53 protein-coding genes and 1 riboswitch (1 of these 54 only partly in view) are annotated in these 55,815 nt (G+C 71.3%); of the genes, 20 read left to right on the top strand and 33 right to left on the bottom strand.

Features of this window, described 5'->3' with window-relative positions; genetic code table 11:
• The 5 genes from nirB to AB0M54_RS37985 all read right to left on the bottom strand — a co-directional run.
• Window positions 1-861, bottom strand: partial view of a nitrite reductase large subunit NirB gene (gene nirB, locus AB0M54_RS38005; RefSeq protein WP_364476775.1) — the start only. 1,581 nt of this gene lie to the left of the window's left edge; only the first 861 of its 2,442 coding nucleotides appear in the window; the start codon lies at window positions 859-861; its stop codon lies off the left edge, out of view.
• Window positions 861-1,208, bottom strand: a complete 348-nt coding sequence (locus AB0M54_RS38000; protein ID WP_364476774.1) for a molybdopterin oxidoreductase — start codon at window positions 1,206-1,208, stop codon at window positions 861-863. The genes nirB and AB0M54_RS38000 overlap by 1 nt, the downstream gene beginning before the upstream one ends.
• Window positions 1,208-3,283 (bottom strand): molybdopterin oxidoreductase family protein, encoded by a 2,076-nt coding sequence (locus AB0M54_RS37995; RefSeq protein WP_364476773.1) that lies wholly within the window; start codon window positions 3,281-3,283, stop codon window positions 1,208-1,210. The genes AB0M54_RS38000 and AB0M54_RS37995 overlap by 1 nt, the downstream gene beginning before the upstream one ends.
• A 68-nt stretch (window positions 3,284-3,351) precedes the next feature.
• Window positions 3,352-4,119 (bottom strand): sirohydrochlorin chelatase, encoded by a 768-nt coding sequence (locus AB0M54_RS37990; protein ID WP_364476772.1) that lies wholly within the window; start codon window positions 4,117-4,119, stop codon window positions 3,352-3,354.
• The gene (locus tag AB0M54_RS37985; protein ID WP_364329607.1) at window positions 4,116-5,234 is read right to left on the bottom strand and encodes a uroporphyrinogen-III synthase; all 1,119 of its coding nucleotides are present in this window, start codon (window positions 5,232-5,234) and stop codon (window positions 4,116-4,118) included. Before AB0M54_RS37985 ends, AB0M54_RS37990 begins: the two co-directional genes overlap by 4 nt.
• Window positions 5,235-5,398: 164 nt before the next feature.
• On the opposite strand from AB0M54_RS37985, the gene AB0M54_RS37980 reads away from it, so the two are divergent.
• Window positions 5,399-7,243 (top strand): ABC transporter ATP-binding protein, encoded by a 1,845-nt coding sequence (locus tag AB0M54_RS37980; RefSeq protein WP_364476828.1) that lies wholly within the window; start codon window positions 5,399-5,401, stop codon window positions 7,241-7,243.
• Between the two features lie 14 nt (window positions 7,244-7,257).
• Here the strand turns inward: AB0M54_RS37980 and AB0M54_RS37975 are convergent, their stop codons facing one another.
• The 6 genes from AB0M54_RS37975 to AB0M54_RS37950 all read right to left on the bottom strand — a co-directional run bounded on the left by AB0M54_RS37975 (window position 7,258) and on the right by AB0M54_RS37950 (window position 14,947).
• Entirely contained in the window at window positions 7,258-8,424 is a 1,167-nt protein-coding gene (locus AB0M54_RS37975) for a hypothetical protein (protein ID WP_364476771.1), read from the bottom strand.
• A complete protein-coding gene (locus AB0M54_RS37970; protein ID WP_364329612.1) occupies window positions 8,408-8,911 on the bottom strand; it encodes a sigma-70 family RNA polymerase sigma factor in 504 nt (167 codons plus the stop codon). Before AB0M54_RS37970 ends, AB0M54_RS37975 begins: the two co-directional genes overlap by 17 nt.
• Window positions 8,912-8,996: 85 nt before the next feature.
• Window positions 8,997-10,928 carry a hypothetical protein gene (locus tag AB0M54_RS37965; RefSeq protein ID WP_364476770.1) on the bottom strand — a complete coding sequence of 644 codons (1,932 nt, stop codon included), beginning with the start codon at window positions 10,926-10,928 and terminating at the stop codon, window positions 8,997-8,999.
• A gap of 12 nt (window positions 10,929-10,940) precedes the next feature.
• A complete protein-coding gene (locus AB0M54_RS37960) occupies window positions 10,941-12,101 on the bottom strand; it encodes a Gfo/Idh/MocA family oxidoreductase (protein ID WP_364476769.1) in 1,161 nt (386 codons plus the stop codon).
• A gap of 48 nt (window positions 12,102-12,149) precedes the next feature.
• Entirely contained in the window at window positions 12,150-14,102 is a 1,953-nt protein-coding gene (locus AB0M54_RS37955) for a glycosyl hydrolase family 28-related protein (protein ID WP_364476768.1), read from the bottom strand.
• A gap of 77 nt (window positions 14,103-14,179) precedes the next feature.
• On the bottom strand, window positions 14,180-14,947 hold the full coding sequence (locus AB0M54_RS37950) for a SigB/SigF/SigG family RNA polymerase sigma factor (protein ID WP_364476767.1): 768 nt from the start codon (window positions 14,945-14,947) through the stop codon (window positions 14,180-14,182).
• Between the two features lie 81 nt (window positions 14,948-15,028).
• Between AB0M54_RS37950 and AB0M54_RS37945 the strand changes: the two genes are divergently transcribed.
• The 3 genes from AB0M54_RS37945 to AB0M54_RS37935 all read left to right on the top strand — a co-directional run bounded on the left by AB0M54_RS37945 (window position 15,029) and on the right by AB0M54_RS37935 (window position 17,727).
• A complete protein-coding gene (locus tag AB0M54_RS37945) occupies window positions 15,029-16,213 on the top strand; it encodes an HDOD domain-containing protein (RefSeq protein ID WP_364476766.1) in 1,185 nt (394 codons plus the stop codon).
• Window positions 16,214-16,277: 64 nt separating this feature from the next.
• Complete coding sequence (locus AB0M54_RS37940) at window positions 16,278-17,429, top strand: MFS transporter (RefSeq protein ID WP_364476765.1); 1,152 nt, start codon at window positions 16,278-16,280, stop codon at window positions 17,427-17,429.
• A 22-nt stretch (window positions 17,430-17,451) separates the two neighbouring features.
• Complete coding sequence (locus AB0M54_RS37935) at window positions 17,452-17,727, top strand: TM2 domain-containing protein (protein WP_364476763.1); 276 nt, start codon at window positions 17,452-17,454, stop codon at window positions 17,725-17,727.
• A gap of 40 nt (window positions 17,728-17,767) precedes the next feature.
• Here the strand turns inward: AB0M54_RS37935 and AB0M54_RS37930 are convergent, their stop codons facing one another.
• Complete coding sequence (locus AB0M54_RS37930) at window positions 17,768-19,315, bottom strand: serine/threonine-protein kinase (protein ID WP_364476761.1); 1,548 nt, start codon at window positions 19,313-19,315, stop codon at window positions 17,768-17,770.
• A gap of 139 nt (window positions 19,316-19,454) precedes the next feature.
• On the opposite strand from AB0M54_RS37930, the gene AB0M54_RS37925 reads away from it, so the two are divergent.
• The gene (locus AB0M54_RS37925; RefSeq protein WP_364476759.1) at window positions 19,455-20,444 is read left to right on the top strand and encodes a Gfo/Idh/MocA family oxidoreductase; all 990 of its coding nucleotides are present in this window, start codon (window positions 19,455-19,457) and stop codon (window positions 20,442-20,444) included.
• Window positions 20,445-20,460: 16 nt separating this feature from the next.
• Window positions 20,461-21,279, top strand: coding sequence for a TIM barrel protein (locus AB0M54_RS37920; protein WP_364476758.1), 819 nt, complete (start codon window positions 20,461-20,463; stop codon window positions 21,277-21,279).
• Here AB0M54_RS37920 and AB0M54_RS37915 read toward each other — a convergent pair.
• From AB0M54_RS37915 to AB0M54_RS37900, 4 genes are all read right to left on the bottom strand, one after another.
• Window positions 21,267-21,761 (bottom strand): pyridoxamine 5'-phosphate oxidase family protein, encoded by a 495-nt coding sequence (locus AB0M54_RS37915; protein ID WP_364476756.1) that lies wholly within the window; start codon window positions 21,759-21,761, stop codon window positions 21,267-21,269. The two genes, AB0M54_RS37920 and AB0M54_RS37915, sit on opposite strands and share 13 nt — an antisense overlap.
• Window positions 21,758-22,936, bottom strand: a complete 1,179-nt coding sequence (locus AB0M54_RS37910) for a sigma-70 family RNA polymerase sigma factor (protein WP_364476754.1) — start codon at window positions 22,934-22,936, stop codon at window positions 21,758-21,760. The genes AB0M54_RS37915 and AB0M54_RS37910 overlap by 4 nt, the downstream gene beginning before the upstream one ends.
• Entirely contained in the window at window positions 22,933-23,259 is a 327-nt protein-coding gene (locus AB0M54_RS37905; protein ID WP_364329774.1) for a YciI family protein, read from the bottom strand. Before AB0M54_RS37905 ends, AB0M54_RS37910 begins: the two co-directional genes overlap by 4 nt.
• Before the next feature lie 77 nt (window positions 23,260-23,336).
• Window positions 23,337-24,389, bottom strand: a complete 1,053-nt coding sequence (locus tag AB0M54_RS37900; protein WP_364476752.1) for a LacI family DNA-binding transcriptional regulator — start codon at window positions 24,387-24,389, stop codon at window positions 23,337-23,339.
• Window positions 24,390-24,486: 97 nt separating this feature from the next.
• Here AB0M54_RS37900 and AB0M54_RS37895 point away from each other — a divergent pair, with 97 nt between their 5' ends.
• From AB0M54_RS37895 to ahcY, 7 genes are all read left to right on the top strand, one after another.
• Window positions 24,487-24,747 (top strand): hypothetical protein, encoded by a 261-nt coding sequence (locus AB0M54_RS37895; RefSeq protein WP_364476750.1) that lies wholly within the window; start codon window positions 24,487-24,489, stop codon window positions 24,745-24,747.
• Entirely contained in the window at window positions 24,681-25,601 is a 921-nt protein-coding gene (locus AB0M54_RS37890; protein ID WP_364476748.1) for a phytanoyl-CoA dioxygenase family protein, read from the top strand. The genes AB0M54_RS37895 and AB0M54_RS37890 overlap by 67 nt, the downstream gene beginning before the upstream one ends.
• A 69-nt stretch (window positions 25,602-25,670) precedes the next feature.
• Window positions 25,671-26,048, top strand: a complete 378-nt coding sequence (locus AB0M54_RS37885) for a hypothetical protein (protein WP_364329646.1) — start codon at window positions 25,671-25,673, stop codon at window positions 26,046-26,048.
• Window positions 26,045-26,986, top strand: a complete 942-nt coding sequence (locus AB0M54_RS37880) for a hypothetical protein (protein ID WP_364476746.1) — start codon at window positions 26,045-26,047, stop codon at window positions 26,984-26,986. The genes AB0M54_RS37885 and AB0M54_RS37880 overlap by 4 nt, the downstream gene beginning before the upstream one ends.
• Window positions 26,987-26,992: 6 nt before the next feature.
• Complete coding sequence (locus tag AB0M54_RS37875; RefSeq protein WP_364476744.1) at window positions 26,993-27,508, top strand: hypothetical protein; 516 nt, start codon at window positions 26,993-26,995, stop codon at window positions 27,506-27,508.
• 12 nt (window positions 27,509-27,520) lie between these two features.
• On the top strand, window positions 27,521-28,357 hold the full coding sequence (locus AB0M54_RS37870) for a hypothetical protein (protein ID WP_364476742.1): 837 nt from the start codon (window positions 27,521-27,523) through the stop codon (window positions 28,355-28,357).
• Between the two features lie 181 nt (window positions 28,358-28,538).
• A riboswitch (S-adenosyl-L-homocysteine riboswitch) is annotated at window positions 28,539-28,618 on the top strand.
• Between the two features lie 18 nt (window positions 28,619-28,636).
• Complete coding sequence (gene ahcY, locus AB0M54_RS37865; RefSeq protein WP_364329656.1) at window positions 28,637-30,106, top strand: adenosylhomocysteinase; 1,470 nt, start codon at window positions 28,637-28,639, stop codon at window positions 30,104-30,106.
• Here the strand turns inward: ahcY and AB0M54_RS37860 are convergent.
• Together AB0M54_RS37860 and AB0M54_RS37855 are read right to left on the bottom strand one after the other, a co-directional pair.
• The gene (locus tag AB0M54_RS37860) at window positions 30,094-30,849 is read right to left on the bottom strand and encodes an alpha/beta hydrolase (protein WP_364476740.1); all 756 of its coding nucleotides are present in this window, start codon (window positions 30,847-30,849) and stop codon (window positions 30,094-30,096) included. The genes ahcY and AB0M54_RS37860 overlap by 13 nt on opposite strands.
• Window positions 30,846-31,346, bottom strand: coding sequence for a MarR family winged helix-turn-helix transcriptional regulator (locus AB0M54_RS37855; RefSeq protein ID WP_364476738.1), 501 nt, complete (start codon window positions 31,344-31,346; stop codon window positions 30,846-30,848). Before AB0M54_RS37855 ends, AB0M54_RS37860 begins: the two co-directional genes overlap by 4 nt.
• A gap of 54 nt (window positions 31,347-31,400) precedes the next feature.
• On the opposite strand from AB0M54_RS37855, the gene AB0M54_RS37850 reads away from it, so the two are divergent.
• From AB0M54_RS37850 to AB0M54_RS37840, 3 genes are all read left to right on the top strand, one after another.
• A complete protein-coding gene (locus AB0M54_RS37850) occupies window positions 31,401-33,080 on the top strand; it encodes a Na+/H+ antiporter (protein WP_364329665.1) in 1,680 nt (559 codons plus the stop codon).
• Window positions 33,081-33,172: 92 nt separating this feature from the next.
• Window positions 33,173-33,598 carry a YciI family protein gene (locus tag AB0M54_RS37845; protein ID WP_364476736.1) on the top strand — a complete coding sequence of 142 codons (426 nt, stop codon included), beginning with the start codon at window positions 33,173-33,175 and terminating at the stop codon, window positions 33,596-33,598.
• Window positions 33,598-34,833 (top strand): DUF6596 domain-containing protein, encoded by a 1,236-nt coding sequence (locus AB0M54_RS37840; RefSeq protein WP_364329671.1) that lies wholly within the window; start codon window positions 33,598-33,600, stop codon window positions 34,831-34,833. Before AB0M54_RS37845 ends, AB0M54_RS37840 begins: the two co-directional genes overlap by 1 nt.
• A gap of 42 nt (window positions 34,834-34,875) precedes the next feature.
• On the opposite strand, the gene AB0M54_RS37835 is transcribed toward AB0M54_RS37840, so the two are convergent.
• The 8 genes from AB0M54_RS37835 to AB0M54_RS37800 all read right to left on the bottom strand — a co-directional run bounded on the left by AB0M54_RS37835 (window position 34,876) and on the right by AB0M54_RS37800 (window position 41,678).
• Complete coding sequence (locus AB0M54_RS37835) at window positions 34,876-36,153, bottom strand: ATP-binding protein (protein ID WP_364329674.1); 1,278 nt, start codon at window positions 36,151-36,153, stop codon at window positions 34,876-34,878.
• Between the two features lie 114 nt (window positions 36,154-36,267).
• On the bottom strand, window positions 36,268-37,026 hold the full coding sequence (locus AB0M54_RS37830; RefSeq protein ID WP_364329677.1) for an ABC transporter permease: 759 nt from the start codon (window positions 37,024-37,026) through the stop codon (window positions 36,268-36,270).
• Entirely contained in the window at window positions 37,023-37,832 is an 810-nt protein-coding gene (locus AB0M54_RS37825; RefSeq protein ID WP_364329777.1) for an ABC transporter ATP-binding protein, read from the bottom strand. The genes AB0M54_RS37830 and AB0M54_RS37825 overlap by 4 nt, the downstream gene beginning before the upstream one ends.
• Window positions 37,833-37,858: 26 nt before the next feature.
• A complete protein-coding gene (locus AB0M54_RS37820; RefSeq protein WP_364476734.1) occupies window positions 37,859-38,302 on the bottom strand; it encodes a Clp protease N-terminal domain-containing protein in 444 nt (147 codons plus the stop codon).
• Window positions 38,303-38,304: 2 nt separating this feature from the next.
• Window positions 38,305-38,511 (bottom strand): hypothetical protein, encoded by a 207-nt coding sequence (locus tag AB0M54_RS37815; protein WP_364329682.1) that lies wholly within the window; start codon window positions 38,509-38,511, stop codon window positions 38,305-38,307.
• 61 nt (window positions 38,512-38,572) lie between these two features.
• Window positions 38,573-40,159, bottom strand: a complete 1,587-nt coding sequence (locus AB0M54_RS37810; protein ID WP_364476732.1) for an ABC transporter permease — start codon at window positions 40,157-40,159, stop codon at window positions 38,573-38,575.
• A gap of 2 nt (window positions 40,160-40,161) precedes the next feature.
• Window positions 40,162-41,055, bottom strand: coding sequence for an ABC transporter ATP-binding protein (locus AB0M54_RS37805; protein WP_364329688.1), 894 nt, complete (start codon window positions 41,053-41,055; stop codon window positions 40,162-40,164).
• Entirely contained in the window at window positions 41,052-41,678 is a 627-nt protein-coding gene (locus tag AB0M54_RS37800) for a helix-turn-helix domain-containing protein (protein WP_364476730.1), read from the bottom strand. Before AB0M54_RS37800 ends, AB0M54_RS37805 begins: the two co-directional genes overlap by 4 nt.
• A gap of 183 nt (window positions 41,679-41,861) precedes the next feature.
• On the opposite strand from AB0M54_RS37800, the gene fxsT (AB0M54_RS37795) reads away from it, so the two are divergent.
• Window positions 41,862-44,735 carry an FxSxx-COOH system tetratricopeptide repeat protein gene (fxsT, locus tag AB0M54_RS37795; protein WP_364476729.1) on the top strand — a complete coding sequence of 958 codons (2,874 nt, stop codon included), beginning with the start codon at window positions 41,862-41,864 and terminating at the stop codon, window positions 44,733-44,735.
• Here the strand turns inward: fxsT (AB0M54_RS37795) and AB0M54_RS37790 are convergent.
• The 7 genes from AB0M54_RS37790 to AB0M54_RS37760 all read right to left on the bottom strand — a co-directional run bounded on the left by AB0M54_RS37790 (window position 44,732) and on the right by AB0M54_RS37760 (window position 53,525).
• Entirely contained in the window at window positions 44,732-46,048 is a 1,317-nt protein-coding gene (locus AB0M54_RS37790) for an HEXXH motif domain-containing protein (protein WP_364476727.1), read from the bottom strand. The two genes, fxsT (AB0M54_RS37795) and AB0M54_RS37790, sit on opposite strands and share 4 nt — an antisense overlap.
• The gene (locus tag AB0M54_RS37785; protein WP_364329700.1) at window positions 46,045-47,301 is read right to left on the bottom strand and encodes an FxsB family cyclophane-forming radical SAM/SPASM peptide maturase; all 1,257 of its coding nucleotides are present in this window, start codon (window positions 47,299-47,301) and stop codon (window positions 46,045-46,047) included. Before AB0M54_RS37785 ends, AB0M54_RS37790 begins: the two co-directional genes overlap by 4 nt.
• Window positions 47,298-47,486, bottom strand: coding sequence for a hypothetical protein (locus tag AB0M54_RS37780; protein ID WP_364329703.1), 189 nt, complete (start codon window positions 47,484-47,486; stop codon window positions 47,298-47,300). Before AB0M54_RS37780 ends, AB0M54_RS37785 begins: the two co-directional genes overlap by 4 nt.
• Window positions 47,487-47,637: 151 nt before the next feature.
• Window positions 47,638-50,556, bottom strand: a complete 2,919-nt coding sequence (gene fxsT, locus AB0M54_RS37775; RefSeq protein WP_364329706.1) for an FxSxx-COOH system tetratricopeptide repeat protein — start codon at window positions 50,554-50,556, stop codon at window positions 47,638-47,640.
• A 169-nt stretch (window positions 50,557-50,725) separates the two neighbouring features.
• The gene (locus AB0M54_RS37770) at window positions 50,726-51,499 is read right to left on the bottom strand and encodes an ATP-binding cassette domain-containing protein (RefSeq protein ID WP_364329709.1); all 774 of its coding nucleotides are present in this window, start codon (window positions 51,497-51,499) and stop codon (window positions 50,726-50,728) included.
• Window positions 51,496-52,515, bottom strand: a complete 1,020-nt coding sequence (locus tag AB0M54_RS37765) for an ABC transporter permease (RefSeq protein WP_364329712.1) — start codon at window positions 52,513-52,515, stop codon at window positions 51,496-51,498. Before AB0M54_RS37765 ends, AB0M54_RS37770 begins: the two co-directional genes overlap by 4 nt.
• A 2-nt stretch (window positions 52,516-52,517) precedes the next feature.
• Window positions 52,518-53,525, bottom strand: a complete 1,008-nt coding sequence (locus AB0M54_RS37760) for a substrate-binding domain-containing protein (RefSeq protein WP_364329715.1) — start codon at window positions 53,523-53,525, stop codon at window positions 52,518-52,520.
• 202 nt (window positions 53,526-53,727) lie between these two features.
• Between AB0M54_RS37760 and AB0M54_RS37755 the strand changes: the two genes are divergently transcribed.
• The 3 genes from AB0M54_RS37755 to AB0M54_RS37745 all read left to right on the top strand — a co-directional run bounded on the left by AB0M54_RS37755 (window position 53,728) and on the right by AB0M54_RS37745 (window position 55,606).
• On the top strand, window positions 53,728-54,633 hold the full coding sequence (locus tag AB0M54_RS37755; RefSeq protein ID WP_364329718.1) for a LacI family DNA-binding transcriptional regulator: 906 nt from the start codon (window positions 53,728-53,730) through the stop codon (window positions 54,631-54,633).
• Window positions 54,634-54,642: 9 nt separating this feature from the next.
• Window positions 54,643-55,137 (top strand): metallophosphoesterase, encoded by a 495-nt coding sequence (locus AB0M54_RS37750; protein WP_364476725.1) that lies wholly within the window; start codon window positions 54,643-54,645, stop codon window positions 55,135-55,137.
• 148 nt (window positions 55,138-55,285) lie between these two features.
• Window positions 55,286-55,606, top strand: a complete 321-nt coding sequence (locus AB0M54_RS37745; RefSeq protein ID WP_364329723.1) for a hypothetical protein — start codon at window positions 55,286-55,288, stop codon at window positions 55,604-55,606.
• Window positions 55,607-55,815: the final 209 nt, after the last annotated feature.

The following is a 55,815-nucleotide window of genomic DNA, read 5'->3' as shown; positions in this document are numbered from 1 at the left end:
GCGGTGTTGCACGCACTCGCCGACGGCGTAGATGTCCGGCTCGTCCTGGGCCCGCATCTGGTCGTCCACCACGATGCCGCGCTCGACCACCAGCCCGCTGGTCTCGGCGACCTCGCTGTTGGCCCGGATGCCGGCCGCGACCACCACCACGTCACAGGGGATGGTCCGCCCGTCGGCCAGCTTCACCCCGGTCACCGCGTTCTTGCCGAGGATCTCGGTGGTGCGGGCGCCGGTCACCACCTCGATGCCCAGCTGCTCGACGCTGGACTGGAGGATCTGGCCGGCCGCGGCGGGCAGCTGCGCGTTCATCAGGTGCCCGGCGGAGTGCACCAACGTGACATGCGAGAGGTGGCTCTGCAGGCCGCGGGCCGCCTCCAGGCCGAGCAGGCCGCCGCCGATCACCACCGCGCGCTCGTGATCGCGGGCGTACCGGATCATGTTGCGGGTGTCGTCGAGCGTGCGGAAGGCGAAGACGCCCTGGTGGTAGCCGCGGCCGGGGCGGTGCAGGCCGGGGATCGGCGGCACGTGGGCCCGGCTGCCGGTAGCGATGATCAGCTTGTCGTACGGGGTGGCCGTGCCGTCCTCGGTGTAGACGTGCCGGGAGAAGCGGTCGACGCGGACGATCCGCTGCCCGGAATGCAGGGTGATGCCGTTGTCCGCGTACCAGCCGAGGTCGTTGAGGAAGATCCCGGCCTCGTCCTCCACCCCGGCCAGCAGGTTGGACAGCATGATCCGGTTGTAGTTGCCGTACGGCTCGTCGCCGAACATGGTGATCGTGAAGTCCCCGCCGCGGGCCAGAATCTCCTCGACCGTCCGGGCGCCGGCCATGCCGTTGCCGACCACCACCAGACGCTGGGGCATCAGACCTCCACCAGCCCCAGGTCGAGGACGACCGTGCCGGACAGCCCGGCCGGCGCGGCCACCCGCAGCTCGACCGCCGACCCGCCGACCAGGTCCTCGACCACCCGCAGCGGCACGTGCACGTCACCCTTGGCGGCGATCGGGAAGTAGCGCATCGGGCGCCCGTCGCGCATCAGCACGACGCAGATCAGCTCGTCCGCCGCGTTGCCGCCGCGGAAGTAGACCGCCTGGGCGACCACCCCGTCCGGCACCACGTAGCCGTGCAGTCCGTCGATCGGGGCCGGCTGGTCGAGGCCCTTGCCCTCGAACCCGAAGATCCCCTGCAGAAATCGTGGGGTGGAGTGCATCAGGTGGTTCCTTCCGGTACGGGCGCGATGGCCACCGCGCAGGCCTTGAACGCCGGCATCCGGGAGTGCGGATCCAGCGTGGGATCGGTCAGCAGGTTGGCGCCCACCCAGTGGAAGGGCGCGAAGATCGTGTCCGGGCGGATGCCCGGGTTGAGCCGGGCCCGGAAGACCGCCCGGCCGCGGCGGCTGCGCAGTTCGACCAGGTCGCTGTCGGCGATGCCGTGCCGGCGGGCCAGGTCCGGGTGCAGTTCGGCGCGCGGCTCGGGCACGGCCATGGTCAGCGCGGGCACCCTCCGGGTCTGGTTGCCGCTCTGGTACTGCTGCATGTTGCGGCCGGTGGTCAGCACGTACGGGTAGTCACGGTCGGGCATCTCGGCCGGGTCGCGGTGCTCGACCCGGATGAAGCTCGCCCGGCCGTCCGGCGTCGGGAAACCGTCGGTGAACAGCCGCGGGGTGCCCGGATGGTCGTCGGCCGGGCACGGCCAGAACACGCCGTCCTCCTGTTCGATGCGCTCATAGCTGATGCCCGCGTAGTCGGCGATGCCGCCGGCCGAGGCCCGTCGCAGCTCGTCGAAGACCGCGCGCGGCTCGTCGCTGAAGAACCGGCCGCGGCCCAGGCGGTCGGCCAGCGCCTTCAACACCTGGAGATCGGTGCGCACCTCAGGCGGCGCCTCGACCGCACGGCGGCGGCGCAGCACGCGACCCTCCAGGTTGGTCATCGTGCCGTCCTCCTCGGCCCATTGCGTCGTGGGCAGCACGACGTCGGCGAGGGCCGCGGTCTCGGAGAGGAAGATGTCCGAGACGACCAGCAGGTCCAGGGCGTTCAGGCGGTTCGTCACGTGGTTGGCGTTCGGCGCCGAGACCACCATGTTCGAGGCCAGCACCAGCAGCACCCGGACACCGCCGTCGGTGCCGAGGCGATCCAGCATCTCGTACGCGGAAAGCCCGGGTTGGGGCAGCTCAGCGGGGTCGATCCCCCACACCGCGGCGACATGGGCCCGGGCCGCGGGGTCGGTGAGTTTGCGGTATCCGGGCAGCTGGTCGGCCTTCTGCCCGTGCTCGCGGCCGCCCTGCCCGTTGCCCTGTCCGGTGATCGTCCCGTAGCCGGACGCGTCCCGGCCGACCAGCCCGAGCGCCAGCGCCAGGTTGAGCCAGGCCTGCGCGGTGTCGGTGCCGTTGCTGTGCTGCTCGGCGCCCCTGGCCGTCAGGATCATCGCCGGCCGCTCGGTCGCCAGCATCCGCACGGTCTCCCGCAGGTCGGCGGCGGACACCCCGGTCATCCGCTCGACCCGGTCCGGCCAGTAGGACGCGGTGGCCGCGCGCACCCCGTCGAACCCGGTGGTCCGCTCGCGGATGAACTCATCGTCGAGCAGACCCTCCCGGACCGCGATGTGCAGCAGACCGTTGGCCAGCGCCAGGTCCGTGCCGGGCAGGGGTTGCAGGTGGCGGTACGAGCCGGCCGCCGTCGCCGTCCGCCGCGGGTCCACCACGATGTGCCGGGCGCCGGTGGCCCGCCCGGCGTCGAGGTACTGCATGGCCGGCGGCATCGCGTCGGCCGGGTTCGCGCCGACCAGCAGCACGGTCCGGGCCCGGGCGATGTCGGCCACCGGGAACGGCAGCCCGCGGTCGACACCCAGCGCCCGGTTGGCCGCGGTGGCCGCCGACGACATGCAGAACCTTCCGTTGTAGTCGATCGCCGACGAGCCCAGCGCCACCCGCACGAACTTGCCGAGCGTGTACGCCTTCTCGTTGGTCAGGCCACCGCCGCCGAAGGCGCCGACGCTGTCCCGTCCGTACCGCTGCTGCGCGGTCTTGATCTGCCCGCTGATCAGGTCGAGCGCCTCGTCCCAGCCGGCCTCCCGCAGCGGGCTGCGCCGGTCCCCCGGCGTCTTGCGCACCAGCGGCGTGAGCAGGCGGTCCGGGTGATCGAGCAGTTCCGCGGCGGTCCAGCCCTTGGCGCAGAGCCCGCCCTGGTTGACCGGGAAGTCGGACGGCTCCAGCCGCAGCCCGCGACGCTCGGGCGTCAGCGTGATGCCGCACTGCAGAGCGCAGTAGGGGCAGTGGGTCGCGGTCATGGGCCGATGCTTCCGGCCGCCCGTTACCTTCTTGGTCGCCCCTTGGTCACGCGGGCGTACAGAAGGTCTTACATCGGGGCGAGCGCGGTTGTGAGGTCGTAGCGTCGCGCGACGAGACCGGCCACCCTCGGGTCGTGGCACAGCGGGGGTGTCACGTGGTCGGCGCCGGCCCGGTGCAGTGAGCGGTAGAAGAGGCCCTCGGCCAGCAGGTAGGCCGCCACGGTGATCCGCTCGGCGCCCTGTTCCCGCAGGCCGGCGACGACGTCCTTGGTCTCGTCCCGGCTCGCGTAGGCGACGTGGGCGTTCAGGTCGGCCGCCACGCCGGCGATCTCGGCCAGCCAGCCCGGGTCGGACGAGCCGGCCGCCGCGAGCACCAGGGCGTCGTGGTCGCGGCCGGCGCTCCCGGCCAGGATCTCGGTCAGCAGCGGATCGGGTCCCAGTGGCGGGGTGACGACACAGTCGCCGGCCGACTCGGCGATGTCCACGCGCACGTGGTGGCCCGTGCTCAACAGCAGCGGCACGATGACCGGCGCCGCCCCTTTGCTCTGAGCGCGTATAGGCAACATGTCACCGCTCTGAGCGCGTATAGGCAACACCCCACCGCTCTGAGCGCGTAAAGGCAACACCCCACCGCTCTGAGCGCGTAAAGGCAACACCCCACCGCTCTGAGCGCGTAAAGGCAACACCTCACCGATCCGGGGGTGCTGGACGTCGACGTAGGCCAGCCGGACATCGAGCTCGGGGCGGCACATCGCGACCGCGTCGACCAGCGCCCGGATCTGGGCCTGCCCGGCCGCCGACCGGGTGCCGTGGGCCACGGCGATCAGCGGGTTCATGCCGCCTCGTCGATCCGGAGCCGGTAGCCGCGTTTGATCACCGTCTCGATGTGCCGGCCCGAGCCCAGCGCGGTGCGGAGCCGGGCCACCGCCACGTCGACCGCGTGGCCGTCGCTGGCCCGGGGCAGCGTCGCCGCCAGCCGGTCCTTGGAGACGACCGCGCCGGGGCGGGCGGCCAGCGCCGACAGGATCGTCATCGAGGCGGGGGCGAGCGCGTGCAATCGGCCGTCGATCAGCACGGCGTGGCCGCGTAGTTCGAGGTCGGACCCGGCGACCCGGAGGGTCAGGGCTCGTCGCGGCAACTCGTCGGTGATCGTCTTGATCAGGGCGCCGAGGCGGAACCGCTGCGGCGACACCACCGGCACGTCCCGCTCGATCAGCGGCGCCGCGGTCACCGGCCCCACGCAGGCGGCCATCACGTCGGTGCGCAGCCGCTCGAGCAGCCGCTCCTCGGACGGCCCGGCGATGGAGAGGAACGCCCGCACCGCCGGAGCGCTGGTGAACGTGACCGCGTCGACCTGGCCCTGGAGCACCTGGTCGACCAGCCGGCGGACCGGGGTGAGGTCGGGCGGCAGCGTCCAGCGGTAGACCGGCACCTCGACCACGGCCGCGCCGGCCGCACGCAGCGCCCCGATGAACGCGGCCTGCGGCTCGCCGTGCTGCTGCACCGCGATGCGCATCCCGGCGACACCCTCGGCGAGCAACCGGTCCAGGATCTCCTCGGAGCCCTCGGTGGCGGCCGCCCACTCCTCGGTCAGCCCGGCCGCCCGGATCGCCCCGCACGGCTTGGGCCCGCGGGCCAGGATCCGCGCCCGCCGCAGCGCCGCGCGCAGGTCGTCGCCCATCCCCCAGCCCTCGGCCGTCTCCAGCCAGCCCCGGAAGCCGAACCCGGTGGTGGCCACGACCAGGTCGGGGGCGAGCCCGATGCAGGCGGCGGTGGCCGCGCGCAACGCCTCGTCGTCGGCCAGCGGGACGATCGAGATCGTGGACGCGGTGACCACCCGGGCGCCACGCCGGGTCAGCAGCGCGGCCATCTCGTCGCGGCGCCGCTCGGCGGTCACCGCGACGGTGAACCCGGCCAGCGCGCCGACCTCGTCTCCCGGTCCCTGCGTCACCGGACCCATGCTGTGCGCTCTTGGTGACACTCCTGCGGCGCGCATGTTTCGGCGCTGTCAAGGCGACATCTCTTCCGACCGGCCACCCGGGTGAGGAAATGCGTTGACCTCAATCTCGGTCGAGGTTCTAGAGTCCGCCCATGAGCATGGAAGTCACCGCCTGGATGTCCCTGCACCACGCGATGAACCAGCGCGATCAACGGCCGTTCTCGAAGCGGACGCTGAAGCGGATCGGCCGGTTCGCGCGGCCGCACCGCCGGCTGCTCGGGTGGTTCCTGGCCGGCAGCGTGCTGTCCGCGGTCCTCACGGTGGCGTCGCCGGTGCTGGCCGGGCGGGTGGTGGACGGCATCGTCGACCGGCGACCGGCCGACCTGATCGTGGGCCTGGCCGTGGCCATCGGGGCGATCGCGATCGCCGAGGCGGGGCTCGGGCTGATCACCCGCTATCTGTCGGCCCGGATCGGCGAGGGGCTGATCGTCGACATGCGTACGGCGGTGTTCGACCATGTCCAGCGGATGCCGGTCGCGTTCTTCATGCGTACCCGGACCGGCGCTCTGGTCTCACGCCTCAACAACGACGTGGTCGGGGCGCAGCAGGCGTTCAGCGACACGTTGTCCGGGATCGTCGCCAACAGCGTGACCCTGCTGCTCACGCTGGCCGTGATGCTCAGCTTCTCGTGGCAGATCACCCTGCTGGCGCTGGTCCTGCTGCCGATCTTCGTGTTGCCGGCCCGGCGGATGGGCACCCGGCTGGCCCGCCTCGAGCGGGAGGCCGCCGACCACAACGCGGCGATGAGCACCCGGATGACCGAAAAGTTCTCCGCGCCCGGCGCCACGCTGGTCAAGCTCTACGGGCGGCCGGCCGAGGAGTCGGCCGAGTTCGCGGCGCGGGCCCAGCGCGTACGCGACATCGGCGTACGCACCGCGATGTTGCAGTGGATCTTCATCACCGCTCTCACCCTGGTCGGTTCGCTCGCGCTGGCTCTGGTGTACGGCCTGGGCGGCTTCTACGCCGTCACCGGCCGGCTCGACGCCGGCGCCGTGGTGGCGCTCGCGCTGCTGCTCTCCCGGCTGTACGCCCCGCTCACCTCGCTGGCCAGCGCCCGGGTCGAGATCATGAGCGCGCTGGTCAGCTTCGACCGGGTCTTCGAGATCCTCGACCTGAAGCCGATGATCGTCGACCGGCCGGACGCCCGTGAGCTGCCCGACGGACCGGTCGCGGTCGAGGTGGACGACGTGACGTTCGGCTACCCGGCGGCCGACGAGGTGTCCCTCGCCTCGCTGGAGGACGTGGCCAAGCTCGACAGCCGCGGCGGCGAGACGGTGTTGCACGGGGTGTCGTTCCGGGCCGAACCCGGACAACTGGTCGCGCTGGTCGGCTCGTCCGGGGCCGGCAAGTCGACCATCGCCCAGCTCCTGCCCCGGCTCTACGACGTCGGCGAGGGCGCGGTACGCCTGGGCGGCACCGACGTCCGTGACCTGACCGCCGACTCGATCCGCGGCGCGCTGGGCGTGGTCACCCAGGACGGGCACCTGCTGCACGACACGATCCGCAACAACCTGCTCTTCGCCCGTCCCGGCGCGACCGAGGACGAACTCTGGGACGCGCTGCGCCGGGGCCGCATCGCCGACCTGATCGAATCCCTGCCGGACGGCCTGGACACGATGGTCGGCGAGCGCGGCTACCGGCTCAGTGGTGGCGAGCGCCAGCGTCTGACGATCGCCCGCCTGCTGCTGGCCCGCCCCCGGGTGGTGATCCTCGACGAGGCGACCGCCCACCTCGACTCGACCTCGGAGGCGGCGGTGCAGGCCGCGCTGGGCGAGGCGCTGGCCGGGCGGACCAGCGTGGTGATCGCGCACCGCCTGTCCACGATCCGCTCGGCCGACCAGATCCTGGTCCTCGAGAACGGCCGGATCGTCGAGCGCGGCCGGCACCCCGACCTGCTGGCCGCGGGCGGGCGGTACGCCGAGCTGTATCGAACCCAGTTCGACCAGCCGGTGCCCGCCTGACCCGCGGCCGGCGCTCAGGGTGTCGCGGTCGCCAGCGGGAACCAGGTCGCCGGCTTGTCGACGTCGGCGACCTGGATGGCGGCCAGGATCTGTGTCAACTCCTCCGGCGAGGTGTCGCCGCTGCCGATGATCTCGACCGTGTACTTGCCGCCGGGGAGGTTGCGGTAGCACAGCGCGGCGTTGCCGGTGTTGCAGTACGGCGCGGCCGGATCGGCGCCGTCCGGCGGCAGCCGCTTCGGCTCGTACGTCGAAAGGTTGATCCTGATGTCCTTGACGTAGCCGTCGTCCTTGTCGGTCATCGAGCTGATCAGCCGGCCCGCGCTCGCCGCACCCTTGACCAGGCGGATGCTCGACCTGTACCCCTCGGCGTTGCCACCGTTCCAGGGATCGGGGCCCCGGCCGCCGGCGTCCAGCCGGTAGCCGGGCGGAACCTCCCGCAGCTTCATCGCGACGGTCGCCGGATAGGCCGCCGAGCCGCTCAGCCCGGCCGCCACGGCCACCAGGTTCGCCTTGCCGGCACGGCCCGCCTCGTCCGGGATGAGGGTGTTCAGCACCGCCCAGCCGTTGGTGGCGTACTGCCAGGCGAGGCCCCGGTGCCCGCCGATCGGGGACCGGTCGCCCTCGATCTGGGTGTCCGCCTGGAACAGGCCGGGCTTGCCGCCGACGCTGACCGGCTCGCCGCCGGCGAACTGCTTCGGGTCGTAGCGGCCGGGGCGGTAGACGGTCAGCAGCAGGTTCCGGGCCGGCTCGCTGCGGGCGACGGTCTTCTTCGTGTCGTCGGTGTAGATCTCGTCGACGTCGTCGCCGATCCGGACCGTCGCCTGCTGAAAGTCCGCGGTCACCAGATAGGGGTCGTTGACCGTGAACTCGCCGGCCCGGTAGCCGCGGAACGCGTACTCCCAGGGGCTCTTCGGATAGCGCAGCGGATCGGTCTTTCCGGCGGTGACCGGCGCCGCGGCCGTCACCTCGGGCGGCCCGGCCGACGGCGTGGCCCCGACCAGCCGCGGGACCGTGATCACCCCCGCCACCGCGACCACCGCCGCGGCCGCGGCCAACCCGCTCCACGTCGCCCGCCGGCGGGCGCGCAGGCGGCGACCGGCGACCACCACGTCGTCGACGGTGTAACGCGGCGCCGGCGGGTTCGCCTTGGCGTCCTCCAACATCTCAGAAAGCTCCCGCATGATGTCCCTCCCTGGTCAGGACCTCGCGCAGCCGATCAAGGGCGCGTGAGGTGTACGACTTGACCGTGCCTTCGGGCCAGCCCAGCGCCTCGGCCGTCTCCTGCACGCTGCGTCCCTCGAGGAACCGCAGCACCAGGACGGCGCGCAGCTTCGGCGACAGGTGCCGCAGCGCCTGACGCACCTGGATCCGGTCGTCGACCGCACCGGTGCGGTCCGGCGTCGCCGGTTCCGGCATGGCGTGGCTGTGTGACTTCTCCCGCCGCCACCACGGCCGGCGCGTCTCGTCGATGGCCGCGCGGACGACCGCCGCGCGGGCGTAGGCAGCGGGCGTCTCGACCTTGGGCCAGCGGGCGTAGAGCCGCGCGAGCACGGTCAGCACCGCGTCCTCGGCGACCTGCCAGTCACCGCACGTGAGGTAGGCCAGGCCGCGCAGCGGCTCCATCTGCGCGCCGACGAAAGCTCGGAACTCCGTCTCTCTGTCATCCACGCCACTAAGACGCACGCCGACCTGAATCGCGTTACAAAAAAGTCGGGCCAGGGCATGAAAGCCCTGGCCCCGACCAAACGGGTGGTTATGGGAGGGAACGCGGGCTGTGGCCCGGCTCCAGGGTGTCGATGAACTCGTGCGGGTCGTGCACCTTGCCGGAGACGCGGGCCTGCTCGGCCCGGGCGTGCAGGGCCTTGGCGGCGGCGGCCGGGTCGGCGCCGACCCGGTCGGCCGCGCGGGCCACGATGTTGTACGCCTTCTCGGCCAGCGCGTACGCGGTGCGGTACTCGTGCTTGGCGAAGGCCCGCTTGGCCTGGCCGAGGACGGTGTCGGCCGACCGCAGGTTGGCGGTGACCCGGCCGGCGTCCTTGGCCGCCAGCACATTCGCGGCCAGCTTGTTGGCCGCCTCGAAGTACGCGGCGGTCAGGAACCGATCACTGTTGTCCCGGTCGAACTGGCTGAAGTCCCAGTTCAGGTCGATGTACGACATCATCGAGTTGTTCTCGTCGCCGAGCCACGAGAAGTAGAAGTCGCCGCTCGCCCCGATGTCGGCGCCGGCCTCGCTGTCCCAGCCGTCGTGCGGGTGCGACATGCCCAGGTGGTGGCCGGCCTCGTGGATCTGGGTGGTGCTCAGGCCGTACCCCCGCTCGATGATCCCGGGCGAGATGAACGAGAAGACGTAGCTCTGCGTGCCGTCGACCCAGTTGTCGTCGGCGTAGCCCAGCGGCGTCGTGAAGTCGCCGCCGGTCGCGTAGTTGATCAGCGGCAGCTCGTAGTCCACCCGGCCGTCGTCGTCCTTGGTCCGGGCGATGTTCTCGTCGTTGTAGAGGAACAGGTTGGCGTCCGGCGGCAGCTCCTGGCCGTCGTAGCAGGGCTCGTAGGTGATGTACCAGCCCTCGAAGCAGGCGCGGTTCTTGGCGTCGACCGCGAAGTCCTGGTTGTCGAAGTCGAGCCGGTTGCGCCAGCGCAGGTCGGCCAGTTCCTCAACGACAAGCTCGGGTTTGATGTACGCCGCGGAGGCGTCCACGCCCGGCCAGTCCTCGTACGTGTTGCTGTCGAGGTTGATCGACTTGGGCAGGCCGGTGCCGGTGGGCAGCTCCACCGGGTAGAGCGGGGACGTGGTCATCAGCAGGTCGAGACCCACGTACCGGACAATCTTGGCGAGGTCGCCGGAGAGGGCGTCCGGCGAGCGGAACCCGCCGTCGGTGTACTCCCAGGTGTTCGGCATCCGGTAGTCCGGCTGCCCGTCGCCGTCCACATCCAGCTCGTCGACGATGTAGTTGGCCATGTTCGCCTCGGGGCCGGCGGACAGGTCGGCGAACCAGACGCGACGGGTGCTGCCCAGGCCGGTCTCCTCGTCGTCCCGGGTGGTGCCGCCCCACGCCATCATCTTGCGGCTGTCGCGCTCCTTGCCGAAGTCGTAGCCGGTGTCCGGGTCGGCCTCACCGGTCTTGGTGTAGACGTGGAACTTGAAGTCGGCCCGGCCGTGCCAGTTGATCAGGAAGATCGTGTTGCGCTCGGTGTCGACCCCGCGCGGCGGGTTGTAGGCCAGCCACTTCTCGACCGTCGGCGCGTCGATGTAGTTGTTCGAGGTGACGTCCAGAACATTCTTCGTCTGGGCGTTGTACTCCTCCTGGTACACGGTCAGCGGCGCCGGTGTGGACAGCTGCTTGAGCCGCTTGAAGAACTTGTCCTGGTACGCCTGGTCGGCGTACTGGACCTTGTAGTCGTAGGTGTAGGTGATGCCGAGCTTCTCCTGCTCGCCGTACCACTGCCGGGAGCGCACCTCGGGCTCGTATGTCTTCGCCAGGCCGGACCGGAACTCGGCCTGGTCGACGTCGTTCGTGTCGTACCCCAGGAACACGATGTTCACCGGCACCGTCTCGGTCAGCTTGGGCCGGCCGCCGGGCGTCAGATGGGTGAACGTCGGAGCGGGCGCCGCGGCGTTCGCCGGTGTCGCCGACGCACCCACCACCGCGGCGATCAGCGCTGTGATGAGCGCAACTTTCCGTGTCATGCCGACACGTTGCTACATGTAAATATCTAGGTCAACCCATGTCCGGCGCTGTGCCGACTCGGACAGGGCGTCGAGGATGCGGGCGCTGGCGACGGCGTCGTCCAGGGTTGTTCCGTGCGGTTTTCCGTCGGATATCGAGCGGATGAACCGGTGTGCCTCGATCACCTTGAGGTCGTCGAGGCCCATGCCGTTGGCCGAGCCCGGCTGGAAGGCGGCGTAGTCGCCATGGGACGGTCCGATCTGGATGGTGCTCACCGCCTGGTCCTGGTAGGCCGTGCCGGTGCTCACGGCCAGCTCGCCCATCCGGCGGAAGTCCCAGAACACCGCGCCCTTGGTGCCGTGCACCTCGAAGCCGTAGGCGTTCTGCTCGCCGACCGCGACCCGGCTCGCCTCCAGGATCGCCCGCGCCCCGGACGCCATCCGCAGCTGGGCCGAGACGTAGTCCTCGTTCTCCACGGGACCCATCTCGCCGCCCGTCGCCCGCACATGGCCCGCGGTGGCGCCGGTCGGCCGGGCGCGCGACGGGACGAAGATGGCCGTGTCGGCGACCAGCGACTCGATCTCGCCGAGCAGGAAGCGGATCAGGTCGGCGGCATGCGCGGCCAGGTCGCCGAGCACCCCGCCGCCGCCTCGGGCCCGCTCGAACCGCCAGCTCAGCGCGCCCTCGGGGTGGGCCGCGTAGTCGCTGAAGAACCGGCACCGAGCATGCGTGACCGGGCCGATCTCGCCGGCGGCGATCAGGTCGCGGGCCGCTTCGACCGCGGGAGCGTTGCGGTAGTTGAAGCCGACCGCGCCGTGCACGCCGGCGTCTCGGACCGCGCCGGCCACCGCGATCGCGTCGTCCGAGGTGAGGCCGACCGGCTTCTCGATCCAGATGTGCTTGCCGGCCCGGGCCAGCTCGACGCCCATCTCGCGATGGAGGAAGTTGGGCGCGGTGATGCTGACCGCCTGAACCCGGGGGTCCAGAGCCAGCGTTCGCCAGTCCTCGGTCGACGAGGCGAAGCCGTACCGCGCGGCCGCCTCGGCGGCCCGGCCCGGCACCTCGTCGGCCACCGCGACGAGGACCGGGCGCAGGCTCAGCGCCGGATAGTGGTGGGGCACCCGCAGGTACGCCTGGGTGTGCACCCGTCCCATCCAGCCGAAGCCGGCCACCGCCACGCCGAAGGTCTCCATACGCTCGACTATGTCAGCGCGAAGCTGATCTTCGGCGCGGTGAATCCATCAAAAACCCCTCCACGGCGAGGGTGCGGGCGGCGGGACCACGGCCGGGCGGTCCTGGCAGCTGATCACGTTCGGCAGGTACGGCTGGAGCCACCGGCCGTCGTTGCCGCCCAGGTCGGTCAGCCCGAACTCGGAACCGGCCGGCGTGAAGTGGAAGGAGCCACAGTTGTTGACCCCCTGCGCCCCCACGTTGCGCGCGTCGACATTCTCGAAGGACGCCGATCCCGCGGTACGCGCGGAAAGCACGCTGGTGCCCGTACCGTCGACTCGGACGTCCTTGAACGTCACACCCTCGATCGAGTAGAGATCCTTCACGCCGAACTCGCTGACCAGCATGATCGCGTTGTAGGTGCTGTCGAGGTAGTGGTCGCCGGTCACCGTGACGTCGGCGGCGATGGAGCGGTCGAGGGCGTAGAACCAGATCGCGCCGAGGCCGATGTTCCAGTTCAGGTCGAGCGTGCCGGCCCGCACCGTGGTGTTGCCGGCGAAGGTGAGCTTGCCGGCGAAGGGCTCGGCGCCGAACCGCGACCCGGCGTGCAGCCCGCTGCCCTCGCGCAACGGGTCGCCGACCAGGTTGCCCCGCACCGTGATGTGCCGGCCGCCGTAGATCGCGATGCCGTTGGCCAGGGTGGGCGTCTGCACGGTGTTGCGCTCGAACACGTTGCCCGCGTTCGTGGTCTTCTCCGACCACATGGCCAGGCCGTCGTCGCCGGTGTTGCGGATGAAGCTGTTGCGTACGGCCGAACCGGTCACGCCGGTGTGGAAGTTGAGCGCGTCGGCGATCTGGTCGACGACCATCGTGTCGCTGATCGTGGTGCCACGCATCGGCCCGTCGAACCACAGCCCGACCTTGGTGTGCCGGATGTGCAGGTCGCGGACGGTCGAGTCGCTGAGCGCGCCACCGACGCCGTTGACCTGGTCGGTGTCGATCCGCTCGCGCACGTCACCCTCGATGGCGAACCCGCTCAGGTGGACGTTGCGGCTGCCGCCCTCCTCGGCCGGTTTCCCGTAGAAGCCGACCCCGGTGTGCACGGATCCGTCCGGAGCCGGTGCCGGCAGCGTGACCTGATGGCCCTTGATGATCGTGTGCCAATTGCCGGCGCCGGTGATCGTGACGTCGTCGACGACGATGTGCCGGTTGACCTGGTAGGTGCCCGGCGGCAGGTAGACCGGCAGCCGCAGCCTACGGGCGAGCGCGATGGCCCGGTCCAAGGCGGGCGCGGCGTCCCGCCGGCCGGTCGGATCGGCGACCAGCCACACCGCCTTCTTGACCAGGCGGGGCGGGGCGACCTGCTCCGAGTCGAGCAGGTCGATGACGGTCCAGGCGGCCCCTGCTGTTGCGGTGAGCCGGATCTTGTCGCCCGTGCGATAGGTGCGGGCCAGCTTCAGGCGCTGCTCGTCGTAGAACTTCATCGGCCGGAACGGCTTGGTGATGACCGGCGCCGGCGTGGTCGCGGCGGGCACGCACGAGCATTCGGCGATCCACCAGTCCGGGTGCAGCAGGCCGGCCGTGGGGTCGTTGGTGAACGGATATTGGTTGTAGAGGTAGGCGTACACGGAGGTCATGGTCAGGGTCTTGCGGTCCTTGCCGTTGACCGTGACGTCGAGCGGCGCCCGGATCCCTCCGCCGGTGGCGGCGTCGGGGATGCTGTAGCGGACGGTGATCGCGTTCGCGGCCCGGGGCAGCGTGAACTCCACCCACTGTCCGGGTAAGAGCTTCACCGCCTTCCGGCCGGAGGCCTCGGCGGGCAACGTGTACGGCGAGCGGTCGGGCCCGATCACGGCGCCGGTGGTGCGCGCGTTCTCGGCCTCCTGCTCGAGGAACGGCACGGTCGCGCCGCGGCCCGCGGTCAGGGCCGGATCAAGACCGGCCCGGGTGACCGGCGTGGTGGTGGGGGCGGGGACGGAGGCGAGGGCGGCGGTCAGGACGGTGACCAATGCTGAGGGGAGCATGGCCGCAAGGTATCGACCCTGTGATCGGTTTCACAAGGGAATGTCGATAATTTCCGTGAAGTTGCCGACTTCTTTCATCAGTTGCGCAAGTCGCGGCGCAGCCTCTCCAGCGCGCGGGCGATCAGCCGGGACACGTGCATCTGCGACAGACCGACCTTGGCGGCGATCTCCGACTGGGTCATGTTGCCGTAGAACCGGAGCGCCAGGATGCGCTGCTCGCGCTCGTTCAGGTGGGTCATCGCGCGGCCCAGGGTCATCCGGAGCTCGGTCAGCTCGTACTCGTGCTCGGTCTCACCCAGCGTGTCGCCCAGCGAGACCGTGCCGTCCCCGCCCGCGATCGCGGCGTTGAGGCTGGTCGCGGAGTAGGCACGAGCACCCTCCAGGCCCTCGAGCACCTCTTCCTCGGTGATGTCGAGGTGCTTGGCCACATCGGCCACCGTCGGCGACCGGCCCAGCGTGGCCAGCAGCGCGTTGTTGGCGTTGGTGATCGCCATCCGCAGTTCCTGGGTGCGCCGCGGGACCCGGACCGACCACGTGCGGTCACGGAAGTGGCGCTTGATCTCGCCCAGCACGGTCGGGATCGCGAACCCGACGAACTCCACGCCGTGCACCGGGTCGAACCGGTCCACCGCCTTGATCAGACCCACCGTCGCGGTCTGCAGCAGGTCATCGGCCGGCTCGCCACGGCCGTGGTAGCGCGCGGCCAGGTGTTTCGCCAGCGGCAGCCACGCCTCGATGACCCGTTCCCGCAGTCGTGCGCGGCGCGGATCGGCCGCGGGCATCGCTGCCATCGCCTTGATCATCTCATCGGCGCCGGCGCGCGCCTCATCCGTTGCGGGTTTCATACCACGACGGTAAACCGACTCAGCTATCGACGCAACTCGCAGGTCAGTAAAGTCCGACGTACGGGTGCCGATGGGACGGACGTGAACCATGCCCACCTCGTGCACGTCGGCCGGCAGCCGATCTTCGACGCCGCCGGCACGGTCGTGGCCTTCGAACTGCTGTTCCGCGGCAGCGTCGACGCGGTCCAGGCGGGCCGGCAGGACACCTACGCCACCAGCCAGGTCATCATCAACGCGTTCACCGAGTTCGGGCTGCCCGAGGTGGCCGGCGACAAGCTCTGCTTCATCAACCTGACCACCGAGTTCCTCACCGGCGAACTGACCCTTCCGTTCGGGCCCGAGCAGGTCGTCCTCGAGGTGCTCGAGACGGTCACGGTCGACGACGCCGTGATCGCCGGCATCACCGCGCTCGTCGAGGCCGGCTACCGGATCGCACTCGACGACTTCGTCTTCGGGTCGGCGCACGAGAGGCTGCTGCCGCTGGCCTCGTACGTGAAACTCGATCTTCTCGACGGTGACCTGACCGACCTGGACCGACACGTCGCCCACCTGCGCGGCTTCCCGGGGATCCAGATCGTGGCCGAGCGACTCGAAGGCCCCGACCAGCTCGCGATCGCCGACAAATTCCACTGCGAGCTCCGCCAGGGGTACGCCCTGAGCCGTCCCCAGGTGCTCACCGCGGCGAGCCTCTCACCGTCCCGCCTGCGCCGGCTGGAACTACTCGCCGCCCTGAACGCCCCCGACGCCGGCCTCGGCGCCATCGTCTCGATCATCGCCGCCGACCCGGCGCTGTCCCTGCGCGTCCTCCGCGCGTCGAACTCGGCCGCGGCCGGCGGCTCCAGCCGGGTGTCGTCGGTCCGGCAGGCGGTCGTGATGATCGGCCTGACCCACATCCGCCAATGGGCCACGCTGATGGTCATCGACGACGTCGCCGAGGCCACCGAGGACCAGATGATCACGGCGCTGACCCGGGCCCGGCTCAGCGAGAACGTGGCCCGCACGGTCGGCGCCCCCAGCGACGCGGCCTTCATGGCCGGCCTGGTCGGCGGGATGGCCGACCTGCTGGGCACCTCGCCGGCGTCCCTGGCGTCCCAGCTGCCGCTGTCCGCCGAGGTGTCGAGCGCCCTGGTCAACGGCAGCGGCGCCCTGGGCGAGGTCCTGCGCGTGGTCGACGCCTACAACGCCGGCGACACGGCCGGCGCCGACCTGGCCACCGCCTACATGGAGGCCATCCGCTGGTCGGCCCGGGCCACCGCCCGCCCCTGATCCTCCTCAGCGCTCGAGCCGGTGACCGTCGTGCGGTTCAGCCAGTACCGGCCGGGGTACGGGCGTGCAGGTGCGGACGGCGGTGATGCGCTACCTCGGCGGCGCGACCCTGGCCCGTGGCGCCGACGCCGGCGCGGCCGTCGGCTTCGTGCTGCTCAAGCCCACCGTGGTCGGGGCCGTGCTGGCCGCCTGCCTGACCGCGCCACACCTGCTGGGTCCGGTGCTGGCCCGGCGGCTCGACCGCGCCCGCGACGGCCGCCGCCTGATCGCCGTGGTCTGCGCGGCGTACGGCGTCTTCCTCGCGATCGCCGCCCTGGGCCTGGACCGGATACCCCTCGTCCTGGTCGTGCTCGCCGCGGCCACCGCCGGCGTCTGCGGCCCGCTGCTCACCGGCGGACTGAGCAGCCGCCTGGCCGCCCTGGTGCCCGGCGACGAGCGGGCGCAGCGACGCGCGCAGGGTCTGGACGCGCTCAGTTACGGCACCGGGGGTACGGCCGGGCCCGCGGCCGCGGCGGCCCTCGCCAGCCTCACCGGCGCGCGCGTCTCGCTGCTGGTGCTGGCGACCGCGGCCGTGATCGCCGGCCTGCTGGTCCTCTCCCTGCCCGCCGCCGGCAACCCGGTGCCCCGGGACGAGGTTCTCTCCGTACGCCAAGCCCTGACGTTGATCCTGACCACCGGCCCGCTGCGCCGCGTCATGTACACCACGGTGGTGGCCTCCGTGCCCGGCGGCGCGATCGCGGTCATCGCCGTCGCCTACGCCCCTGCCTTGCGCGTCTCCCCCGGCACGGCCGGCCTGCTGGCCGCGGCCTACGGCTTCGGTGTTCTGCTCGGCTCGCTCGCGGTGACCGCACGGCCGCTGCTCGGCGAGCCGGAACGGCTGGTCACCCGCACGGGCGCGCTGATGGGTGTCGCCTATGGACTGTGCGCGGCGGCGCCCGGATTCGCCCTCGCCTTCGCCGGGTTCACGCTGATCGGGGTGCTGAACGCGCCGTTCTTCACGGCCACGCTCGCGTCCCGGGCCGCGTACTCGCCGCCGCAGGCCCGGGCCCAGGTCTTCGTCTCGATGGCCGCGCTCAAGGTCGGCGGCCAGTCGGCCGGCACGGCGGCCGCCGGCACGGCCCTGGGCCTGGGCGCCCGCACCCTGCTGCTGATCGGCGCCGCCCTGATCATCGCCACCGCCGCGGCCACCGTCCTCGACCGCCGCCGGTGGCCGTGACCACGCGGCTATCGTTGCGGCGATGCAGCCGGTGCGGTTCGGTCAGGCCGAGTTCGAGTACGACTCGGTCAAGAAGGGCGCGCGGGTGGCGTACGCCCTGTGGTTCGTCTGTGGCATCTTCGGCGGCCACCGCTTCTACCTGGGCGACACCGGCCGCTCCATCGCCATGCTGTTCACCCTGGGCGGTCTCGGCGTCTGGACCCTGATCGACGTCTTCTTCGTGGGCCGCCGCGTCCACACGATCAACCGCACCCGCCGAGCCGCGATCATGGCCCGCCACGGAATCGTCGAGCCCTGACCGCCGCAAGCACGCGCTCAGTACGGGCACGGCCTGCTGCTCAGTCGTCGCCAGCTTTGCCCTTGCCGCTATTATCCTTTTTGTCGTCTTTATCCTTGCCGCTGTTGTTCTTCTCGGCGTTCTTCGGAGCAGGCGGGGCAGGCGGGGCCGGCGGCCGGGCGGCTGGCGGCCTCGCGGGCGAGCGGACGGCCGGCTTCGTGGTGGTGGGTGGCGTCAAGGTCTGGCCCGTCACCGAGAGCTGGGGCGTGCAGACGGTCTCGTTGAGCTTGAACTCGCCGGGCAACGCCGCCGACTCGCGGTAGCTGGCGTCGAAGCCGGTCGTGACCTTGCTGCCCGCGGCCAGGTTGCGCCCGGTCAGGCCCAGGGACCGGCCGTTCTGGGCCCAGCCGTCGTTCCAGCCGCGGACCAGTTTCTGGCCCTCCGGCAGGTCGAAGCTGAGTTTCCAGGTCGCGGCGGCCGCCCGGCCGGTGTTGGTGATGGTCACCGCGGTCGAGAACCGGCCGTTCAGGGCGCTGCGGATGGCGTAGCCGACCTGGCAGGTAACGGCGGGCGGGGCCGCGGCAGGCGGGGCGGCCGCGGCGGCGGGGACGGTCGGTGGTGGGTCGCCGCGTCCGGTGGCCCAGGCGGCCGCGGCCACCGTGACCAGGGCCGCGGCGACCGCGGCGGCGATGACCGTGCGGCGGCGCGATGGCGGGGCCACCGCAGCCGTCATGGCGGGGTGACCGCGGCGGCCGGGTGAAGGCGGGTCGACCGGCACGGCGATGGCCTCGGTGGGGGCGTCCAGCGCGCCCAGCAGGGGCGGCGGGGCGACCAGACCGGCGGCGTCGGCGAGGACGCGGGCCGCGGTGGCGGCGTCGGGGCGGGACCCGGGCTCCTTGGCCAGCGAGTCGCCGACCAGGGCCACCACCGGGGCGGGAAGGCCGGGGATCGGCGGCAGGGTGTCGGGGGTGCGATAGCGGTGGGCGCGCACCATCTGGGTGGTGGTCGACGCGTCCCACGGCAGGCGGCCGGCCAGCATCAGGTGCAGGAGCAGGCCCAGGGCGTAGACGTCGGTGGCGGGGCGGACCGGGCCGCCGTCGATCCGCTCGGGGGCCAGGTAGGCCGGTGTGCCCAGCACCTGGCCACCGATCAGGTCGGCCTCGCCGGTCGAGGCGGAGATGCCGAAGTCGACCAGCTTCACGCCCGAGGCGGTGACCATGACGTTGCCCGGCTTCACGTCGCGGTGCACGATGCCGCGGTCGTGCGCGGCGGCCAGCGCGGCCGCCACCTGGGCGCCGATCGTCACGGCCACCCGCCACGGCAGCAGACCGCCGGTGAGCAGGTCGTTCAGCGACCGGCCGTTGACCAGCTCCATGACGATGAACGACGGCGAGCGACCGAAGTCGTAGACCTCGACCACGTGGGGGTGGCGGAGCCGGGCCGCGGCGCGGGCCTCGACCAGGATCCGGTCGGAGAGGGCCTGGCCGGGGGCGAGCACCTTGACCGCCACCTCGCGGTCGAGCACCTCGTCGTGGGCACGCCACACCACCGACATGCCTCCGGCGCCGAGCCGGTCGAGCAGCCGATAGCGGTCTGCCAGTCTGCCCACCACGGCTGGTATCGATGCCCCGAGATCAGCAGGTCAAACCCTGAGGTGTTTTTGATGTGCGGGGCCGCTTGTTACGACCCGGTTACCGGCCGCATTCTCGGGTGGTGGGTGACCGGAACGTTTTCGGAGGGATGGACTGATGCGCCTCGGACTGATCGGACTGGGCCGGATCGGCGCCTTCCACGCGGAGACGCTGACCGGGCTGGGCGTCGACCTCGTGGTCTACGACCCGGCGCCGGGCGTGACCGAGCGGGTCGCCGACAAATATGCCGCGAAACCCGAAATGTCGATTACGCACGTGCTGGACGCCGGGATCGACGGCCTGGTCATCGCCGCCGCAACCGATGCCCACCCAGAGTTGATCATTGCGGGCACCGAGCGAGGCCTGCCGGTGTTCTGTGAGAAGCCGGTGGCACGCGGCGCCACCGAAGCCGCTGACATCCAGCGGAGAACATCGGACGCCAGGGTTCAGATCGGCTACAACCGGCGATTCGACGAGGCGATCCAGCGCGCGAAACACGCGGTGGAAAGTGGCGAGCTGGGCCGGCTGCACACCATCCGGTCGACCACGATGGACCCCGCTCCCCCGCCGGCCGCCTACCTGGAGGGTTCCGGCGGCATCTTCCGCGACTGCTCGGTCCACGACTTCGACACGATCCGCTACGTCACCGGGCGCGAGGTGATCGAGGTGTACGCCACCGGCAGCGACCGCGGCGACGAGGTCTTCGCCCGGATCGGCGACGCGTCCACCACCGCGGCCGTGCTGACACTGGACGACGGCACGATCGCCGTGGTCTCCAACACCCGGTACAACGGGCGTGGTTACGACGTACGCCTGGAGCTGCACGGCTCGGCCGACAGCATCGCGGCAGGACTGGACGACCGCTGGCCGATGCGGTCGGCCGAACCGGGCGTGACCTTCCCGGCCGGTACGCCGCACGACTTCTTCATGGACCGCTTCCTCGACGCCTACCGCCGCGAGCTGGCCGCGTTCACCGAGCTGGTGGCCGGCGAGCGCGAGTCGCCGTGCACGGTCGCGGACGCGGTCGAGGCCGGCTGGATCGCCGAGGCCTGCACGACGTCCTTGCGCGAGCACCGTCCGGTGCGGATCGACGAGGTGAAGCAATGAGAGACGAGGTGAAGCCGTGAGAATCGCCGGAGCCCCGATCTCCTGGGGCGTCTGCGAGGTGCCCGGCTGGGGCTACCAGCTCTCCCCCGAGCGGGTGCTGCGCGAGATGCGCGAGGTCGGCCTGACCGCGACCGAGTACGGCCCCGACGGCTTCCTCCCGGCCGATCCCGCCCCGCTGCTGGCCGAGCACCAGCTCGAGGCGTTGGGCGGCTTCGTCCCCCTGGTGCTGCACGACGAGCCGGAGTTCCCCGACTTCACCGGCGACGTCCTGGTGCTCGCGGCGGCGACCGGCCGGGACGGGTACGACGAACGCCCCGACCTCGACCCGGCCGGGTGGCGGCGCCTGCTGAGGAGCCTCGATCGCCTCCACGACGAAGCCACGGCGCGAGGCATCACCGCGGTGCTGCACCCGCACGTCGGCACGATGATCGAGACCGGCCCGGAGATCGAGCGCGTCCTCGAGGGCTCACGCATCCCCCTCTGCCTGGACACCGGCCACGTGCTGATCGGCGGGACCGACCCGGCGACGCTGGCCGGGCACGCCGCCGGCCGGATCGCCCACGTGCACGCCAAGGACGTCGATCATGGCCTGGCCAAGCGGGTGCAGGCCGGCGAGCTCACCTACACCGACGCGGTGCGCGCGAACCTGTACCGCCCGATCGGCGACGGCGACGTGGACTTCGCCGCGGTCGCCGCCGCGCTCACCGGCGCCGGCTACGACGGCTGGTGGGTGCTCGAACAGGACACCATCCTGACCGAGGCGCCGATCGGTGAAGGACCGATGGCCGATGTACGCCGCAGCGCGGACGCCCTGCGAGCCCTTCAGAACCGGTAGCGCGTCTGGGAGTACGGCGACTTGCCGAACGCCAGCACCTTGGCCGGGCTGACCCCGAAGACGTGCGCCGTGCCGCCCTGGTGGTGGTAGGCGTCGCCGTCCACCTCGTAGTCCCAGTCGAGGCGGGACCGCCACAGGTCGGCCAGCTCGACCAGCCGGTCGTGGTCGGTGACCCGGACGGCGGTGCCCTCGGTCACCACGTCGGTGCCCGAGGTGAGCGACGGCGTGCCGGTGGTGATGGCCACCGCCGGACTGGCGGTCAGGTTGACCATCTTCTGTTCGCCGAGGCCGACGGTGAAGTGCAGCTGCCCGTCGTCCCAGATCATCGGGACCGGCGTGACATGGGGCCGCCCGTCCCGCCGCACCGTGGAGAGCCAGAACATCTTCGCGCCGAGCAGGATCTCGTCGACGTCGGCCCAGGGCACCGCCGTGGCGTCCGGCTCGCTGAACCGGCCGTCGAATTCCACTGTCGGGGTGGTCATGCGTCCTCCATCTCGGTGGCCCGGCCCAGCAGCGCGTGTCGCTCGGCGGGCGATGTCGTCTCGTCGGCGGCCGTCCGGAACAGCAGCTCGGCCCGGATCCGGTCGCCCAGGCGGGCGGTCAGTTCGGCCTCGGCCGCGGTGGCCGGGGCGTAGCCGTCCAGCGCACCGCCCGCACGGGCCTCGGCCAGCAGATCAAGACCCCGTGCGGGCCCGTACGCGAACCCGTGCGCGACCGCCCGGTTCAGCCGCACCACCGGGGTGGGCTGGAGCGCCACCAGACGGTCGTACCAGCCGGCGATCGCGGGCCAGTCGGCCGGGGAACGGGTGTGTTCGGCGGCGATGTGGGCCTGTGTGGCATAGGCGCCGCGCCCGGCGGTGGGCAGCAGCGCCAGGCCCGACGCGATCGCCTCGTGGTCCCAGAGGGTGCGGTCCTGCTGGTCGAGGGTCAGCAGGTGGCCCGCGGCGTCCCGGCGGGCCCGCCGCCGCGAGTGCTGGAGCAGGCACAGCGCCAGCAGGCCGGCGGCCTCGGGCTGGTCGGGCATCAGCCGCCGGAGCAGCCGGGCCAGCCGGATCGCCTCGTCGGCGAAGGCCGGTTCGCCGTCGTTGGTGTAGCCCCGTGTGAACAGCAGGTAGATCACCGCCAGCACCCCGGGCAGCCGCTCGGACAGGGCCGGACCGGACGGCACCCGGTACGGGATGTTCGCCGTCGAGATCTTGGTCTTCGCCCTGGTCAACCTGCGGGTCATGGTCGGCTCGGCGACCAGGAAGACGCGCGCGATCTCCCCGGTCGGCACCCCGCACACGGTCCGCAGCGTCAGTGCCACCCGGGCCTCCAGCGACAGCGCCGGGTGGCAGCAGGTGAAGATCAGCCGTAGCCGGTCGTCGTCCCACTCTTCCGACTCCTTCGCCTCGGCGGACAGCAGCAGGACCTCACGGAGCTTCCGCTGTTCCACGGTGGCCCGCCGCAGCACGTCGATCGCGCGGTTGCGGGCCACCGTCATCAGCCAGCCGCCGGGGTTGGCCGGGACGCCCTCGCCCGGCCACTTCTCCAGGGCCGTGGCGAGGGCCTCCTGGGCGCAGTCCTCGGCCAGGTCCCAGTCGCCGGTCACCCGGATCAGCGTGGCGACGATCCGGCCGTACGACTCCTGCGCCGCGGCGGCGAGGGCGTCCTTCACAGGTTCAGCGGGTCGAAGGCGCGCAGCTCCAGGCGCCCGTGGTAGGCCATCGGGTGGCTGCGGGCGATCTCGATGGCCTCGTCCAGGTCGGCGCACTCGAGGATGTCGAAGCCGCAGATGACCTCGGTCGTCTCGGCGAACGGGCCGTCGGTCAGCAGCAGCTCACCGCCCCGCACCCGGACCGTGGTCGCCGTGGTGGCCGGGGCGAGCCGCTCACCCATGACCGCCCTGCCCTTGTCGTAGGTGTCGGCCACCCACTGCTCGATGGCCGGCACTCCGGCCTCCGACGTCTCCGGCTCGGTGTCGGTGCAGACGAACATCATGAACTTCACTGCGTACCCCTCTCGTCTTGGGTTTTCATGCCGATGACGAACGGCCCCGGCCGAACCGGACAGCCTGCTCAAGAAAATCTGGCCAGCGGTTCGTTGTGCGGGGTGATCACCTGGATCGCGCTGGGCGCGGGGTGCGGCCGCCCCTCGAGTACGCCGCGCGCGTGCAACACCGCCAGGCAGGCCTGACGCATGTCCGCCCGCAGGTCATGGTGCAGCACCGCGGAGAGCCGGCGGTCCCGCAGCAGCGCGGTGTTCTCGCCGTCCAGGTCGTGCGCCACGAAGACGTCGTAGCGGCGGCGCTCGGCGTCGAAGGCGTCCACCACCGCCGTGTTGCCGCCCGCCCCGGCGTAGAGCGAGTAGACCGCGCGCACCGACGGGCTGGTCGCCAGCAGCTCGCGGATGCTGTAGTGCACCGCGTCCGCCTTGTCCTCCTCGTCGACCACCTCGACGATCCGCCGGCCCGGCGACCGCAGCCGCATCTCGGCCCGGAAGCCCATCTCCCGCTCGTCCTCGCCGCGGAACGACCCGTGCCCGCGCACCACCAGCACGTCACCAGCGCGGTCGGCCAGCCACTGCTCCACCAGGTACGCCGCGGTCGCGCCGGCCGCGCGGTTGTCGATGCCCACGTACGCCGCCCGCTTGCTGCCCGGCAGGTCGGTGACGAAGGTGACCACCGGCACCGGCGACCCGGCCACCGCGGCGATGATCTCGGGCGTCTCCGGCGCCTTCAGGATCACCCCGTCCGACTTGGTGCGGGCCACCTTCTCCAGCACCGCGACCAGGTCGGCGACGGCCGGCGAGTCGAGCAGGTGGAAACGGGACCGGATGGTGGCCGGGCGCAACGACGGCAACTCGGCCTCCAGCGCGACCCGGACCGCGGCGGTGAACCGGGGCGGCGCCTGCACCACCACGTCCAGCATGATCGTCCGGCCGCCCAGCCGGACCTGGGACTGCTGCCGGTCGAGGTCGGCGATGGCCTGGCGCACCTCGCGGACGGTGCTGGCCCGGACCCCGCCGCGCTCGTGCAGGACGCGGTCGACGGTGGCCGGGCTCAGGCCGGCCTGGGCGGCGATCTCGCGGATCCGGTACGGGTGGGGCATGGCTGCCTTCAGTCCGATCATAGGGCGGTGGCGAGGCTGCGGATGGCGTACACAATGATGGTTTTTTGAGGTCTTCTCAACCTCTTCCTGAGGTACGGCCGGGCCTAGCGTGAGACCCATGACAAGCTGGTTCACGGCCGCCGACTGTCGTCTGGAAGACTTCCGGGCGATCGTCGAGCAGCCGACGCAGAGGTCCGACTTCCCGGATGCCATCGACGTGGCGCAGAACGTCCTGATCTATCCCGGCGACCTGCCGGACACCACCGAGGTACGCGCCGAGCTGGCCCGGGCGCTGATGGACGGCCCGGCATCGTGGTGTTCCGGGGCGCGTTCGCGACCGACGTGGTCGACCGCGCCACCGAGGTCTTCGCCGGCCTGATCGCCGACCAGCACCGCGCCGGCGTGGTCGGTGGCGACCACTTCGCCAAGCCCGGCGCCAACGACCGGGTCTGGGGCGCCCTCGACAAGTTCGCCCTGCGTGACCCCGAGGCCTTCGCCGCCTACTACGACAATCCGACGCTGGCGCTGATCTCGGCCGCCTGGCTGGGCGCCGGCTACCAGATCACCTCCCAGGTCAACGTGGTCAATCCGGGCGGCCAGGCCCAGGTCGCCCACCGCGACTACCACCTCGGGTTCATGTCCGGCGCTCAGGCGTCGAGGTTCCCGGCCCACGTCCACCTGCTCTCGCCGGTGCTCACGCTGCAGGGCGCGGTGGCGCACGTGGACATGCCGGTGGAGACCGGGCCGACCCTCTACCTGCCGCACTCGCAGAAGTATCCGCCGGGCTACCTCGCCTTCCACCAGCCCGGCTTCACCGCCTACTTCGACGCGCACCACGTGCAGTTGCCGCTGACCAAGGGCGACGCGGCGTTCTTCAACCCGGCGCTCTTCCACGGCGCCGGCACCAACCGCTCGGCCGACGTCCGACGGATGGCCAACCTGCTGCAGATCAGCTCCGCCTTCGGCCGCGCCATGGAGACCGTCGACCGCACGGCCATGTGCGAGGCGCTCTACCCCGTTCTGCTGGGGTACGAGGGCAGCACCGACCACGTGGTCGCAGCCTCGGCCGAGGGGTACGCGTTCCCGACCAACCTCGACCGCGACCAGCCGATCGGCGGGCTGGCCCCGCCGACCCAGGCCGAGCTGATGCGGCAGGCCCTGAGCGAGCGCTGGGGCCCGGCGACCTTCACCAAGGCCGTGCATGACCAGCGCAATCGCCGGGCGGCCGGCTGACGCAGGGGATCGAAAAGCCCGGATGCGACTGCTACATTCGGTCCTTCCTGACGGGGGGAGGGACGGGTCATGCCGCATTCGGGCGAGGCGCTCGGTGTCGACGCCGCCAACCTGTACAACGCCGGTCGGTTCAAGGTGAAGGTGCTGGCCGACCAGTTCGGCGGCGCCGCCACGAGTCTGCTGGGCACCCAGGCCGGCGACGGCATCTTCGCGCGCGACCCACGCGTCGGCGGCAGCCTGGGCCCGGCCAAGGGCGCCTTCGACGAGCTGCGCGACCAGGTCGTCGGGCTGCTCAAGGAGACACAGCAGAACATGCAGGACACCGGCGACGCCCTGGTGATGGCCGCTCTGGAGTACGCCGCGACCGACGAGGGCTCGCGAACGGCGTTCAAGGGCATCCGCGAGACGCTGGACGCCGAGAACCACGTGCCGCCGGTGCCGTCGTGAGCTGGGAGCAGCTGGGCGACCACGCCGCCAAGATCCAGCAGTCGGCGATCATCATGGATCTGCGGCAGCGTGGCTTCGGCTACGACAAGGGCCGCGTCTACGACTCCAGCATGACCGACGAGCAGGTGCAGACCGTCGTCGACATCACGGCCGGCCGGTTCGCCGGGGTGGCCGCGATGTTCGACCCGTTCATCAAGACGGCCGACCCGGCCGGGTTCGACCGCCTGAGCGAACGCCTCGCGACCGAGGTCGCCCACTGGCTCAACGCCGGGCAGGGCAAGGGCGGCACCGAGATGGCGGCCAACCCCGACCTGGGCCGGATGGACGACGTGAAGAACCTGGTCGAGCCCTGGTTCGGGGCCGCCGCGGTCAACTTCCGGGACAACTTCCTGTCCAAGTGGCCGGGGATCACCGCCAACCAGTTCCTGCTGATCATGATCCTCAAGGGCGCCGCCGAGGCCGAGGCCGGCGTGTGGCGGGCGGCCCGGGCCAGCATCGACGACATCGCCCACAAGGCGCAGGCCGCGCTCGACGCGATGCTCGACTGCAACCCGAAAGACCTGGCCTTCCTGCTGACCGTGGCCGGTTCGATCGGGGCGGTCGGCGGCTTCGTCACCACCGGCGGCCTGTCGCTCACGCTCACCGTGCTGGGCGAGGTCTCGGCCTCGGCCGGGGCCATCCCGTTCGGGGACAAGAAGGAGCTGCCGTTCAGCGGCAAGAACGCGATGGCGATCGTGAACGCCGTCCAGGGCGCCATCACCGAGCTGATCGGCCAGGTCATCGCGGCCGAGAACAAGATCCTCGAGTCGCTGAACGCCGGGCTGTCCGCCGTCGCGGGTAGCTCCGACCTGTTCATCGCCCCGCGGCCGGCGCTGGCCGACGCGACCCCGGCGACCATCCGCGACGAGACCGCCGGTCTCGGCTCGGCCCTGGGGTGACCGGCGATGGGTGAACTGGCCGACCGGGTCGAGACGATGCGCGTGCGCGCGACCGCGCCGGACGGGTCGCTCACGGCCGAGCTGTACGACCGCGACCAGCTGACGCTGACCTTCCACAACGACTACTACCGCCAGTGCGACGACGATGACCTGGGGCGCCGGCTGGCCGCGGTGGCCAGCCTGCTGTGGGTCGCCCGCACCCGCGAGTACGAACGCATCTACAGCGACGTGACCGGCGACTACTCGACCGGCGAGGGCCCGCCGGCCACCGAGCGCGAGCGCGACTGGCGGGCCGAGCGAGACGCCATCGAGGCGCACGGCGCGTCCGAGGACGGCCGGGTCCGGGTGCGGGCCGTCGGCCTCCGGAACTGGACCGTGACGATTCGCCCAGGCACCACCCGTACCCTCGACGAGCAGCAGTTCATCGCCGCGGCCGGGCAGGCGGCCGGCGCGCTGATCCGCGACCAGTTCACCCGGCTGGCCGCACTGTCCAACAAGTACTACGGCAACGACCAGCCATAGGAGGCTCGCCCGGTGCGGAGGTCCGTTTTCGGCGTGGTCGCCGGAGTGATCGGGGCGGCCGTGGTGACGGCCGTCGTGGTCACCGTCGTCCGCGCGAACAGCGACGGGAACGACGCCGCCCCCACGTGTGCCCTGGCCACCGCCCCGGCCGGGTCGCCGCCGGTCCTCACCGCCTCGTCCACGGCGACCGCCGGCCTCACGGTGGCCGAGCAGGGCTTCTCCCCGGCGCCGGAGCGCAAGCCCTACCTCTCGGTCGGCGCCCTCCTGCGGAACACCACCGACCGGGTGGCCTGGCGGACCCGCGTCTTCATCGACGCGACCGGCGCCTCCGGGCCGAGCCTGGTGTTCGCGCCGCAGCCGAGATATCAGATCCTCGAGGTGCCGATGATCCTGCCCGGCGCCGCGGTGTCGGTCGGCTTCACGCTGGCCATCAAGCCGGAGAACGTCGGCAAGGTGACCAAGGTCTCCCTCACGCCCGTGGTCACCGGCTGGTTGCCGGCCGGCGACGGCGCCGACGGCCTGGCCCCGATCACCACGAAGATCGAGAACGCCACCCGCGACGAGGTGAGGTTCACCGCCGCCACGGCCAACTGCGCCGACCTCGTCATGCGCGGTGTCGGCGTGGTCTGGCGCGACACCACCGGCAAGATCGTCGGGGGCGGCTTCGACGGCCACTACGACGACCGGATGTGCAAGGCGGGCGGATCGGGCTCGGCCGGCGCGGCCAGCGCGCTGCTCGACGGCACCATGGTCCCGGCCGCCGCCGACCTGGCCAAGGTCGAGCTCAGCCCCTACTGCGACCTGGCCAAGGGCAACGTCGTGACCCCGGACGGCCCGTTCAACGACTGACGCCGGGCGCGGCGTCGGCGGCGCTCGCGCGGCCGGCTGGGCGCCGCGTCAGCGGCGCTCTCGTGGCAAGACAGCCGGATGGCGGGGAACGGCCTGGCCACCCGCCTGGGCCGCCGAGAGGGCGGGACTTTGTGTCCGGCGTACCTGCGACGGGTTTGACGTTGGGGTTAAAATAGTCGGGCCGGTCGAGAGGCGCTGCGACGGAGATGCTCTCCGCCACGCTCGGCCGAGCCGACGAATCCGCAAGGGCGCCTCCTGGCTCCAGGGGGTGCCTTCTTCATGTCCGACTTCACGTCCGACAAGCTGCAGTCCGTCAACGGCCTCGAGTTCGCGGTCGCCGACCTCAGCCTGGCCGAGGCCGGCCGCCACCAGATCCGGCTGGCCGAGCACGAGATGCCCGGCCTGATCTCCATCCGCGACGAGTACGCCGGCTCACAGCCGCTGCGGGGCGCGCGCATCGCCGGTTCGCTGCACATGACCGTGCAGACCGCCGTCCTGATCGAGACGCTGGTCGCGCTCGGCGCCGAGGTGCGCTGGGTGTCCTGCAACATCTTCTCCACCCAGGACGAGGCGGCCGCCGCGATCGTGGTCGGCGCCGGCACCGTCGACGCGCCCACCGGCACCCCGGTCTACGCCTGGAAGGGCGAGACGCTGGAGGAGTACTGGTGGTGCACCGAGCAGCTGTTCGACTTCGGCGCCGGCCGCGGCCCGAACATGATCCTCGACGACGGTGGTGACGCCACCCTGCTGGTGCACAAGGGCGTCGAGTTCGAGCGGGCCGGCGCGGTGCCGCAGGCCACCGAGGACGACAACCACGAGTACCGGATCATCCTCGAGACCCTGCGCGGCACCCTGGCCAAGGACCCGCAGCTGTTCACCCGGGTCGCCGCCGAGATCCGCGGCGTGACCGAGGAGACCACCACCGGCGTGGCCCGGCTCTACCGGCTGGCCAAGGACGGCGAGCTGCTGTTCCCGGCGATCAACGTCAACGACGCGGTCACCAAGAGCAAGTTCGACAACAAGTACGGCATCCGGCACTCGCTGGTCGACGGCCTGAACCGGGCCACCGACGTGATGCTGGGTGGCAAGCTGGCCGTGGTCTGCGGCTACGGCGACGTCGGCAAGGGCTCGGCCGAGACGCTGCGGGGCCAGGGCGCCCGCGTCGTGGTCACCGAGATCGACCCGATCTGCGCGCTCCAGGCGGCGATGGACGGCATGCAGGTGGTCCGCCTCGAGGACGTCATCGCCGAGGCCGACATCTTCATCACCACGACCGGCGGCACCGACATCATCACCGCCGACGACCTGGGCCGGATGAAGCACAACGCGATCGTCGGCAACGTCGGCCACTTCGACGACGAGATCGACATGGCCGGGCTGGCCAAGGTCCCGGGCATCGAGAAGATCGAGATCAAGCCGCAGGTGCACGAGTGGCGCTTCCCGGACGGCCACTCGGTGATCGTGCTCTCCGAGGGCCGCCTGATGAACCTGGGCAACGCCACCGGCCACCCGTCGTTCGTGATGAGCAACTCCTTCACCAACCAGGTGATGGCCCAGATCGAGCTGTGGACCAAGCCCGACGAGTACGCCAAGCAGGTCTACGTGCTGCCCAAGCACCTGGACGAGAAGGTGGCCCGGCTGCACCTCGACGCCCTGGGCGTGCGGCTGACCACGCTGACCAAGAAGCAGGCCGAATACCTGGGCATCGCCATCGAGGGTCCGTTCAAGCCGGACCACTACAGGTACTGAGCCAGCAGGTCGTTGAACTCGGCGGGGCGGTCCATGTTCACCACATGGGCCGCTCCGCCGATTTCGTGCTTCCTGGCGTTTCGGACATTCTTGGTGAAACGCTCGACCATCGCATGATGATCGGGCGCGTCCAGACTGCCGATCACGCCTAGGGCGGGAATGTTGATCTCGTGGAGTCGTTCCCACGAGCCCTGCACGTGGTCGGGCGTGGTCATGCCCGGCTTCACGTGGTTGTTCACCGTGTCGGTGATCATCTCGCGACATCGCGCCTCGACCGCTTCATCGGCTGTATCGCGATAAGGGCCGATCACGCCCTGCTTGAGCGACAGGTTGATCCAGGCCGGCGCGTCGAGCCGGGCCTGCGCCTCGGCCATCTGCCGCTGGATGTCCAACATCCACGGGTCGACGAAGACCGGCTCGTTGGTGCCGGCGCCGCAGACCACCAGATGTGACACCAGGTGCGGGTATTCCAGCGCGGTGTCGGTCGCCGCACCGGCGCCCATCGACAGGCCGACCAGGGCGGCCTTCTCGATCCCGAGCCGGCCCAGCAGTTCCGCGATGTCGTCGCACTGCCGGAACGGCGTCATCGGCGTCTCCGACAAGCCGTGCCCGCGGGCGTCGACCCGGATCACGCGGAACCGGTCGGCCAGCACCATCTGGTCGTCCCACTCGCGCCGATCGAGCGCCCCGCCGTGCAGGAACACCACGGCCGGCCCGCTGCCCGCCTCCTCGTAGTGGATCATCGGATCTCCTCTCCTGGGCGCGGCCCGGGCGCCGACCAGCCGTCGTCGTTACCGGCTCGCCGCGCCACCTCACGTGCGTGCGTGGTCAGGGCGGCCAGCACGCGTACGGCCGCCGCGATGTCGGCCGGGTCGAGCCGATCGGCCAGCTCGCGCAGCTCGTCCAGCTCGCGGTCGTGGATCTCGGCGAACACCCGCCGCCCGGCCGGGGTCAGCTCGGCCAGCCGGGACCGCCGGTGGGCCGGGTTGTCGGCGAACCGCAGGAAGCCCAGCCCGGCCGCCGCGTCGGCCAGCCGCTGCACCACCTGCCGGGGCAGCCACAGCGACCGGGCCACCTGGGGAACGGTCTGCGGCCCGTCGGCCAGCCGCTCGAGCACCGCCCGCATCGGCATGCTCACGTCATGTTCGGCCAGCGCGTCGGCGACCACCTTGGCCGACCACTGATGGAGCGGCCGCACGTGGCGGAGCATCTCGTACAGGCCTTCGGCTCCGCTCGTCATGACACTGAAAGTGTCACAGTGACACTCAGGGTGTCAAGTTTTTAGATCGTCATCATGTTCCGGAAGAATGGCCGAGTGCATCACGCCGAGGAGTTCCTGCTGTTCGTGCTGGCCGCCATCGCGGTGGTGATCGTCGTCCGCTGGTTCAGCGAACGCAGCGGCCTGCCCGCCGCGGCGGTGCTGACCCTGGTCGGCATCGGATATGCGTACCTGCCCGGCCCGAACGTCGACATCAATCCCGAGGTGATCCTGACGTTCCTGCTGCCGCCGTTGCTCTACAACGCGGCGCTGGACTCCTCGCTGATCGACATCCGGCGCAACATGCGCACCGTGATCAGCCTCTCGGTCGGCCTCGTCATCGTCACGTCGCTGCTGGTCGGGGCCGGTTTCTCGCTCTGGGTGACCGGCGCCACGCTGGCCGCCGGGGTGGCCCTGGGCGCGGCCGTGGCGCCGCCCGACCCGGTGGCGGCGCTGGCCGTCGGGCGCAAGGCCGGCCTGCCGAGCAACCTGGTCACCCTGATCCAGGGCGAGGGGCTGCTGAACGACGCGACCGCGCTGACCATCCTGACCGTGGCGTTGGACGCCGCGACCGGCGAGAACTTCACCTTCACCAACGCCGTCGGCGTGTTCGTGCTGTCGGCGGCCGGCGGGGTGGTGGCGGGCTACCTGGTCGCCCGGGTGGTCCGGCTGCTCCGCCCGCTGCGCACCGACCCGCTGACCGCCAACGCGCTGTCCCTGGCCACCCCGTTCGCGGCCTACCTGCTGGCCGAGCGGGTGCACGTCTCCGGCGTGCTGGCCGTGGTGGTGGCCGGCCTGATCATCGGGCACGACGCGCCGAGGTACGCCACCGGCGCCAGCCGCCTGCAGACCGGCGCGGTCTGGCGGCTGATCGACTTCCTGCTGGAGGGCGTGGTCTTCCTCCTGATCGGCATCCAGCTGCCGGCCGTCCTGGCCGAACTGTCCAAATACCAGACCTCGACGATCGTGATCGCGCTGGCCATCACGCTCGGTGTGGTGCTGCTGCTGCGCCCGATCTGGCTGCTGGTGACCCAGCTGCTGCCCCGCTCGATGCACGCCCGGCTCGGCGGTGAAGACCTGAACACCACCGGCAGCGAGACCGATCAAGACCTCGCCCTGCGCCGCAACCAGCCGCTGACCTCCAAGGAGTCGACCGCGATGAGCTGGGCCGGCACCCGCGGCGTGATCACGCTGGCGGCGATCTTCACGCTGCCGGCCGGCTTCCCCGATCGTGAGCTGCTGCACTTCTGCGCGTTCGTGGTGGTGCTGGTGACGCTGATCGGGCAGGGCCTGACCTTCGGTCCGCTGGTCCGCCGGCTGGGCCTGCGGGCCAACCGCAACGACCAGGCCCGGGAGCGCAACGTCGCCCGGTCGGCGTCGGTGCAGGCGGCGCTCGACCGGCTCGAGGAGATCCAGCTCCAGCAGCACGACCACGTCGAGGACCACGCCATCGGGAACATGCGGGCCCAGCTGGAGATGCGCCTCCAGCGCTACCGGCGGCGGCTCGACCTGCTGGAGAAGGCCGACTCCGACGAGGTGCCGGAGTCGCCGCAGTACGAGGCGGCGCTGATGGTGCGCCGGGCGGTGATCGACGCCCAGCGCGAGGAGCTGCTGCGCTGGCGCGACGCCGGCCGGCTCAACGACGAGGGGCTGCGCGTACTGGAGCGCGAACTCGACCACGAGGAACACTCGCTGCCCCAGCGCCGGACGTCGTAGAAGTTTTCCCGGGCCGTTGTCGATCCGGGCCGGGCGCCGTTCGACCTGTGGGTGAATGGGCCAGAAGGCCCGACGGACGAGGAGGAACCATCATGGCGAAGTACATGCTGATCATGCGGGCCACCGACGAGGCCTGGGCGACGGTGTCCGAGACGGTGACCTTCGACGAGATGCTCTCGACCATGGGCCGCTACAACGAGGAGCTGATCAACGCCGGCGTGCTCATCGCGGCCGAGGGGCTGGAAGACGCGGCCAAGGGCGTGGTGATCGACTTCGCCGGCGAAAAGCCGGTGGTGACCGACGGGCCCTACGGCGAGACCAAGGAGCTGTTCGGCGGCTTCTACATCATCGAGGTCGCCTCCCAGGAGGAGGCGATCGAGTGGGGCCTCCGGATGCCGATGATGGTGCCGGGCTCCAAGCTGGAGATCCGCCGGGTGCCGGGGATCGACGAGTTCCCGCAGGACAGCGAGTGGGTCCTCAAGGAGAAGGCCTGGCGCGAGCGTACGGGCCAGGTCTGATGTCGTCGTCCGGCTCCGTCCGGCGGACCGTCGAGGCGGTCTGGCGGATGGAGTCGGCCCGGATCGTCGGCGCGCTGGCCCGCTATACCGGCGACTTCGCGCTGGCCGAGGATGTCGCCCAGGAGGCGCTGGCCGAGGCGCTGACCGGCTGGACCCGCGACGGCACGCCGGACCACCCGGTCGGGTGGCTGCTGGCCACCGGCCGGCGCCGGGCCATCGACGCCTTCCGCCGGCGGTCCGTGCAGGACGAGAAGTACGCCCTGCTGACGCCCGGCGAATCGCCCGACGAGCCGCCGTGGGACCCGGACCGGATCGACGACGACGTGCTCGCGCTGATGTTCATCGCCTGCCACCCGGTGCTGTCGGCCGAGGCGCGGGTGGCGCTCACCCTGCGGGCGGTCGGCGGCCTGGGCAGCGAGGAGATCGCCCGGGCCTTCCTGGTGCCGGTGCCGACCATCCAGGCGCGGATCACCCGGGCCAAGAAGACCATCGCCGCGGCCCGGGTGCCGTTCGAGCTGCCACCGGCCGACCAGCGCGGTGAGCGGCTCGGCGGCGTGCTCAGCGTGCTCTACGTGATCTTCACCGAGGGCTCGACCGCGACCAGCGGCGACGACCTGATGCGTACCGACCTCGCGGCCGAGGCGATCCGGCTGGCCCGCATGCTGGCCGCGCTGCTGCCCGGTGAACCCGAGGTGGCCGGACTGCTGGCCCTGTGCGAGCTCACCGCCGCGCGGTTCCCGGCGCGGACCGGGCCGGCCGGCGAACCGATCCTGCTGGAGGACCAGGACCGGCGGCGATGGGATCGGTCGGCGATCAGGCGCGGCCTCGCGGCGCTCGAGCGCGCCGGGAAGAAAGGCCTCGGCGTGTACGGGCTCCAGGCCGCGATCGCCGCCTGCCACGCGAGGGCGACCTCGGTGGCGGAGACCGACTGGGAACGCGTCGTCCTGCTCTACGAGGCGCTGGGCCGGATCGCGCCGTCGCCGATCGTGGAACTCAACCGCGCCGTCGCCCTGGCCATGGCCGGCGCCCCCGAACGGGCGCTGTCCATGGTGGACGACCTTCTTGTTACCGACCAGTTGGTCGGATCGCATCTGCTGCCGACCGTACGCGGCGAACTGCTCATCCGGCTCGGCCGGCCGGCCGAGGCCCGCGCCGAACTCGAGCTGGCCGCCCGCCTGTGCGGCAACGCCCGCGAACGTTCCGTGCTGCTGAAGAAGGCCGCCGCCCTCGGCTGACCGGCTCAGCCGACCAGCCGTGCAGCGCCTCGGCAGCGTCCGTCATGACGGCTCCGACCAGAGTGCGTCCAGGGGAAGCACGACCGTGCCGTCGTCGAATCGAAACGTCAACGCGCCGGTGTACAACACGACGGCCGCCGCAAGACGCTCACCGACTCGGGCGCGTAGCGCCCGGATGCCGGCCAGGTCGGACTTGTCGACGCGAGTGCCGGCTTTGATCTCGAACGCAAAGACCGTCCCGTCATCGCGCTCGAGCACCAGATCGACCTCCTGGGCCTCCGACGTTCGAAAATGGCCGACCGTGACCGGCGCGTCCGACCAGGACACCTGCCGCAGGATCTCGCCGACGGCGAACGTCTCCACCAGATGGCCGTACTCCGTCAAGGCGGCCGGATCATTCGTGGCGATCTTCTCCGGGGTTAGACCGAGAAGCCACGCCATGATGCCTGAGTCGACGAGATGGACCTTCGGCTGACGGGCCACCCTGGAGCCCAAGGTCGTTCCCCAGGCCGGTAGTCGCTGGACGAGGAAGACGGCCTCGAGGAGTTTCAAATAGTTCTCGGCGCTGGACTTCTCCATCCCGACCGTCGAGGCGCTGCCGGCGATGTTCAAGACCTGACCGGATCGGGCGGCCAGGACACGGAGTAGCCGCGGGAGCATCTCTCGCTGACGTACCCGGCTCAGCTCCAGCACATCGCGCTCGATGACAAGATCAAGGTAGTTCGCGAACCAGCGCGATCGGGACCGGCCCGGTGGCCGCCGTAGGGCGACGGGCATACCGCCGGAGGTGACCCGCCGGGCGTACTCGCCGCGTGATGTCGTGGACGGCGCCCGGTCGAGCGGAACATCAGCGCCGTCGAGCAGCCTGCTGACCATGAAGCCGGCGGTTGCCCCGTCGATCTCCGCTTGCGTCAGGGGCAGCACCTCCAGGATGTCGACCCGGCCGGTCAAAACCTGTCCTGCTTCCGGAAGGGTCGAGTACCGCGTCGATCCGGCCAGGACGAAGCGTCCTGGACTGAGGTCCTGGTTCAACTCGGCCTTGATCGCGCTCAGCAGGACCGGAACATGCTGGTACTCATCGATCAGGATCGGGCCGGGACCGCTGACGAAGCGGCCGGGATCGGCGCGAACCGCGGCTCGGGTGGCGGGATCGTCGCAGTCGATGACGGGGCGTCCCAGCTGGTCGGCGAGGGCATGCAACAGGGTGCTCTTGCCGACGGTGCGGGGGCCGTTGAGGACCAGGGCCGGTTCCTCGGTCAGGCGGCGAGCCAGTACCGCCGTGAGCTGGCGTGGAGAAATACCAGTGAGAGATCCTTCCACATTCAGAGGGTACATTCTTCCGCATCTGAAAGGGAAATATTCCGCATCTCGCAGGTGCCGCTTTCCTTATCTTGCGGCTATCTCTCTTAGCCGCTCCACCGCCGCCGACCTCGGTCAACCGACCCGCTGGAGCACCCGGTCGCGGCGGGCGGCGACCCGGGAACCGGACTCGCGGCGGGCCATCCGCCGCAGCAGGACCGGCGCGAGCGCCAGGCCGGCGATCGACCAGGCGCCCAGGACCGCCGCGGTCGCGGCGAGCCGGCCGCCGCCCGGCAGCATGGCCGCGCGCATCCCCTCGCCGAGCCAGTACACCGGGAAGACCTGCGCGACCCCTTGCAGCCAGCCCGGGAACACGGCGATCGGCACGAAGACACCGGAGATCGCGATCAGGCCCAGCACCGGCAGCGACAGCAGGCCGGCGCCGCGGGAACTGCTGATCAGCGAACCCAGGACCGCGCCCAGGGCCTGGGTGGCCACCAGCCCGAGCGGCAGCAGCCAGGCCACGATGGACCATCGGACGGTCAGCCCGCCGACGATCAGCCGACCCGGGACGAACAGGATCAGCAGGTACGCCAGGACGGTCCCGGACACGGTGACGATCTTGCCGATCAGATAGCCGCGTACGCCGTCCGGGATCGCCTTGGCCCGCAGCAGCGTGCCGTCCTCCCGGTCGGCGCCGAGGTTCTGGGCGATCAGCAGCATGCCGAAGGTCACGAACATGCCCAGCGTCCCGGGCAGGACCGTGGCGTCGCCCAGCCAGACCACCGCCACCAGCGTCGCCACCGGCCAGAAGAGGTTGCCGAGCAGCTCGGCGCCGGTGAACGCCTGCCGCAGCTCGATCAGGCCCCGCACCAGGCCCGGACGCAAGCTCATGACGACCTCACCAGGGCGAGATAGGCGTCCTCCAGGGACGCGCGGCGGACCTCGAGGTCGGCGACGTCGTCACCGTGCTCGCGGAACAGGTCGTGGACGAACGGGGTGGACCGGTCGGTCGACCGGCGGAAGCGTTCGCCGCCCACGGTCCAGCGCACCTCGTCCCGGCCGGCCATCCGCCGGGTCAGCTCGCCGGTCGTGCCCTCGGCGACGACCCGGCCGCCGTCGAGGATGACGATGCGGTCGGCCAGCCGCTCCGCCTCGGCCAGGTCGTGGGTGGTGACCAGGACGGTCGTCCGGTTCTCGGTGGCGAGCCGCCGGACCAGCTCGTGGAACTCGCGCCGGGCCGCCGGGTCGAAACCGGCCGTCGGCTCGTCCAGGAAGAGCACCTCGGGCCGGCCGACGATCCCGATCGCGACGTCCAGCCGGCGGCGCTGGCCCCCGGAGAGGGTCCGCAGCCGGTCCCGGGCCTGGCCGGTCAGCCCGACCAGGGCGAGCAGCTCGTCCGGCGGGATCGGCGCCGGGTAGTAGCCGCCGAGGTGGGCCAGCAGCTCCCGGACCCGCCACTTGCCGTGGTCGCGCCACGACTGGAGCACCACGCCGAGGCGGGCGCGCCACCGTTCGTCGCCACGCGCCGGGTCGACCCCGAGAACCGTGGCGGCGCCGGCCGATCGCGTACGGAAGCCCTCGAGGATCTCGATCGTGGTGGTCTTGCCCGCGCCGTTGGGGCCGAGCAGGGTCAGCACCTCGCCCGGCCGCGCGTGGAAGGTCACGTCGTCGAGCACCTCCCGGGCCCCGTACCGCATGCGCAGGCCGGTGACCTCGATCGGGTTCACGACGCCGCCGCCCGCAGCCGGGCCAGCAGTTCCTCGCGGTCGACACCGGCCTGCGCGAGCGCCCGTGGCACCGGGCCGACCTCGGCGCTCAGGATGCCGATCAGCAGGTGATCGGGTTGCGGCGCCCCGGCGCCGGCGGCCCGCATGGCCCGGTCGAGGGCCAGGCGCACCGAGTTGCCGAGGCCGGGCCGGCGCGCCGGGTCGGGCGTGGCCGGGGACAGGTCGAAGGCGGACAGCGCGACGCCGGCCACGCCGAGGCTGTGTTCGAAGTCGCGGTCGAGCGCGGCGCGGAACGAGTCGGCGTCGAGCCCGGCCAGATCCAGGGCGGCCAGGATGACCAGCAGCAGGTGTTGCGCCTCCACGGTGGCCGACCGGTCCCGGAGCGCCTCGGCCACCGCCTGGTCCATCACCCCGGTCAGGTACTGCTTGAACCCGGACATGGTCAGCGCCTCCTCAGCGTCACACCCGCGGCGACGAGTCGCTTGAGGTGTTTCTTGTGGACGGCCTGCCGCGTGACGCCCAGCGCCTCGGCAACCCTCGGCCAGCCCCAGCCGGCACGCATCGCCTGTTCGACGGCGGCGTCCTCCAGCTGGTCGGCGAGGCGGCGCAGCGCGGCCACGGCGGCCAGCGCGTCGGCGGGATCAGACATGCAAGCAACCGTAGTTGACTAATCCTCGATCAGTCAACCACGGTTGCTTACGGGGCGGGCGTCAGGCCGGGATGTCCCGCCGGCGCAGGGTGGTCAGGCCCGCCGCCACGAGGGCCGCCGCGACCACGGTCAGCACGACCAGCGGTGTCCAGGTGAGGTCGCCGCCCGGCAGATGCGGGATGTGGGTGAACGGGGAGATGTCGAGCACCCACTGGTCGAGCTGGAGGGGCGCGCCGACGAGCAGGATCAGCAGGCAGACGGACAGGGCGCCCCAGGACAGCGCGGCGCAGCGCGGCAGCAGGCCGAAGAGCAGGGCCGCGACGCCGGCGATGGCCCAGACGGCGGGCAGCTCGGCCACCGTGCCGCCGACCACGTCACCCATCAGGTTGTCGCCGGTGATCGCGGCGTACGCGGCGCCCGACACCACGCCCTCCAGCAGCAGGACCACGGCCGGGCCGAGCAGCGAGAAGACCAGGTGGCCGGCGGCCCAGCTCCACCTGCTCGACGACGAGGTCAGCACCATCTCGGCGTGCCCGGCCGACTCCTCGTCGCGCATCCGCAGCGTGGCCTGCACGGCGTAGCACGCGGCGAGGATGCCGACCATGCCCGCGATCGACGCGAAGTAGCTGCTCACGATCACGTCGCTGCCGCCCATCCGGGCGAAGATGTCACCCATCGCGGTGCCCTGGCCGATGTCCGCCACGCTCTGCCCGACCGCGCCGAAGACCAGGCCCAGCGCGGCGAAGGCCGAGGCCCAGCCGATCAGCAGGCCGCGGTGCAGGCGCCAGGCCAGAGCGAGAGGGGTACGCAGTGACGGCGCCGCCGTGGCCGGCCCCGGGCGGCCCGGGAACAGCCCCGCGCCCAGGTCCCGATGCCCGAGCAGGATCACACCGACCGCCGTGGTGGCCGCCGCGAACAGCAGCATCAGCAGCGCCGGCCACCAGTCGGCCGCGCCGTACGGATAGATGTGTTGTGCCCACCCGATCGGCGACAGCCAGGACAGCCAGGACAGCGGCCCGTCGCTCATCGCCGAGAGGTCGCCGCCCAGCCGCAGCACGAAGGCCAGGCCGACGACCAGGACCGCGATCGACCGTGCGCTGCGCGCGCCGCCGGTGAGCTGCGCCGCGATCGCCGCGACCCCGGCGAACGCCCAGCCCGCGAGGGTCATCTCGGCGCCGGCCCAGACCGACCCGGCGACCGGCAGGTCCGAGCCGATCAGGCCGAGGGTGGCGATCACGCCGAGCACGAGGCCGGCCGCCATGGTGGCGATCAGGGCGGCCGCCAGCGGCGCGCGCCGGCCGATCACGCCGGCGCCGATCAGCTCGGTCCGCCCGGCCTCCTCGTCGGCGCGGGTGTGCCGGATGAGCATCAGCGCCACGGCGACGCCGAGCATCACCGGCACGAACCCGGCCCGCCAGATGGCCATCTCGGCCACGCTGTCGCCCCGCAACTGCCCGTAGAGCGCCACGAAGCCGGCGTTGGTCTGGCTGATCCGGGCGTAGTCGAGCCGCTCGGCGTCGGTGCTGAACAGGCCCTCGATGGTGGTCACGTAGGCGGCCGGGAGGATGCCCAGGACGAGCACCCAGATCGGCAGGATGAAGCGGTCCCGGCGCAGGATCAGCCGGAGCAGTTTCCCGGTTCCGGTCATGGTCAGGCCCCGGCCTTCTGGTACTGCCGCAGGAACAGCTCCTCGAGCGTGGGCGGCTGGCTGACCAGGTTGCGCACGCCGACCTGGACCAGCGCCCGCAGCGCCTGGTCGAGGGCGTCGGTGTCCACCTCGAAGGCCACCCGCACGCCGTCCACGCTGAGGTTGTGCACCCCGGTCAGCGTGGCCAGGCCGTTCGGCGAGCCGGCCAGCTCGGCCCGGATCGACGTGCGGGTCAGGTGGCGCATCTGGTCGAGCGTCCCGGTCTCGACGGCCCGGCCCTCGCGGATGATCGTCACCCGGTCGCAGAGCGCCTCGACCTCGGACAGGATGTGGCTGGACAGCAGCACCGTACGGTCGCCGCGCTGTTTCTCCTCACGGATCACCTCGCGGAAGACCTCTTCCATCAGCGGGTCGAGGCCGGAGGTGGGCTCGTCCAGGATGAGCAGCTCCACATCGGACGACAGGGCGGCGACCAGCGCCACCTTCTGCCGGTTGCCCTTCGAGTACGCCCGGCCCTTCTTGCGCGGGTCGAGCTCGAAGCGCTCCAGCAGCATGGCGCGGCGCTTGGTGTCGAGGCCGCCGCGCAGCCGCCCGAGCAGGTCGATCACCTCGCCGCCGCTGAGCGTAGGCCAGAGGGTGACGTCGCCCGGCACGTACGCCAGCCGCCGGTGCAGCGCGGTCGCGTCCCGCCACGGATCACCGCCGAGCAGCGTCGCCCTGCCGCCGTCGGGGCGCATCAGGCCGAGCAGGATCCGGATGGTGGTGGTCTTGCCGGCGCCGTTCGGGCCCAGGAAACCGTGCACCTCCCCGGTGCGTACCTGGAGATTCAGGCCGTCGAGCGCGCTCGCCCGCCCGAATCGCTTGATCAGTCCGTCGGCGTCGATGGCCTCGGTCATGACTGCTCCTCTGTGGGGATCAGGGAATCCAATGCCTTGAGGGCCCGCTCCCCCTGCTCGGGGGTGAGCATCGGCAGGCTGAAGATCTCGATCGACGCGCGCAGCATGCGGCGGTGCCCGGTCGGCGACATCATGTCTTCGCCGAGCACCTCGGAGATCTGGTCGCGCATCAGGAAGATGCCGATCTTCATGGCGATCAGCACCGCGAGATAACCCTCCGGATCGGAGGGGTGGAAGTCGGCGTTGTGCAGCCAGGTGCGGCCGGACTCCATCGCCGAGTCGAACAGGACCGACGAGGTGCCGTCCATCATCGAGCGCACCAGATAGGACTGGAGCAGCATCGCGGTGGGGTGCATGGCCGCCAGCACGGCCGGCTCCATCATCCCGTTCGGGCCGAGCAGCCGCTCCCGCAGCTCGGCCATCTTGGCCATCGCGTACTCGTCGCACGCCTCGCGCAGGCCGTCCTTGGACCCGAAGTGGTGCCGGAGCAGGCCGGACGACACCCCGGCGCGCTCGGCGATGTCCCGGATGGTGGCCGGGCCGACCCCCCGTTCGGCGAACAACTCGATGGCCGCGTCGCGGATGCGCGCCCGCGCCGTCAGATCTCCGTTCTGGCTACTCACGTGTGTAGGCTACTGCACGGGCGTGTAGCCTACACAAGCGTGTAGTCATCTCCCCGACTGTGACGTTCGGCGCAAGATCACGAAAGATGCACCGTCATCCAGCAAATCCGGCGATTCCTCGTGACCGGGCATTCGGATATTCTTTTCGCCCAGAGGTCTGGGTCCGGCGGAAAAGAGAAACCCGTGTCCGACGTGGTCGATCGTGACCGTTTCGACAGATTGCTCGAGATTCTTCTGAGGGTGCCGGCGCTGACCGAGCGTGAGATGCGCGACGCGATCGTCATCAACCTGACCAGTGGACTGCCCCTGCCGTTCGACCCACGACGCTCCGACGACACCCGCGCCGACCTGGCGGCGATCGCCGGCGCCTGCGCGGCCCAGGCCGGCGGGCTCCAGGCGCTGACCCGGCTGCTCAGCCGCGACCACCCGAGCCTGGCCACCGACGACGCCGCGTCCCTGGTCGGCGAGCTGGAACGCGCCGACACCCGCCCGGCCGAACAGCCCATCCACCGGATGACCCGGACCGGCATGATCTGGGGCAACGTCCCGGGCCGCAACCAACACTTCACCGGCCGCGCCTCGCTGCTCGACCGCCTGGTCGAACAGCTGAAGAGCGGCTCCAAGCTGGCCGTGCTGCCACACGCGCTGCAGGGCATCGGCGGTGTCGGCAAGACCCAGCTGGTCACCGAGTACGTCTACCGTCACCAGGACGAGTACGACCTGATCTGGTGGATCCCGGCCGAACAGACGACCACCGTGCTGACCGCCCTGCGCGAGCTGGCCGACCAGCTGAACCTGCCGGTGACCGAGAACCTCCAGGAGACCGCCCGTACGGTGCTGACCGTGCTGGCCGGCAGCGACCGCGACTGGCTGCTGATCTACGACAACGCCGACGACCCCGGCGACCTCGAGCAACTCATCCCGACAACCGGCGGGCACGTCATCGTGACCACCCGCAATCAAGAGTGGGGCTCGTCCGGTCCGTCGCTCGAGGTGGATGTCTTCGAGCGTGACGAGAGCGTCGAGATGCTCGGCCGGCGCACCACCGAGCGCGGCGACAAGAAGATCTCCGGCCCCGACGCCGAACTGCTGGCCGACCGGCTGGGCGACCTGCCGCTGGCCCTGGAGCAGGCGGCGGCGTGGTACCTCGCGACGGCCATGCCGGTCAGCGAATACATCGAGCTGCTCGACAGCCACACCCGCGAGCTGCTCGACGAGGGCAAGCCGGCCGACTACCACCTCTCGGTGGCCGCGTTCGTCGGGCTGGCGCTGGACACGTTCCGCGGCCACCAGGACGGCGTCGCGCAGCTGTTCTCGCTGTTCGCCTATCTGGGCGGCGAACCGGTGCCGATCTCCCTGCTGCGCCGGGGCAGCGGCGCACAGACCAGCGAGCCGCTGCGCGTGGTGCTCAACTCCCGCATCGAGATGGGCCGCGCGGTCCGCACGCTCGGCCGGTACGGCCTGGCCAAGGTCGACCCGTCGCAGCGGGTCCAGGTGCACCGGCTGGTCCAGCGGGTGCTGCGCGACACCCTCAGCGACGGGCAGCGCGCCGAGACCCTGCGCAACGTCCGCAACGTGCTGATCGCCGCCAACCCCGGTGACCCCGACGAACACGGTGGCTACGACCGCCAGGTGCAGATCGGCCCACACATCGAACCGGCCGCGATGATCGAGGCCGACTCGCTCCAGGGCCGGCAACTGGTGCTCGACCACGCGCGCTTCCTCTGGCTGAGCGGCGACTACGAGAACTCCCGCTACCTCGCGACCAGCGCCGCCCGGCGGTGGGCCGAGGAGACGTGGCACGAACGGCTCGGCCCGACCGGCGAGCTCACCCTGCTCGCCCGGGCCCAGGAGGCGAACGCGCTGCGTACCCTCGGGTTCAGCACCGAGGCGGCGAACATCATGTCCGAGGCGTGGGAAGGCATGCGCGGCAGCCTGGGCGAACTGCACGAGTTCACCCTGATCAACGCCAACCAGATCGGGCTCGACCTGCGGATCGCCGGCCGCTACCAGGACGCCCTCGACTTCGACACGGGCAACGTCCGCAACCACCTCGAGGTGTTCGACCCCGCCGAGACGTACGTGTTGCGCGCCAAGGCCAACCTGGCCGTCGACTACCGGCTGACCGGCCGCTACACCGACGCGCTGGCCCTCGACCGCGAGATCGGCGAGCAGTGGGAGAACGCCGGTGGCACCGAGCCGTCACTGGTCTTCGCCTACCTCAACCAGGCCCGCAGCTACTACAGCATGGGGGCGTACTCGCATGCGGTGGCGCTGATCGAGCGCTGGCTGCCGACGCTGCGCCAGATCACCCGGCCGGAGAACTCGCAGCGGCTGCTGGCCGGCCGGACGTACGCGATCACCCTGCGCAAGCTCGGCCGCCTGACCCGCGCCCTGGAGGTCATCGAGGAGAACCACGGCCAGGTGCGCGACCGGTTCACCGCCGACCACGAGTTCACCCTGGCCGCGGCGGTCAGCTTCGCCAACGCGCGGCGCGAGGCCGGGGCGCCCGACCACGCGGCCGAGTTGCTGGACGAAGCGATCGGCCGTTACCGCGTCAACTTCGGCGCCGACCATCCGCTCACCCTGGCCGCCCAGGTCAACGCCGGCATCAACCTGCGCACGCTGGGCGATGTGGAGGCGGCACGAGACCTCGACCAGGCGTCCTTCGACGGACTGGCCGAACGGCTCGGGCCGGAGCACCCGTTCACCATGTCGGCCGGCGTCTCCCTGGCCTCCGACCACGCGGCCGCCGGCGACACCCAGCGGGCCCTCGACCTGTCGGCGCTGCTCTACGAACGCAGCCTACGAGCCTTCGGCGTCGACCCTTCCGACCCCGGGCGCGCCGCCCGCCACGACGCCCGCAACGGGGCCGAGCACCCCTACCGCTCGGTCTGCGGGATCAACCTGGCCCTCGACCAGGGCGCCGACGGCGAGGACGTCTACCAGGAGTCGCTGGCCGAGCTGACCAAGGCGCTCGGCCCCGAGCACACCGAGGTGGCGGCGGCCGAGGAGCGCCGCCGCCTGGCGGCCGACATCGAGGCCCCGCCGACCTAGAGACCGTTCCTTTCGCGCCACGCGCTCAAGGTGTCGGCCAGGGCGCGTTCGGCATCGTCCACCGTCCGCTGTGGAACGTCTTCGGCCAGCATCTCGTCGACGCTGCGGCGGAGGTGGGACACCAGGGCCTCACCGTCGGCGGTCAGGGCGCCGGAGCGCTCGACCGCGATCAGTCCACAGTCGACCTGGATGCGCGCCTCGGCGAACTGCCGTTCGGCGTACGCGCCGGCCCGGTCCGGGCCGCGCAGCGCCCGCCACGAGTCGGCCACCCCGGCGAAGGCGTAGACGCCCTGGAGCAGGCCGGGCAGCGGACGCGGGTCGGTGCGCCACGGCGCGAAGTAGCGGCCGGTGTCCTCGGGGTCGGTCAGCGGCACCAGGTCGAGCAGCGCGCTCAGCTTGGAGTGCTGGAACTCGTGGACCAGCGTGACCGCGAACTCGTCCGGCGCGGGCGGCAGGGTCAGCCCGAAGACGCCGAACGCGTGCCGGATCGTGGCGCTGCGCGCGGCCCGGTCGGTCTGCTGCAACGGGACCAGGGTGCGCAGCCCGGCCCGGAGCTCGGCCGCCCGCTCGGGCAGCCGGTCGGCGAGCAGTTCCCAGGCCGCGGCAAAACCGGCCTGCCACGCGACGACCGCCTCGTCGCTCAGGCGGGCCGCCGGCGGCACGTGGTGCCCGTGCCGGTACGGGTGCAGGTCGTCCAGTTCCAGGTCGATGCCGTCGCCGGTCAGGTGGCGCAGCGGCTGCCAGCCCGGTGCGGCGGCCGTCGGCGGGACCGGCACCTCGACGTCACCCACCCGGACCCGGCCGGCGGACACCGACGCGACCACCTCGGCCCGGTCGGACGAGGCCGGGGCGCCGGCTGAAGCGGGGTCGCCGGCCGAAGCCCGGTCGCCGGCCGAGGCCGCACCCCAGCCGGGCAGCACGACGACGCCGGAGTTCACCGGCACCGGCAGGGACGCGTCGATCCCGGCCGCCGCCGCGGCGCGCAGGGCCAGCGTGTTGACATGCAGGAAGTCGGCCCGCTGGGCGGAGTCCCGTTCCAGCGCCCGGACGGCGATGCCGGACCAGGCGCCGACCAGCGGCGCTCCCAGAATCTCCTGGAAGGCCTCGGGCGCGGCGGCCCGGGAGCGTTCCAGCAGCTCGGTCGCGGCCTGCGCGGCGGCCGTGTCGGGCCAGGCCTCCAGCAGGTGCACGATCAACATCAGGTGCTTGCTGACCTGCGCGGCGTGCAGTTCCTCGATCGCGTCGCCGCCGCCCCGCCCGGTGGCGATCGCGGCGAAGGTCGCCGGGCTGACGGAATGGTAGGTGGTCGTCACGGTTCTCCCATGGCCATCATCCGCTGGATGTCGGCCTCGAGGCGGTGGTGGATGTGGTCGATCAGCAGCCGGAGGTCGTCGCAATAGACCGAGGGCTGGCGGAACCCGTCGCCCGGCCGGTAGCGATGGGCGTAGTGGCCGCCACCGCAGACCGGGTGGAAGCGGCAGCTCAAGCACGTGTCGGAGAGCGCGCGCAGGCCGATCTGGCGGGCGGCCACCCCCGGGTCGTCGAACGCGGCGTCGAACTCGTCGCGGGTCACGTCCAGCCCGGTGGCGCCCGCCCCCTCGTAGGCCGACTTCAGCGCGTCGACCTGCTCGATCGCGCCGTCGGTCTCGATCACGAGCGTGGCCGACGGGCTCAGACCGATCTGTTCGCTGCTGCTGCTGCCCTTGAGCACCATCCGCATCACGTCCTCGAACAGCCGGACGCGCGGGGTGGGCTGGCTCGGCCGCCCGAGATACCAGTGGTCGAAGGCCTTCACCAGCCATTCGCCGTACGCCGTGGGCGACGCGCCGGCCGGCAACCAGGGCCGGGACTCGTGGTTCGCGTGCGGCAGCAGGAAGTCGATCACCGGCGGCTCGAACTTGGCCAGTTGCTCGAACGTCTCCACCGGGTCGGTGTCCGGCGACACCGTGCACAGCAGCCCCGCGTAGAGCGACCGGTTCTCCGGCCGCCGGAGCAGATCCAGACCATTCTGTACGGCCGTGAAGCTGCCCTCGCCGCTCTTGAGCTTGCGGTGCCGGTCGTGGTCACGCTGGGTGCCGTCCACGCTGACGCCGCACTTGACGTCGTGTTCCCGCAGCACCGCGACGGTCGCCTCGGTCAGGCGTACCCCATTGGTCTGCATGCCGATCTCGACCGTGCAGCCCGGCGGGGCGGCGGCGCGCAACTCGGCGGCCAGCTCACCCAGCCGGCGCGGGCCGTAGAGCAGGGGCTCGCCGCCGTGCAGGATGATCCGGACCCTGTTCAGGCCGTGCTCCTCGGCGTGGCGGCGGATCGCCCCGGCGGCGGCCCGGCGGATCTCCTCGGACATCATCCGGGGACGGTCCCGCCAGCTCTGGTCGGCCTGCTCGTAGACGTAGCAGTAGTCGCAGGCCAGGTTGCAGCGCTGATGAACCTTCAGCACGATCTCCCGGAACGGGGTCGGCGTCCAGCCGGTGGCGCGCAGGGCGGCCGGGTCGAGTTCGGCGTACGGCCAGCGGGCCGCGGACCGGTGCGCCTCTCGGACCGCCTCGCGGGCGGCCATGGTCATCTGTCCGACGCGAACGACTGGAACGCCGAGATCACACCGTTCGGATCGTCCAGCGTGTTGATCACTTGACGAAGGGACCGGGTCATCTCCGGGGGGTTGCTCCGCACCAACTGGGCGAGCGACACCCTGGAGACGTCGAACACGGGAACAAAGCCCTGGTCACGCGGAGCGGGCTTGACATCCATTATGGGGCCTCCAAGGCGGGCGATGTGTGTGCCCACCCAGGGACACACCTCGTGCGTGAGGGTAAACGAGCGCGCGTACGCGCCCGTTCAAATGCCCGCTTTTCTTGACAACACTTGACGGCCCGGGCTGCTTTACGCCGAACCCGATCTCCTAGGTTGACGGCGGCTCGACGTCGGCCTCGGCGCGCTGCTCGCCGGCCACCCCGGTGGCCACCGGCCGATCGGCGCCGACCGCCTCGTGCAGCCCGGCGAGCACCGACTCCCGGCTCGGCGCGTCGGCCGCGTGCTCACCGGCCGCCCGCCGGTCCAGGATCAGGTTGGCCGCCGCCACCAGCGTGTCGAAATGCCGCTCGCCGCGGATCTCGGCCGCGGTCCGCCAGGCCAGCAGCGACTGGGCGTAGGCGCCGGCGTGGTCACCCGCGTAGGCCAGGTCGGTGGCCAGGTTCGTCATGGCCACCACCGTGTACGGGTGCCGCTCACCCACCGTCGCCCGCAGCCCGTCCAGGGCCACCGTGTCGAGCCGGCGGGCGCCGGCCCGGTCGCCACGGGCCCGCATGATCACCGCCAGGTCGATCTGGGCCGCCCGGGTGAGCGGGTTGGTGTGCCCGAACACCCGTTCGTACCCGGCGACGGCATCCATCGCCAGCGCGTACGCCTCGCCGCTCCGATGGGCCGCGAGCAGGGCGTTCGCGTAGCTCAGGGCGGCGGCCAGGCTGTTCTCGTGCTTGTCGCCCCAGGCGCCGGCGCTGTCCTCGTACGTGCTCTGGAGCAGGTCGGCGGCCACCTCGGCGTCACCCCGGCGGCGGTGGCCCACCCCGACCATCCGCCGGGCCAGCAGCACGGCCTCGTCGCCGGGCCCGAGCGCCGACCCGCTCGCCTCCAGCGCGGCCGTCTGCACCTCGACCGCCTCGGCGAACCGGCCCAGCCCGAACAGGTCCTCGGCCAGCGCGTTGACCGACTGCAGGGTGCGCTTGTGAGCGTCGCCGCGGCGGTTGCGCTGGAGGCGTACCTCGTCCCGGTCGATCTCCTCGGCCTCCCGGAAGTCGCCCAGCAGGCGCAGGCAGACGGCCAGGTTGTGGCGGCTGGCGACGACCCGGTCGTGGTCGTCCTCGTGCAGTTCCCGGGCCCGCTCGTAGGTGGTGCGGTCGAGGTCCAGAGCACCCCGGTACTCCCCGGCGATGCGCAGGTCGGCGGCGTGGCTGCGGGCCATCTCGAGCGCGTACGGGTGGTCGGCCCGCATCCGGCCCATCGCGTCCGCGGTGATCTCCCGGGACTGGTCGTAATGCCCGAGCGCACGCAGCGCGTTGGCCCACTCCCGGCTCGCCAGCAGCACCAGTTCGTTGTCCGGGCCCATGTCGGAGCGCTTCCGCCACGCGGTGACGGCCGCCTCGCCCAGGCGCCGGGCGTCCTCCAGGTCGCCGGTCAGATAGCGGTACCGGATCTGGTTGTGCACCACCCGGGCCGTCGCCAGCCGGGTGGAATGGATCAGCCGCGCGTGCGTCACGTGCGCGGCGACCGCCCGGTGCATGTCCCAGTGGCTCAGCCGGTCGGGCCAGCCCTGCCCGGCCTCGGTGAGGATGGCCTGCACGTTGCGCAGGGCACGCACCCGGCTCTCTTCGGGCAGCAGGTCGCGCAGGGCCAGGCGCATCAGCGGCTGCACCTCGATGCGCTGGTCGGCGTGCAGCCGGGCCAGGCCGTACCGGCTGATCACCCGGACCGCCCGGGCCAGCTCGATCGGCTGCTGGAGCAGGCGCTTGAGCGGCCGGGTGACGTCGCCGTCCCGGCCCTGCCGGAGCAGCGGCAGCGGCACCGGCTCGCTGCCGAACCAGGCGAACAGCTCGAAGATCTGGGCGGCCGAGGGGTTCGCCCGGCGCAGCTGATCAAGGCCCAGCAGCAGGGAGGCCGAGACGGTGCGCGGGTAGTAGTCGGGCTCGGCGCCCTCGGGGAACAGCCCCGCGTCCGGGTCGTCCAGCCGCGCGACCAGGTCGGCCCAGGGCATGCCGGTGGCCAGCCGCAGCGCGGAGACCTGCTCCAGGGCCAGCGGGAGCCGGCCGAGCCGCTGCGTCACGTCGCGGGCCAGCTCGTCGTCGATGGCCGGGTCGCGCTTGCGCAGGAAGTCGACCGCCTCCGCCTCCTCGAAGTCGAGCACCTCGAGCGGCTCGTTCGTGTTGTCCCGGGCCCAGCTCGGGTCGCGGGTGGTGACGATGACGTTCCCGCCGATCGACGGGATCAGGGTGCGGATCTCCTCGTCGTCCACGCCGTCGTAGATCAGCAGGAAGCTCAGCCCCTGGTTCTCCAGCCGGTTGAGCACGGCGGTGACGGTCTGCCCGGCGTTCGCCCGGGGCGTCACGTCGAGCCGGCCGGCCAGGCCGACCAGGGCGGCGTTGACCGCGGCGACCCGGTCGGCCGGCACCCAGCAGACCAGCTCGTACGCGCTGCCGTACCGGACGACGTACTCCAGGGCCAGCTGGGTCTTGCCCACGCCACCGACGCCGTAGAGCACCAGCGGCGCCTCGCCGTGGGCCAGGTGCTTGGCCCGCATCGTATCGAGCAGCGGCTCCCGGCCGGTGAACTGGGCGCTGCGCTCGGGTATCTCGCCGACCACCCGATCGTCCTCGGGCGTGGCGGCGGCCGGGGCCGGGACGGGCGGCGGGACCGCCGGCGGATCCGGCAGCTCGGGGCCCGGATCGGCGCCCGTGTCTTCGGTTTTGTCGCTGGTGTCGTCGCTGTCGTCGCCCGGCTCGGCCGCGTCGGCCGGCTTGCGGGCGTTGATCCACAATGCCTGCATCTCCTGGAGCACCAGCGTGGTGTCCCGGGGCGGCGTGGCCTGCTGGCTCAGGACCGTGACGATCGCGTTGACCTTGGCCCAGCTCGGCACCACGACCCCCTTGAGGGTCGCGCTGACCGTTTCGTGCGAGACCGACTCGAGGTCGGTGCTCTTGAAGATGGCCCGGCTGATCTGCCGTGAAGCGACCTGACCGGCGGAGTCGTAGAGGCGATGGAGGGCCTCGACGAAGTCACGCCTCGGACCCGGCGGTAACCGGTCCCGACCCGGAAGGGCGATGGCCACGCAACACGCTCCGACCCGCGCTAAATTGCGTCAAATTTTGTCAGGCCACTCAGGATCGCATGCGCCTTGTCGGACGAACAACCGGCCGAATCAGTGATTCTCTGATCGGGAATAATACAGCGAAAGATCCCGCACACCTCCGTTGTGGATTCGTGTGCGGGATCTTTTCTCACGCGGTGTGTTCCGGCGGTGGGGCCGCTCCCGTCATGATCGCCACGGCGTCGGACATCGAATGCGACTGCGGGGTGATCACCGTCGCCCGGCGGCCCAGCCGCTGGATGTGGATGCGGTCGGCCACCTCGAACACGTGCGGCATGTTGTGGCTGATCAGGATCACCGGCAGGCCGCGGTCCCGGACGTCGCGGATCAGCTGGAGCACCCGGTTGCTCTCCTTCACGCCCAGCGCCGCGGTCGGCTCGTCCAGAATCACCACCCGGCTGCCGAAGGCCGCCGACCGGGCCACGGCCACCGCCTGCCGCTGACCACCGGAGAGTGACTCGACGGCCTGGCCGATGTTCTGCAGCGTGCCGATGCCCAGCTCGGACATGTGCCGCCGGGCCTCGGCGCGCATCGCCGACCGGTCCAGCATCCGGAACACCGAGCCCAGGATTCCGGGTTTGCGCTGCTCCCGGCCGAGGAAGAGGTTGTCCGCGATGTCCAGGCCGGGCGCCACGGCCAGGGTCTGGTAGACGGTCTCGATGCCCGCGTCGCGCGCCTCCATCGGGTTGCGGAAGACCACCCGCCGGCCGTCCAGGTAGATCTCGCCGCTGTCCGGGATCAGCGCCCCGGACAGCGCCTTGATCAGACTGGATTTGCCGGCGCCGTTGTCGCCGATCACGGCCAGGATCTCGCCCGGGTAGAGCTCGAGATCACCGGCCTCGATCGCGGTAACCCGCCCATACCGTTTCGTGAGACCACGTGCCTCCAGAACGGGAGTCGTCACGATTTCACCTTTCTGATCCACTGATCGAGCGACACCGCGACCAGGACCAGGAGGCCGATCGCGAAGCCCTGCCAGACCACCTCGACGCCGCCCAGTTGCAGGCCGTTGCGGAACACGCCGACGATCAGGGCGCCGATCAGGGTGCCGAGCACGCCGCCCCGGCCGCCGAACAGGCTGGTGCCGCCGAGCACGACCGCGGTGATCGAGTCGAGGTTGTACTCGGTGCCGACGTTCGGGCTGGCCGACGCCAGCCGGCCGATCAGGATCCAGCCGCCGACCGCGTAGAGCAGCCCGGCCACCGTGTAGACCGAGAACAGCACGCGGTTGGTGCGGATGCCGGCCAGGCGGGCCGCCTCGATGTCGTCGCCGGTGGCGTACACATGCTTGCCCCACGCCGTGCGCCCCAGCGCGTAGAAGAACACCGCGAAGAGCACCAACATGATGATCGACCCGTACGTCAGCCGGAAGCCGCCGATCGGGATCGTGGTGCCGGTCCACGACATGACGTCCGGCATGTCCGAGCCGCGGACCGTCTCGCTCTCGCTGACCACCGAGTTGAGCGAGAAGAAGATCGTCAGCGTGCCCAGCGTGACGATGAACGGCGGAAGCTTGATCCGGGTGACCAGGAACCCGTTCAGCGCGCCCATCGCGGTGCCGCAGAGCAGACCCAGAACCAGCGCGAGTACGCCGGGCAGGCCGAGCTTGACGCAGAAGTTGGCCATCAGGATCGACGAGAACACCGCGATCGCGCCGGTGGCCAGGTCGATGCCGGCGGTCAGGATGATCAGGGTCTGACCCAGCGCCAGCACCGCGATCACGGTGACCTGGGCCAGCACCAGGGACAGGTTGGGCGCGGAGAAGAACCGCGGGTTGACGATCGAGAACGCGATGATCGCCACGACCAGCACGGCCAGCGGACCGAGCACGGGATTGCCGTGCAGGAGGTGCTGGATCCGCAGGCCGAGTGAGTCGTGCTGCCGAGTGTCGAACTCGGGCTCCTTCACGGCGGTCGTCATGATCAGCCCCAGCAGTTCTGCTTGCCCCAGGCGGAGTCCTTGGCGTCGACTCCGGTCTGCGGCTGGTCGGTGATCAGGGTGGCGCCGGTGTCCACGAAGTTCTTGCCCGCGGACGCCTGCGGCTTCGTGCCGTCCTTGGCGAAGGCGGCGATCGCGGCGATGCCGTCCTCGGCCATCTTCAGCGGGAACTGCATCGAGGTGGCGCCGATGACGCCGGCCTTGACGTTGTCCACGCCCGGGCAGCCGCCGTCGATCGACACGATGGTGACCGTCTTGTCCTTGCCGGCCGCCTTCAACGCCTGGTAGGCGCCGGCCGCCGCCGGTTCGTTGATCGTGTAGACCAGGTTGATCGCCGGGTCCTTCTGGAGCAGGTTCTCCATCGCGGTACGCCCGCCGTCCTCGGCGCCGTCGGTCACGTCATGCCCCGAGATCCGCGGGTCGTTCTCGTCGCCGATCCGGTTGTTGTCGCCCACCGGGATGCCGAACCCCTCGAGAAAACCCTGATCCCGCTGTACGTCCACGGAGACGCCGTTCGGGTTCAGGTCGAGCATGGCGATCTTGGCCTGCTTGCCCTCCTTCTCGAACTTCGCCTTCGCCCACTGCCCGATCAGCTTGCCCGCCTGCCGGTTGTCGGTGGCGAAGGTGGCGTCGGCCGCGTCGGCCGGGTCGGTCGGCGTGTCCAGGGCGATGACCAGCAGGCCGGCCTGCTTGGCCTTGTCGATCGACGGGACGATCGCTTTCGAGTCGCTCGGGGTGATCAGGAAGCCCTTGGCACCGGCCGAGATCAGGTTCTCGATCGCCTGCACCTGAGCCTCGTTGTCGCCGTCCTGCTTGCCGGCGAAGGACTGCAGTTCGACGCCCTGGGCGTCGGCCGCCTTCTTGGCGCCCTCGCGCATCTTCACGAAGAACGGGTTGGTGTCGGTCTTGGTGATCAGCCCGACCACCGGCTTGTCGCCGCCGCCGCTGCCGCCGTCGTCACCGCCGCAGGCCGCGGTTCCCGAGATCAGCATCACGGCAGCGCATGCGGCCATCGTGGACCGCATCGCATGTGGATGGCGCATGTCCCCTCCGAATCGATTCAGCCCCCGCGCGTTTCGAGACAACGTTGTCCCTACTAGACGACTACGGGCATCGACTGTCAACAATGAGTTTCGGAACTGTTGCAACCAGCGACGTTGGGGGTCTGCGGTGCCCGGAGGATCCCGACCCACCATGAACGACGTCGCACGCGCCGCCGGGGTGAGCCTGAAGACCGTGTCCCGGGTGGTGAACGGCGAGCCGACGGTCGCGCCGGCCCTGGCCGCCCGGGTGCACGCCGCCGTCGCGTCGCTGCACTACCGCCCGCACCTGGCCGCCGGCCTGCTCCGGCGCAACGACCGCCGCACCGGAACCATCGGCCTGCTGCTGGACGACCAGGTCCCGGCGGCGCTGCACCGGGCCATCGACGACGAGGCCCGGACGCGCGGGGTGCGGGTACTGGCCGCGCGCGTGCCACCGGGCTCCGGCCCCGGCCCGCCGGCGCTCCTGGACGGGCTGATCATCGCCGCGGGCGGTGCCGACACCCGATCATTTCCGGACATTCCGGCTGTGCTCGTCGAGCGCCGCGGCACCGTCGACGCGGTCCTCGCCACCGGCGCGGCCGGCAGCCGGGACGCGGTCCGGCATCTCATCGCCCGGGGCCATCGGCACATCGCCTACCTCGGCGAGGTGGCCAGCGACCGGCACCGCGGCTATCTCGCCGCCCTGGGCGCGGCCGGCCTCATCGCGCACGTGGTGCGCAACCCCGCGTCGGCGGAGCACGCGACGCTGGCGCTGCTCGACGGCCCGTCCCCACCGACCGCGCTCTTCACCGCCCAGAGCCCGATCACCATCGGCGCCTTCCGCGCGCTCCGCCGCCGCGGCGCGCACGGCCGCGTGGCGCTGGTCGGCTTCGACGACTTCCCCTTGGCCGACCTGCTCGAACCCGCCGTCACGGTCGTCGACGCCGATCCCGCCCGGATGGGCCACACCGCGGTCCGGGCCCTCTTCGAGCGCATCGACGGTCTGGCTGTCCCGCCCCGCGAGTTCTGGATCCCGGCCATCCTGATCCCCCGGGGCTCCGGCGAGATCCCGCCGTAATCTCGGGGTGTGCGACTTCTGATGATGTCCGACACCCACAGCCGGAAGCTGCCGGCCGCGCTCTGGGCCGCGGTCGACCAGGCCGACGTGGTGTTCCACGCCGGGGACTGGGTCGACGAGGCCACGCTCGACGCGCTGCTGGGGCGGGCGAAGCGGCTGGTCGGGGTGTACGGCAACAATGACGGGCCGGGGTTGCGGGCGCGGCTGCCGCTCGTCGCGACGGTCACGCTGGAAGGGGTGCGCTTCGCGGTCGTGCATGAGACCGGGGGCAAGGACGGGCGGGAGAAGCGCTGCGCCGCCGCCTACCCGGACGCCGACGTGCTGGTCTTCGGCCACTCCCACATTCCGTGGGACACCACGGCACCCAACGGGCTGCGCCTGCTCAACCCCGGCTCGCCGACCGACCGCCGACGTCAGCCCCACGCCACCTACCTGACCGCCACGGTCTCGGAAGGGTCGCTGAGCGAGGTCACTCTGCACCCGATCGTTCCCGCCGACGCCTGACCAGAACGGCCGCCACCACCAGAATCAGGGCGACGACCAGCACGACCGACCGGCTCGGCTACTTTCAGCGGTTCTCCCATGCCGGCGCCATCCCCGATCGACGACCGATCTATGTGGACGGTTTGCCTTCGCTGGGTACACACATCACATGGACTTCATGGCGTGGATCAACGTGGTGATGGCGGTCGCCGGGCTAGGCCTGCTCGCGATGGGCATCCGGATCCTCGCCACCGGCCGGGTGCCCCGCTGGTACGGCGCCGACCACGAGCCGCACCGCATCGGAAAATACACACTCTGCTTCGCCCTGTTCTGGCTGCTCCAGGTGGCCGGCTACCTCGGCGTCGAGCTGAGACTGTTCAACAGCACGGTCCGCTTCATCTTCGTCATCTCAGGCTTCGCCCTGCTGACCATGGCCATCATCCGCCACCGCCCGCGCCCCCTCCCCCGGCGCGAAGCGCCAAACGACTGACCACCCACGCACGCCGAACGATCAACCACCCACGCAGGCCGAACGATTAACCACTCACGCAGAAATGAAGGGCGCGCGGCTCCGTTATGGACGCGCAGCGGCCAGGAGCCTCGTGCCCGGCCTCGGCTACTTATGGAGAATTTGGTGTACGACCGCAGCCCGGCCAGGCTTGGTCGAGGTGATCGGTAGGGATGCTCAGGCCTCGGCTG

The organism is Actinoplanes sp. NPDC051470 (assembly GCF_040682035.1).
GTDB lineage: Bacteria > Actinomycetota > Actinomycetes > Mycobacteriales > Micromonosporaceae > Actinoplanes.
This window is presented reverse-complemented; position numbering and strand designations above follow the sequence as displayed.

What these genes read in the sequence shown, in the direction of transcription:
- AB0M54_RS38000 (WP_364476774.1), bottom strand. Translation starts at nt 1,208, where the DNA reads ATGCACTCCACCCCACGATTTCTGCAGGGGATCTTCGGGTTCGAGGGC.
- AB0M54_RS37995 (WP_364476773.1), bottom strand. Translation starts at nt 3,283, where the DNA reads ATGACCGCGACCCACTGCCCCTACTGCGCTCTGCAGTGCGGCATCACG.
- AB0M54_RS37990 (WP_364476772.1), bottom strand. Translation starts at nt 4,119, where the DNA reads ATGAACCCGCTGATCGCCGTGGCCCACGGCACCCGGTCGGCGGCCGGG.
- AB0M54_RS37980 (WP_364476828.1), top strand. Translation starts at nt 5,399, where the DNA reads ATGTCCCTGCACCACGCGATGAACCAGCGCGATCAACGGCCGTTCTCG.
- AB0M54_RS37975 (WP_364476771.1), bottom strand. Translation starts at nt 8,424, where the DNA reads ATGCGGGAGCTTTCTGAGATGTTGGAGGACGCCAAGGCGAACCCGCCG.
- AB0M54_RS37965 (WP_364476770.1), bottom strand. Translation starts at nt 10,928, where the DNA reads ATGACACGGAAAGTTGCGCTCATCACAGCGCTGATCGCCGCGGTGGTG.
- AB0M54_RS37960 (WP_364476769.1), bottom strand. Translation starts at nt 12,101, where the DNA reads ATGGAGACCTTCGGCGTGGCGGTGGCCGGCTTCGGCTGGATGGGACGG.
- AB0M54_RS37955 (WP_364476768.1), bottom strand. Translation starts at nt 14,102, where the DNA reads ATGCTCCCCTCAGCATTGGTCACCGTCCTGACCGCCGCCCTCGCCTCC.
- AB0M54_RS37950 (WP_364476767.1), bottom strand. Translation starts at nt 14,947, where the DNA reads ATGAAACCCGCAACGGATGAGGCGCGCGCCGGCGCCGATGAGATGATC.
- AB0M54_RS37935 (WP_364476763.1), top strand. Translation starts at nt 17,452, where the DNA reads ATGCAGCCGGTGCGGTTCGGTCAGGCCGAGTTCGAGTACGACTCGGTC.
- AB0M54_RS37925 (WP_364476759.1), top strand. Translation starts at nt 19,455, where the DNA reads ATGCGCCTCGGACTGATCGGACTGGGCCGGATCGGCGCCTTCCACGCG.
- AB0M54_RS37915 (WP_364476756.1), bottom strand. Translation starts at nt 21,761, where the DNA reads ATGACCACCCCGACAGTGGAATTCGACGGCCGGTTCAGCGAGCCGGAC.
- AB0M54_RS37905 (WP_364329774.1), bottom strand. Translation starts at nt 23,259, where the DNA reads ATGATGTTCGTCTGCACCGACACCGAGCCGGAGACGTCGGAGGCCGGA.
- AB0M54_RS37900 (WP_364476752.1), bottom strand. Translation starts at nt 24,389, where the DNA reads ATGATCGGACTGAAGGCAGCCATGCCCCACCCGTACCGGATCCGCGAG.
- AB0M54_RS37895 (WP_364476750.1), top strand. Translation starts at nt 24,487, where the DNA reads ATGACAAGCTGGTTCACGGCCGCCGACTGTCGTCTGGAAGACTTCCGG.
- AB0M54_RS37885 (WP_364329646.1), top strand. Translation starts at nt 25,671, where the DNA reads ATGCCGCATTCGGGCGAGGCGCTCGGTGTCGACGCCGCCAACCTGTAC.
- AB0M54_RS37875 (WP_364476744.1), top strand. Translation starts at nt 26,993, where the DNA reads ATGGGTGAACTGGCCGACCGGGTCGAGACGATGCGCGTGCGCGCGACC.
- ahcY (WP_364329656.1), top strand. Translation starts at nt 28,637, where the DNA reads ATGTCCGACTTCACGTCCGACAAGCTGCAGTCCGTCAACGGCCTCGAG.
- AB0M54_RS37860 (WP_364476740.1), bottom strand. Translation starts at nt 30,849, where the DNA reads ATGATCCACTACGAGGAGGCGGGCAGCGGGCCGGCCGTGGTGTTCCTG.
- AB0M54_RS37855 (WP_364476738.1), bottom strand. Translation starts at nt 31,346, where the DNA reads ATGACGAGCGGAGCCGAAGGCCTGTACGAGATGCTCCGCCACGTGCGG.
- AB0M54_RS37850 (WP_364329665.1), top strand. Translation starts at nt 31,401, where the DNA reads ATGTTCCGGAAGAATGGCCGAGTGCATCACGCCGAGGAGTTCCTGCTG.
- AB0M54_RS37845 (WP_364476736.1), top strand. Translation starts at nt 33,173, where the DNA reads ATGGCGAAGTACATGCTGATCATGCGGGCCACCGACGAGGCCTGGGCG.
- AB0M54_RS37840 (WP_364329671.1), top strand. Translation starts at nt 33,598, where the DNA reads ATGTCGTCGTCCGGCTCCGTCCGGCGGACCGTCGAGGCGGTCTGGCGG.
- AB0M54_RS37830 (WP_364329677.1), bottom strand. Translation starts at nt 37,026, where the DNA reads ATGAGCTTGCGTCCGGGCCTGGTGCGGGGCCTGATCGAGCTGCGGCAG.
- AB0M54_RS37825 (WP_364329777.1), bottom strand. Translation starts at nt 37,832, where the DNA reads ATGCGGTACGGGGCCCGGGAGGTGCTCGACGACGTGACCTTCCACGCG.
- AB0M54_RS37820 (WP_364476734.1), bottom strand. Translation starts at nt 38,302, where the DNA reads ATGTCCGGGTTCAAGCAGTACCTGACCGGGGTGATGGACCAGGCGGTG.
- AB0M54_RS37815 (WP_364329682.1), bottom strand. Translation starts at nt 38,511, where the DNA reads ATGTCTGATCCCGCCGACGCGCTGGCCGCCGTGGCCGCGCTGCGCCGC.
- AB0M54_RS37810 (WP_364476732.1), bottom strand. Translation starts at nt 40,159, where the DNA reads ATGACCGGAACCGGGAAACTGCTCCGGCTGATCCTGCGCCGGGACCGC.
- AB0M54_RS37805 (WP_364329688.1), bottom strand. Translation starts at nt 41,055, where the DNA reads ATGACCGAGGCCATCGACGCCGACGGACTGATCAAGCGATTCGGGCGG.
- AB0M54_RS37785 (WP_364329700.1), bottom strand. Translation starts at nt 47,301, where the DNA reads ATGACCATGGCCGCCCGCGAGGCGGTCCGAGAGGCGCACCGGTCCGCG.
- AB0M54_RS37780 (WP_364329703.1), bottom strand. Translation starts at nt 47,486, where the DNA reads ATGGATGTCAAGCCCGCTCCGCGTGACCAGGGCTTTGTTCCCGTGTTC.
- AB0M54_RS37765 (WP_364329712.1), bottom strand. Translation starts at nt 52,515, where the DNA reads ATGACGACCGCCGTGAAGGAGCCCGAGTTCGACACTCGGCAGCACGAC.
- AB0M54_RS37760 (WP_364329715.1), bottom strand. Translation starts at nt 53,525, where the DNA reads ATGCTGATCTCGGGAACCGCGGCCTGCGGCGGTGACGACGGCGGCAGC.
- AB0M54_RS37755 (WP_364329718.1), top strand. Translation starts at nt 53,728, where the DNA reads ATGAACGACGTCGCACGCGCCGCCGGGGTGAGCCTGAAGACCGTGTCC.
- AB0M54_RS37745 (WP_364329723.1), top strand. Translation starts at nt 55,286, where the DNA reads ATGGACTTCATGGCGTGGATCAACGTGGTGATGGCGGTCGCCGGGCTA.